The 57671-nt window shown below is 57.4% G+C and carries 51 protein-coding genes, 1 other RNA gene and 1 other annotated feature (2 of these 53 running past the window's edge); of the genes, 20 read left to right on the forward strand and 32 right to left on the reverse strand.

Going from position 1 to position 57671, the window contains the following annotated elements; all coding sequences use genetic code 11:
* Both AC3WS9_RS16450 and ybaL read left to right on the forward strand, forming a co-directional pair.
* Positions 1–683, forward strand: the 3' portion of a protein-coding gene (locus AC3WS9_RS16450) for an MFS transporter (protein ID WP_492489380.1). It extends 538 nt beyond the left edge of the window; only the last 683 of its 1221 coding nucleotides appear in the window; its start codon lies beyond the left edge, outside the window; the stop codon is at positions 681–683.
* Between the two features lie 232 nt (positions 684–915).
* Positions 916–2592, forward strand: coding sequence for a YbaL family putative K(+) efflux transporter (gene ybaL, locus AC3WS9_RS16455; RefSeq protein ID WP_282492583.1), 1677 nt, complete (start codon positions 916–918; stop codon positions 2590–2592).
* Positions 2593–2668: 76 nt separating this feature from the next.
* Here the strand turns inward: ybaL and AC3WS9_RS16460 are convergent, their stop codons facing one another.
* From AC3WS9_RS16460 to adk, 3 genes are all read right to left on the reverse strand, one after another.
* The gene (locus tag AC3WS9_RS16460) at positions 2669–3973 is read right to left on the reverse strand and encodes an inosine/guanosine kinase (protein WP_282492584.1); all 1305 of its coding nucleotides are present in this window, start codon (positions 3971–3973) and stop codon (positions 2669–2671) included.
* Positions 3974–4035: 62 nt separating this feature from the next.
* A complete protein-coding gene (hemH, locus tag AC3WS9_RS16465) occupies positions 4036–4998 on the reverse strand; it encodes a ferrochelatase (RefSeq protein ID WP_492489383.1) in 963 nt (320 codons plus the stop codon).
* A 156-nt stretch (positions 4999–5154) separates the two neighbouring features.
* Entirely contained in the window at positions 5155–5799 is a 645-nt protein-coding gene (adk, locus tag AC3WS9_RS16470; protein ID WP_100777364.1) for an adenylate kinase, read from the reverse strand.
* 373 nt (positions 5800–6172) lie between these two features.
* On the opposite strand from adk, the gene AC3WS9_RS16475 reads away from it, so the two are divergent.
* The gene (locus tag AC3WS9_RS16475; protein WP_492486735.1) at positions 6173–7135 is read left to right on the forward strand and encodes an IS110 family RNA-guided transposase; all 963 of its coding nucleotides are present in this window, start codon (positions 6173–6175) and stop codon (positions 7133–7135) included.
* 104 nt (positions 7136–7239) lie between these two features.
* On the opposite strand, the gene htpG is transcribed toward AC3WS9_RS16475, so the two are convergent.
* From htpG to AC3WS9_RS16505, 6 genes are all read right to left on the reverse strand, one after another.
* Complete coding sequence (htpG, locus tag AC3WS9_RS16480; RefSeq protein WP_492489385.1) at positions 7240–9114, reverse strand: molecular chaperone HtpG; 1875 nt, start codon at positions 9112–9114, stop codon at positions 7240–7242.
* Between the two features lie 110 nt (positions 9115–9224).
* The gene (gene recR / locus AC3WS9_RS16485) at positions 9225–9830 is read right to left on the reverse strand and encodes a recombination mediator RecR (RefSeq protein ID WP_282492587.1); all 606 of its coding nucleotides are present in this window, start codon (positions 9828–9830) and stop codon (positions 9225–9227) included.
* Positions 9830–10162 carry a YbaB/EbfC family nucleoid-associated protein gene (locus tag AC3WS9_RS16490; RefSeq protein ID WP_052283815.1) on the reverse strand — a complete coding sequence of 111 codons (333 nt, stop codon included), beginning with the start codon at positions 10160–10162 and terminating at the stop codon, positions 9830–9832. The genes recR and AC3WS9_RS16490 overlap by 1 nt, the downstream gene beginning before the upstream one ends.
* 56 nt (positions 10163–10218) lie before the next feature.
* Positions 10219–12147: a DNA polymerase III subunit gamma/tau gene (gene dnaX, locus AC3WS9_RS16495; protein ID WP_282492588.1), complete on the reverse strand. Its 1929-nt coding sequence runs from the start codon at positions 12145–12147 to the stop codon at positions 10219–10221.
* Positions 10825–10889: a sequence feature (DnaX frameshifting element), on the reverse strand. It overlaps the preceding gene by 65 nt.
* An 89-nt stretch (positions 12148–12236) precedes the next feature.
* Positions 12237–12788, reverse strand: coding sequence for an adenine phosphoribosyltransferase (gene apt / locus AC3WS9_RS16500; RefSeq protein ID WP_010428187.1), 552 nt, complete (start codon positions 12786–12788; stop codon positions 12237–12239).
* A gap of 153 nt (positions 12789–12941) precedes the next feature.
* A complete protein-coding gene (locus tag AC3WS9_RS16505) occupies positions 12942–13319 on the reverse strand; it encodes a DUF454 family protein (RefSeq protein WP_100777368.1) in 378 nt (125 codons plus the stop codon).
* Between the two features lie 50 nt (positions 13320–13369).
* On the opposite strand from AC3WS9_RS16505, the gene priC reads away from it, so the two are divergent.
* Positions 13370–13897 (forward strand): primosomal replication protein N'', encoded by a 528-nt coding sequence (gene priC, locus AC3WS9_RS16510; protein ID WP_285153375.1) that lies wholly within the window; start codon positions 13370–13372, stop codon positions 13895–13897.
* Between the two features lie 12 nt (positions 13898–13909).
* Positions 13910–14065, forward strand: coding sequence for a pleiotropic regulatory protein RsmS (rsmS, locus tag AC3WS9_RS16515; protein ID WP_285145185.1), 156 nt, complete (start codon positions 13910–13912; stop codon positions 14063–14065).
* A 45-nt stretch (positions 14066–14110) separates the two neighbouring features.
* On the opposite strand, the gene mscK is transcribed toward rsmS, so the two are convergent.
* Together mscK and acrR are read right to left on the reverse strand one after the other, a co-directional pair.
* Positions 14111–17464 (reverse strand): mechanosensitive channel MscK, encoded by a 3354-nt coding sequence (gene mscK, locus AC3WS9_RS16520; protein WP_492490342.1) that lies wholly within the window; start codon positions 17462–17464, stop codon positions 14111–14113.
* Positions 17465–17571: 107 nt separating this feature from the next.
* Complete coding sequence (acrR, locus tag AC3WS9_RS16525) at positions 17572–18225, reverse strand: multidrug efflux transporter transcriptional repressor AcrR (RefSeq protein ID WP_285145186.1); 654 nt, start codon at positions 18223–18225, stop codon at positions 17572–17574.
* A gap of 142 nt (positions 18226–18367) precedes the next feature.
* Between acrR and acrA the strand changes: the two genes are divergently transcribed.
* From acrA to AC3WS9_RS16555, 6 genes are all read left to right on the forward strand, one after another.
* On the forward strand, positions 18368–19561 hold the full coding sequence (gene acrA, locus AC3WS9_RS16530) for a multidrug efflux RND transporter periplasmic adaptor subunit AcrA (protein WP_282492593.1): 1194 nt from the start codon (positions 18368–18370) through the stop codon (positions 19559–19561).
* A 22-nt stretch (positions 19562–19583) separates the two neighbouring features.
* Positions 19584–22733 carry a multidrug efflux RND transporter permease subunit AcrB gene (gene acrB / locus AC3WS9_RS16535; RefSeq protein WP_282492594.1) on the forward strand — a complete coding sequence of 1050 codons (3150 nt, stop codon included), beginning with the start codon at positions 19584–19586 and terminating at the stop codon, positions 22731–22733.
* Between the two features lie 514 nt (positions 22734–23247).
* Positions 23248–23622: an Hha toxicity modulator TomB gene (gene tomB, locus AC3WS9_RS16540; RefSeq protein WP_282492595.1), complete on the forward strand. Its 375-nt coding sequence runs from the start codon at positions 23248–23250 to the stop codon at positions 23620–23622.
* A 27-nt stretch (positions 23623–23649) separates the two neighbouring features.
* Positions 23650–23868 carry a hemolysin expression-modulating protein Hha gene (gene hha / locus AC3WS9_RS16545; protein WP_012016344.1) on the forward strand — a complete coding sequence of 73 codons (219 nt, stop codon included), beginning with the start codon at positions 23650–23652 and terminating at the stop codon, positions 23866–23868.
* Positions 23869–24083: 215 nt separating this feature from the next.
* On the forward strand, positions 24084–24635 hold the full coding sequence (maa, locus tag AC3WS9_RS16550; protein WP_285145187.1) for a maltose O-acetyltransferase: 552 nt from the start codon (positions 24084–24086) through the stop codon (positions 24633–24635).
* Between the two features lie 117 nt (positions 24636–24752).
* A complete protein-coding gene (locus AC3WS9_RS16555; RefSeq protein WP_282492597.1) occupies positions 24753–25220 on the forward strand; it encodes a YlaC family protein in 468 nt (155 codons plus the stop codon).
* On the opposite strand, the gene pdxR is transcribed toward AC3WS9_RS16555, so the two are convergent.
* Positions 25192–26649: a MocR-like pyridoxine biosynthesis transcription factor PdxR gene (pdxR, locus tag AC3WS9_RS16560; protein WP_492489392.1), complete on the reverse strand. Its 1458-nt coding sequence runs from the start codon at positions 26647–26649 to the stop codon at positions 25192–25194. The two genes, AC3WS9_RS16555 and pdxR, sit on opposite strands and share 29 nt — an antisense overlap.
* A gap of 100 nt (positions 26650–26749) precedes the next feature.
* Here pdxR and AC3WS9_RS16565 point away from each other — a divergent pair, with 100 nt between their 5' ends.
* Positions 26750–27460, forward strand: a complete 711-nt coding sequence (locus tag AC3WS9_RS16565; RefSeq protein ID WP_492489394.1) for a GNAT family N-acetyltransferase — start codon at positions 26750–26752, stop codon at positions 27458–27460.
* Here AC3WS9_RS16565 and ykgO read toward each other — a convergent pair.
* The 3 genes from ykgO to AC3WS9_RS16580 form a co-directional block, all read right to left on the reverse strand.
* Positions 27457–27597, reverse strand: coding sequence for a type B 50S ribosomal protein L36 (gene ykgO, locus AC3WS9_RS16570; protein ID WP_003859006.1), 141 nt, complete (start codon positions 27595–27597; stop codon positions 27457–27459). The genes AC3WS9_RS16565 and ykgO overlap by 4 nt on opposite strands.
* Before the next feature lie 2 nt (positions 27598–27599).
* On the reverse strand, positions 27600–27860 hold the full coding sequence (locus AC3WS9_RS16575) for a type B 50S ribosomal protein L31 (protein ID WP_095281030.1): 261 nt from the start codon (positions 27858–27860) through the stop codon (positions 27600–27602).
* Positions 27861–27950: 90 nt separating this feature from the next.
* Positions 27951–29327, reverse strand: a complete 1377-nt coding sequence (locus AC3WS9_RS16580; RefSeq protein WP_285145190.1) for a PTS transporter subunit EIIC — start codon at positions 29325–29327, stop codon at positions 27951–27953.
* A gap of 278 nt (positions 29328–29605) precedes the next feature.
* On the opposite strand from AC3WS9_RS16580, the gene AC3WS9_RS16585 reads away from it, so the two are divergent.
* A complete protein-coding gene (locus AC3WS9_RS16585; RefSeq protein ID WP_492489400.1) occupies positions 29606–30805 on the forward strand; it encodes an enolase C-terminal domain-like protein in 1200 nt (399 codons plus the stop codon).
* Here the strand turns inward: AC3WS9_RS16585 and AC3WS9_RS16590 are convergent.
* Positions 30793–31512 (reverse strand): GntR family transcriptional regulator, encoded by a 720-nt coding sequence (locus AC3WS9_RS16590; protein WP_282492602.1) that lies wholly within the window; start codon positions 31510–31512, stop codon positions 30793–30795. The genes AC3WS9_RS16585 and AC3WS9_RS16590 overlap by 13 nt on opposite strands.
* A gap of 94 nt (positions 31513–31606) precedes the next feature.
* Here AC3WS9_RS16590 and AC3WS9_RS16595 point away from each other — a divergent pair, with 94 nt between their 5' ends.
* The gene (locus AC3WS9_RS16595; RefSeq protein ID WP_285153367.1) at positions 31607–33166 is read left to right on the forward strand and encodes an EAL domain-containing protein; all 1560 of its coding nucleotides are present in this window, start codon (positions 31607–31609) and stop codon (positions 33164–33166) included.
* A gap of 30 nt (positions 33167–33196) precedes the next feature.
* Here the strand turns inward: AC3WS9_RS16595 and AC3WS9_RS16600 are convergent, their stop codons facing one another.
* The 4 genes from AC3WS9_RS16600 to yczE all read right to left on the reverse strand — a co-directional run bounded on the left by AC3WS9_RS16600 (position 33197) and on the right by yczE (position 38557).
* On the reverse strand, positions 33197–33550 hold the full coding sequence (locus tag AC3WS9_RS16600; protein WP_282492604.1) for a DUF1428 domain-containing protein: 354 nt from the start codon (positions 33548–33550) through the stop codon (positions 33197–33199).
* 61 nt (positions 33551–33611) lie between these two features.
* The gene (locus tag AC3WS9_RS16605; protein ID WP_492489403.1) at positions 33612–36698 is read right to left on the reverse strand and encodes a beta-galactosidase; all 3087 of its coding nucleotides are present in this window, start codon (positions 36696–36698) and stop codon (positions 33612–33614) included.
* Positions 36699–36802: 104 nt separating this feature from the next.
* Positions 36803–37870, reverse strand: a complete 1068-nt coding sequence (locus tag AC3WS9_RS16610) for a LacI family DNA-binding transcriptional regulator (RefSeq protein ID WP_492489405.1) — start codon at positions 37868–37870, stop codon at positions 36803–36805.
* A 75-nt stretch (positions 37871–37945) separates the two neighbouring features.
* Positions 37946–38557, reverse strand: a complete 612-nt coding sequence (gene yczE, locus AC3WS9_RS16615) for a membrane protein YczE (RefSeq protein WP_285153363.1) — start codon at positions 38555–38557, stop codon at positions 37946–37948.
* A gap of 84 nt (positions 38558–38641) precedes the next feature.
* On the opposite strand from yczE, the gene yczR reads away from it, so the two are divergent.
* The gene (gene yczR / locus AC3WS9_RS16620) at positions 38642–40063 is read left to right on the forward strand and encodes a MocR-like transcription factor YczR (RefSeq protein ID WP_492489407.1); all 1422 of its coding nucleotides are present in this window, start codon (positions 38642–38644) and stop codon (positions 40061–40063) included.
* A gap of 63 nt (positions 40064–40126) precedes the next feature.
* On the opposite strand, the gene AC3WS9_RS16625 is transcribed toward yczR, so the two are convergent.
* The 3 genes from AC3WS9_RS16625 to ffs form a co-directional block, all read right to left on the reverse strand.
* On the reverse strand, positions 40127–40342 hold the full coding sequence (locus AC3WS9_RS16625) for a hypothetical protein (RefSeq protein WP_014069144.1): 216 nt from the start codon (positions 40340–40342) through the stop codon (positions 40127–40129).
* Positions 40339–40590, reverse strand: a complete 252-nt coding sequence (locus tag AC3WS9_RS16630) for a hypothetical protein (RefSeq protein WP_492489409.1) — start codon at positions 40588–40590, stop codon at positions 40339–40341. The genes AC3WS9_RS16625 and AC3WS9_RS16630 overlap by 4 nt, the downstream gene beginning before the upstream one ends.
* A gap of 246 nt (positions 40591–40836) precedes the next feature.
* Positions 40837–40933, reverse strand: an RNA gene (ffs, locus tag AC3WS9_RS16635) — signal recognition particle sRNA small type.
* Positions 40934–41141: 208 nt separating this feature from the next.
* On the opposite strand from ffs, the gene AC3WS9_RS16640 reads away from it, so the two are divergent.
* Positions 41142–41453, forward strand: coding sequence for an MGMT family protein (locus AC3WS9_RS16640; protein WP_285145198.1), 312 nt, complete (start codon positions 41142–41144; stop codon positions 41451–41453).
* 36 nt (positions 41454–41489) lie between these two features.
* Here AC3WS9_RS16640 and AC3WS9_RS16645 read toward each other — a convergent pair whose 3' ends face one another.
* Complete coding sequence (locus tag AC3WS9_RS16645) at positions 41490–42059, reverse strand: YbaY family lipoprotein (protein ID WP_282492610.1); 570 nt, start codon at positions 42057–42059, stop codon at positions 41490–41492.
* A gap of 206 nt (positions 42060–42265) precedes the next feature.
* Here AC3WS9_RS16645 and tesB point away from each other — a divergent pair, with 206 nt between their 5' ends.
* The gene (gene tesB, locus AC3WS9_RS16650) at positions 42266–43126 is read left to right on the forward strand and encodes an acyl-CoA thioesterase II (protein WP_282492611.1); all 861 of its coding nucleotides are present in this window, start codon (positions 42266–42268) and stop codon (positions 43124–43126) included.
* Positions 43127–43968: 842 nt separating this feature from the next.
* On the opposite strand, the gene amtB is transcribed toward tesB, so the two are convergent.
* The 5 genes from amtB to AC3WS9_RS16675 form a co-directional block, all read right to left on the reverse strand.
* Positions 43969–45255 carry an ammonium transporter AmtB gene (gene amtB / locus AC3WS9_RS16655; RefSeq protein ID WP_282492612.1) on the reverse strand — a complete coding sequence of 429 codons (1287 nt, stop codon included), beginning with the start codon at positions 45253–45255 and terminating at the stop codon, positions 43969–43971.
* Between the two features lie 35 nt (positions 45256–45290).
* Complete coding sequence (gene glnK, locus AC3WS9_RS16660; RefSeq protein WP_006809867.1) at positions 45291–45629, reverse strand: P-II family nitrogen regulator; 339 nt, start codon at positions 45627–45629, stop codon at positions 45291–45293.
* 218 nt (positions 45630–45847) lie between these two features.
* Positions 45848–47629, reverse strand: a complete 1782-nt coding sequence (locus tag AC3WS9_RS16665; protein ID WP_285145201.1) for a SmdB family multidrug efflux ABC transporter permease/ATP-binding protein — start codon at positions 47627–47629, stop codon at positions 45848–45850.
* Entirely contained in the window at positions 47622–49394 is a 1773-nt protein-coding gene (locus AC3WS9_RS16670; RefSeq protein ID WP_492489413.1) for a SmdA family multidrug ABC transporter permease/ATP-binding protein, read from the reverse strand. Before AC3WS9_RS16670 ends, AC3WS9_RS16665 begins: the two co-directional genes overlap by 8 nt.
* A 29-nt stretch (positions 49395–49423) precedes the next feature.
* Positions 49424–49882, reverse strand: a complete 459-nt coding sequence (locus AC3WS9_RS16675) for an Lrp/AsnC family transcriptional regulator (RefSeq protein WP_012016320.1) — start codon at positions 49880–49882, stop codon at positions 49424–49426.
* Between the two features lie 116 nt (positions 49883–49998).
* Between AC3WS9_RS16675 and AC3WS9_RS16680 the strand changes: the two genes are divergently transcribed.
* Positions 49999–51045, forward strand: coding sequence for a PLP-dependent cysteine synthase family protein (locus AC3WS9_RS16680; RefSeq protein WP_492489415.1), 1047 nt, complete (start codon positions 49999–50001; stop codon positions 51043–51045).
* 41 nt (positions 51046–51086) lie between these two features.
* On the opposite strand, the gene cof is transcribed toward AC3WS9_RS16680, so the two are convergent.
* From cof to AC3WS9_RS16695, 3 genes are all read right to left on the reverse strand, one after another.
* Positions 51087–51905 carry an HMP-PP phosphatase gene (gene cof / locus AC3WS9_RS16685; RefSeq protein ID WP_492489417.1) on the reverse strand — a complete coding sequence of 273 codons (819 nt, stop codon included), beginning with the start codon at positions 51903–51905 and terminating at the stop codon, positions 51087–51089.
* Between the two features lie 618 nt (positions 51906–52523).
* Complete coding sequence (locus tag AC3WS9_RS16690; protein WP_492489419.1) at positions 52524–53708, reverse strand: amidohydrolase; 1185 nt, start codon at positions 53706–53708, stop codon at positions 52524–52526.
* Complete coding sequence (locus tag AC3WS9_RS16695) at positions 53698–54900, reverse strand: MFS transporter (protein WP_492489421.1); 1203 nt, start codon at positions 54898–54900, stop codon at positions 53698–53700. The genes AC3WS9_RS16690 and AC3WS9_RS16695 overlap by 11 nt, the downstream gene beginning before the upstream one ends.
* Positions 54901–55109: 209 nt before the next feature.
* On the opposite strand from AC3WS9_RS16695, the gene AC3WS9_RS16700 reads away from it, so the two are divergent.
* The gene (locus tag AC3WS9_RS16700; RefSeq protein ID WP_390888240.1) at positions 55110–55997 is read left to right on the forward strand and encodes a LysR substrate-binding domain-containing protein; all 888 of its coding nucleotides are present in this window, start codon (positions 55110–55112) and stop codon (positions 55995–55997) included.
* Positions 55998–56021: 24 nt separating this feature from the next.
* Positions 56022–57671, forward strand: the 5' portion of a protein-coding gene (locus AC3WS9_RS16705) for an SgrR family transcriptional regulator (RefSeq protein WP_285145207.1). 51 nt of this gene lie beyond the right edge of the window; 1650 of the gene's 1701 nt are visible here — the first part of the coding sequence; its start codon is at positions 56022–56024; its stop codon lies beyond the right edge, outside the window.

A 57671-nucleotide genomic window follows, 5' to 3' on the forward strand; every position in this document is an offset into this window, starting at 1 on the left:
TGGCATGGTTCGTTCTGGCGGCGCTGTTGGCCATCGTGGTGCTGATTCAAATCAGCCGTTGGTATGCGGCGCAGCATCGGGTGAATAAGGGCAAACCTAAAGCTGCGATTATCAATCCGCTGCCGCGCGATAAGGTGATCCTGGCCGTGGGCATCCTGTTAGTGCTGATTTTCTCGAAATACTTCTATATGGCGAGCATCAGCAGCTATTACACCTTTTATCTGATGGAAAAATTCGGATTATCGGTACAAAACGCCCAGTTCCACCTGTTTGCCTTCCTGTTTGCAGTTGCGGCGGGAACCGTCATTGGCGGCCCTGTTGGCGATAAAATTGGTCGTAAATATGTGATTTGGGGCTCTATCCTCGGCGTTGCGCCCTTTACGCTTGTTTTACCCTACGCAAGCCTTGGATGGACGGGGATTTTAACCGTGATCATTGGCTTTATCCTCGCCTCCGCGTTTTCAGCCATCCTGGTGTATGCCCAGGAGCTGATGCCGGGCCGTATTGGTATGGTTTCCGGGCTGTTTTTCGGCTTTGCGTTTGGGATGGGAGGCCTTGGAGCGGCTGTGCTGGGGCTGGTCGCGGACCACACCAGCATTTTCCTGGTCTATAAAATCTGTGCTTTCCTGCCACTTCTGGGGATACTGACCATATTCCTGCCTGATTACCGCCATAAGGCGTAGTTTCCCTGCGGTCAAAGTAAACTTTGGCCGCATCTCTCTCCTAGTGCCATAAGGCTTTCCCCTTCATCCCTCCGGTAATTTGTCCTAATCTGCTTTTTTTAACGCTTATTGCTGTTTTATTCAAATTTCAACAATTATTCATAAACATAATGGCCGAAATTGTCATAAACTATTAATCGGCTTTTTGGTTTTTACGCCAAAAATGGAACACCTCACGACGAAAGGAGACGGAATGCATCACGCCACACCGCTTATCACCACCATTGTAGGTGGACTTGTGCTCGCCTTTATCCTTGGCATGATCGCCAACAAATTACGTATTTCTCCTCTCGTGGGCTATTTATTAGCGGGTGTGCTGGCGGGTCCGTTTACGCCAGGTTTTGTGGCGGATACCAAACTGGCTCCTGAACTGGCGGAATTAGGCGTGATTCTGCTGATGTTTGGCGTCGGTCTGCACTTCTCCTTGAAGGATCTGATGGCGGTAAAGCATATCGCCATACCCGGCGCGATCGCCCAGATAGGCGTGGCGACGTTGCTGGGGATGGCGCTTTCCGCTTTGCTTGGCTGGTCGCTGATGACCGGTATTGTATTCGGGCTGTGTCTCTCAACCGCCAGTACCGTGGTGCTGCTGCGCGCGCTTGAGGAGAGACAGCTGATAGACAGCCAGCGCGGGCAGATCGCCATCGGCTGGCTGATTGTTGAAGATCTGGTGATGGTCCTGACGCTGGTCCTGTTGCCAGCTGTCGCCGGGATGGTGGAAAAAGACAACGTCGGCTTTGCCTCGCTGGCGCTGGATATGAGCATTACCATCGGCAAAGTGATCGCCTTTATCGCCATTATGATGGTGGTGGGCCGCCGCCTGGTGCCGTGGATCCTCTCACGCAGCGCCGCCACCGGCTCTCGCGAGCTGTTTACCCTTTCGGTGCTGGCCCTGGCGCTGGGTATCGCCTTCGGCGCTGTTGAGCTGTTTGACGTCTCCTTTGCGCTGGGTGCGTTCTTCGCCGGGATGGTGCTGAACGAATCTGAGCTGAGCCACCGCGCGGCGCACGATACCTTGCCGCTGCGCGATGCGTTCGCGGTCCTGTTCTTTGTCTCCGTCGGTATGCTGTTCGATCCGTTAATCCTGATCGAACAGCCGCTGGCCGTGCTCGGGACGCTGGCGATTATTATCTTCGGTAAATCCGTAGTGGCATTTGGTCTGGTACGTTTGTTCGGCCACTCGCCGCGCACGGCGCTGACCATCGCCGCCAGCCTGGCGCAGATTGGTGAATTTGCCTTTATCCTCGCAAGCCTTGGCATGGCGCTGAACCTGCTGCCACAGGCCGGGCAGAATCTGGTGCTGGCGGGGGCGATCCTCTCCATCATGCTCAACCCGGTGCTGTTTGCGGTGCTCGAAAAATACCTCGATAAAACCGAAACGCTGGAAGAACAGACCCTGGAAGAAGCTATCGAAGAAGAGAAGCAGATCCCGGTGGATATTTGTAACCACGCCCTGCTGGTCGGCTTTGGCCGCGTGGGGAGCCTGCTCGGCGAGAAGCTGATGGCGCAGGGCATTCCGCTGGTGGTGATTGAAACCTCACGCACCCGGGTGGATGAGCTCCGCGCCCGCGGGATCCGCGCAGTGCTGGGCAATGCGGCGAACGAAGAGATCATGAATCTGGCGCATCTGGACTGTGCGCGCTGGCTGCTGCTGACCATCCCGAATGGTTATGAGGCGGGTGAAATCGTGACCACCGCGCGTGAGAAGTGCCCGAGCATTGAGATCATTGCCCGCGCGCATTATGACGACGAAGTGGAATACATTACCGAGCGCGGCGCGAATCAGGTGGTGATGGGCGAGCGCGAGATTGCGAACACCATGATTACGCTGATTGAAAAGCCGCCAATTGAAGAGGCAGTGACGGGTTAAAAAAAGCCTGCTGGCGCTACGCTTAGCAGGCCTACTTTGTAGCCCCGGTTAGCGCAGCGCCACCGGGGAACATTCCTTACCGATCCCAGTACGACTCTTCCAGACTGTCTTCTCGCTCCGGCAGGCCACGCGTTAAACGCGGGGAATGCTGATTCAGCACCTGATAACTCACGCGGTTCGCGTACTTACACACCTGCGCCAGCGACGAATAGGTCAGCCAGCTGAGCTGATGTTTGCTGGAGTTCGGCACGTTGGTCCGGTGATAGGCGTTGGCGGTGATGTCGTGCAGCAGAGCGGCCAGCGCACCGTCGCCCGCGCCGTTGGTGTTCATGATCTTCTCCGGGCCGCCCATGTACGGGGCAATGTGGGAGAAAATCCGCAGCGGATTCACGCAATCTTTATGACGCATCGCGCGGCTGAATTCGTACTGGTTGAATTCGGCAATCGCACCCGGCAGCAGCGGATGCTGGGTTTTGCGTTTGTTCTCTTCTTCGGTGAATCCGGCCATGAACAGGCCAATCGGTCCGGCGGTACAAAGCACCAGATCCACCCAATCCAGCGCTTTGTTGGACGCCAGCAGCGGATCGCTTTCCCCCGTCAGGGCTTCAGCTTCTTCTTCGTTCATCGCCAGAATAGAGACGTGCTCTTTCAGGAACGCCTGCCACCACTCGGGGTTGTCGGCGATAACAAACTTGGTGCCCAGCGTCAGCACCACCGGCACGTTATATTTCTTCGCGTATTCCACCGCCTTCATGGTCGCTTCCGGCATCGGTTCGCCGGGCTTACAGCGCACCAGATAGGAAGTCAGCACCAGCGCAGAGGCACCGGCAATCACCTCTTCCGGAATGCTCTCGGCGCGCAGCTTGTTCATGTGTCCAGGGCTGATGGCAAAGGTGCGCTCGCCGGAGTCGCTGATCAGCGTAAAGCAGCGGCCAATCGCGCCGTCGACGCCCTGCAGGTAGTTCAGATCGGTACGGCTGGATGTGTTGCAGAGGTAACGGTAGGCGTAGCCACCGATTTCGATATTGCGACACATCACGCCCAGTAACACGGAGCGGTCATCGGCGAGCACCGAATAGTTGTGCATGGTGTTCCCGATAGTGCCACCCGCAAACTGATGGGTGATCAGGTTTTCGCGCACCAGCTCCTGGTACAGCGCTTCGGCGACATCGTCTTCGATAACCAGCGAATGCCCGGAACTGAGCCCATAACGTGCGACAAACGCATCATCCACTTTTGCTTCGATATCCACCAGCGTCTGGTCGATGCCGACCACCCACGCAGCGTTGGTTTCATTGACCGGCTGAATTTGTTGCAGCAGCGGATCGCGGGCGTTGACAGGGAAATAATGCTTTGATTTGCGTTTACCGGGAAATTTCATGTTGAGGGCTGCGAGTGACTATTGGGCCGGAAATGGTAGCACAAACCCGGCCCACTGCGCGATTAGCGGCTTGCAGTCACCAGCGCCGCCATCATCTCGATATGCTCCGGCGAGTCGTTAAGTGCCGGAATATATTCATACTTTTCCCCACCCGCCTCGAGGAAGAACTCCCGGTTTTGCACCGCGATCTCTTCCAGTGTTTCAAGGCAGTCCGCCGAGAAGCCCGGGGACATCACCTGAACATGCTTCACGCCCTTCTCGCCGAGCATCTTGAGGGTTTCATCGGTGTACGGCGTCAGCCAGGGTTCACGGCCAAAGCGCGACTGGAAGGTCATCATCACCTTTTCCGGCGGCAAGCCGAGGGCAGAAACCAGCTCGCGAGTGGTGTCACGACAGCGCTGCGGATAATCATCGCCTTCGTCAACGTAACGCTGCGGGATGCCGTGATACGAGAGCAGGAGCAGATCCGGCTCGCCGTGTTTAGCAAACGAGGCGCGCGCGCTGCTCACCAGTGCGGAGATGTAGAGTTCGTCTTCGGCATAGTCACGAATAAAGGTCACGCCCGGAATACGGCGACGCGTCGCCAGAATGCGCGCCAGTTCGTCCCAGACGGCAGCGACCGTCGAGCAGGAGTATTGCGGGTAAAGGGCCAACACCACGATGTGGTCGACGTCCTGCGCCAGCAACGCGTCGACCGCGCTCTCCAGCGACGGTTTGCCGTAGCTCATCCCGAGTGCAACGGGCATATCCGGTAAACGGGCGGCCAGCGCTTTTTCCTGACGACGGCTGTAGACCATCAGCGGCGAACCCTCGTCCATCCACACGGACTGGTAGAGTTTCGCCACGCGGGGGGAACGAATCGGCAGAATGACACCGCGCAGCAGCGGCCACCACAGTAGTCTCGGGGTATCCACGACGCGGGAGTCGCTTAAAAACTGTCGCAGGTAACGTTTCACTGCCGCAGGGGTTGGTGCTTCTGGAGTGCCCAGATTGGCAAGCAGGATGCCGGTTTTCGCCTGACTCATTCACGCCTCTTAACCATTTGAATAGCTAATGATTGTAACTGAAAAGCGGGGAAACGGAACAGATTGCAGAAATAGGTGGGGGTTGGGTTGCCGGATGGCGCTTCGCTTATCCGGCCTACAAAATGCTTGAAGGCCGGATAAAACACGTGCCACACATTAGCCGAGGATTTTTTCCAGCTCTGCGCGCACGTCAGCGACAGCTTTGGTGCCGTCAACTTTTGCGTATTTGGTGTTGCCAGACTGCGCTTCTTTCGAGTAGTAGCCGATCAGTGGGGCGGTCATCTGATGGTATTCCACCAGGCGTTTACGCACGGTCTCTTCCTGATCGTCTTTACGCGTGGTCAGCTCTTCGCCGGTCACGTCGTCTTTGCCTTCCACTTTCGGTGGATTGAATTTGATGTGGTAAACGCGGCCAGAAGCGGCGTGAACGCGACGACCAATGATACGGTCAACGATCAGTTCGTCAGGTACGTCGAATTCCAGAACGTAGTCAACGTTGATACCCGCTTCTTTCATGGCGTCAGCCTGCGGAATGGTACGCGGGAAGCCGTCCAGCAGGAAACCGTTGCGGCAATCTTCCTGAGTGATGCGTTCTTTTACCAGCGCGATAACCAGTTCGTCAGTCACCAGTTTGCCTGCGTCCATGATGTCTTTCGCTTGTTTACCCAGCTCGGAGCCAGATTTAACAGCGGCACGCAGCATGTCACCCGTAGAGATTTGCGGAATACCGTATTTCTCCATGATGAACTGAGCCTGAGTTCCTTTACCCGCGCCCGGAGCGCCAAGCAGAATAATACGCATTGCGAAAATCCCCTCAAAAGTTGGTTCAATATTTCAAAAAGCGCTAAACAATACCATCAGAACGGGTATCGCTCAAGGAAGGCGGGAAGGCTGAAACGGTTAACGGGGGAGATTATTTGGGATAGTGCGGTGATGGCCCCTCACCCCGGCCCTTATGTCTTGATCTTCTCCGCTTCTGCGGAGAAGATCCCCGACTGATCATCGGGAGGTTACCGGTGAGCATCACCCGGCCCTGGTGCCACTGAGCCCGTGGGAGAGATTATGCCCCGGTAACCTGTTTCCCTGTCGCCTCAAGACCGAACGGTATCCTGTGCCCTGAGCACCCACATATAAGGATGGTCCGGCGATATTATTCATAAGGTTACGGAGTGCCATGATGGAGCTTATTCCTGTCGGCGTTGATATCGCCAAACTCAAATTTGATGTCGCCGTCCTGCTGCCTAATCAGAAATACAAAACCAAAAAATTCCCCAACACCTCTGCCGGATGCCGCGAGTTCCTCAGTTGGCTGGCACGTTTTGGCGACTGCCATGTCTGCATGGAAGCGACGGGCTGCTACAGCACTGAACTTGCCACCCTGCTGGCCGATAACGGCTGCTGTGTCAGCCTCGAAAATCCTGCCCGCATACACGCGTTTGGCAATACGGAGCTGACCCGCAACAAAACAGACAAAAGTGATGCGGCACTGATAGCCCGCTACTGCGCCCTGCATCAACCCGCCCCCTGGTATCCTGCACCACTGAGTGAGCGTCAGCTGACGGCGCTGGTACGCCACCTGCGTAATCTGGAAGAGATGCGGCAGATGGAGATGAACCGCCTTGAAGCAGCCGACGAGGTCATTGTTCCCTCACTGCATGAACACGTCGCCATGCTGGATGAACTGATTGACGAAACACGAAAGAAAATCAGCCAGCACATCGATGATAACCCTGACCTGAAGCGGGACAGGGAACTGCTGAAGAGCATCCCCGGGATCGGTGAAATGCTGAGCGTGAGCCTGCTGGCGTTCGCGGGTAATCTGAGACGGTTCAGTGACAGTAAGGCACTGGTGGCTTACGCCGGGCTGAATCCACGGCGCTGTGAGTCGGGGATGTGGAAAGGAAAGAGCAGGCTGTCAAAAGTAGGTCACGCAGAGCTGCGCAGTGCGCTGTATATGCCGGCAGTGGTGGCGGGAAGGTGCAATGAGGTGGTTAAAAATCTGATGGACAGGCTGGCAGCGAGAGGAAAAACAGGGAAGGAACGCGTATGTGCCGGGATGAGAAAACTGCTCCAGCTGGCTTATGGCGTGGTGAAATCCGGACGAGAATTTAATGCTGAAATACCGCTTGCCGGATAACCGACAAGACGGTATCTCTCCCCAAAGGGGCGAGGGTGAAAACCGCACCGAACGATCCCCTCTCCCCTTTGGGGAGAGGGTTAGGGTGAGGGGTAGGTCTGCAATTATGCCATCAACAGCGCATTCACACGTTTGATGAACAGGTTCGGATCTTCCAGCGTGCCGCGCTCGGCCAGCAGGGACTGATCCAGCAGCAGCTCAACCCACTCGTTAAACTGTGTTTCGTCCTGGGTGTCCGCCGCGCGTTTCACCAGCGGGTGATCCGGGTTCAGTTCAAAGATGTACTTCACTTCCGGGATCGCCTGGCCGGCAGCGGCGAACAGTTTCGCCATCTGGGTGCCCATTTCGTCCGCGTCGGTGGTGACAATCGCCGGAGTGTCGGTCAGACGGTGCGTGAAGCGCACCTCTTTCACGCGATCGCCCAGCAGGGTTTTCACGCGCTCAACGAAGGGCTCCAGCGCTTTTTCTGCTTCTTTTGCCGTTTCGTCCACTTCGTCAGCCAGCTTGTCGATAGACTCGTCAGCTTTAGCCACGGACTGGAAGGATTTACCGTCGAACTCGGTCAGGTAGTTCATCATCCACTCATCGATGCGATCGGAAAGCAGCAGCACTTCGATGCCTTTCTTACGCAGCAGCTCCAGATGCGGGCTGCTCTTCGCGGCAGCATAGCTGTCGGCGGTGATGTAGTAGATCTTCTCCTGCCCTTCTTTCATACGGGACACGTACTCTTCGAGAGACACGGTCTGCTCGGAAGAGTCGGTGTGCGTCGAGGCGAAACGCAGCAGTTTAGCGATCGCTTCCACGTTAGAGGAGTCTTCCGCCGGGCCCTCTTTCAGCACGAGGCCGAACTGTTTCCAGAAGGTCTGGTATTTCTCAGCGTCGTCTTTCGCCAGTTTCTCCAGCATCTGCAGGGAGCGTTTGGTCAGGGCGTTACGCAGGTTGCGCGTGACGGTGCTGTCCTGCAGGATTTCGCGGGAGACGTTCAGCGGCAGATCGTTAGAATCTATCAGGCCACGCACGAAGCGCAGGTAGTTCGGCATGAACTGCTCGGCGTCGTCCATGATGAACACGCGCTGCACGTACAGCTTCAGGCCGTGCTTGTGATCGCGGTTCCACATGTCCCACGGCGCCTGGGCCGGGATGTAGAGCAGGCTGGTGTACTCCTGCTTCCCTTCCACGCGGTTGTGGCTCCAGGTCAGCGGATCGGTAAAGTCGTGGGCGATGTGCTTGTAGAATTCGTTGTATTCGTCGTCTTTGATTTCAGACTTGTTACGCGTCCACAGGGCCTGCGCCTTGTTGATTTTCTCCCAGGAGACCACGGTTTCGCCGTCGACTTCTTCGGTTTTCTCAATTTCAACCGGCAGGGCGATGTGGTCAGAGTATTTGCCGATGATGGAGCGCACGCGCCAGTCATTCAGGAAATCGTCTTCGCCTTCGCGCAGGTGCAGGGTGATTTCGGTCCCGCGATCGGCTTTGGTGATGTCATCCACGGTGTATTCACCTTCACCGTGAGATTCCCAGAACACGCCATTTTCCGCGCTGTCGCCCGCCGCACGGGTGCGTACGGTGACTTTGTCGGCCACGATAAAGGCGGAGTAGAAGCCCACGCCGAACTGGCCGATCAGCTGGCTGTCTTTCGCCTGATCGGAGCCCATGGATTCGAGGAAGGATTTGGTGCCGGACTTCGCGATGGTCCCGAGGTGATCGATCACCTCGTCGCGGTTCATACCAATACCGTTATCGGCAATGGTCAGGGTGCGGTTGTCTTTGTCAAAAGAGACGCGCACGCGCAGCTCGCCGTCGCCTTCATACAGATCCGGGTTGGACAGCGCGCGAAAACGCAGTTTGTCCGCCGCATCCGAGGCGTTGGAGATAAGCTCACGCAGGAAGATTTCTTTATTGGAATACAGGGAATGGATCATCAGGTGCAGAAGCTGTTTTACTTCTGACTGGAAACCACGGGTTTCTTGTCCTTTCATCTAGATCGACCTCAACAATGCCATTTAATGGGGTTTGAACACGTTGAGAGTGAGATGGGGATAGCGGGAGAGAATTTCAAGCGGAGGCCACGATTGCAGCCTCCGTTTGGTCAGAAAATAAGCTTGTGACGTCCAGCCAGAGAGTGTGACAGCGTGGTGCCGTCGACCATTTCCAGCTCGCCGCCGACCGGCACGCCGTGGGCGATGCGGCTGGCCTGAACGCCGTACTGCGCGCACAGTTCACCGATGTAGTTCGCGGTCGCTTCGCCTTCCACCGTCGGGTTGGTAGCGAGGATCACTTCGGTCAGCGTCTCGGACTCCAGACGCTGCTCGAGGCGATCGAGACCGATATCGTCCGGGCCAATTCCATCCAGCGGAGAGAGATGGCCCATCAGCACGAAATAGCGGCCCGAAAACTGCCCGGTTTGCTCAATGGCGTAGATGTCCGCCGGACTCTCCACCACGCAAATCTGACCGTTTTCCTGACGACGCGGATTCGAACAGATGTTACACACGTCCTGCTCGGTAAAAGTGCGGCAATCCTCACAGTGACCGATTTCTGACATGGCGCGGGTCAGTGCCTGCGCCAGGCGCATCCCGCCGCTGCGGTCGCGCTGTAACAGCGTAAACGCCATGCGCTGGGCTGACTTCGGGCCAACGCCCGGCAGGCAGCGCAGCGCTTCCATTAACTGCGTGAGCAGCGGACTGGTTTGCATCAGAACGGCATCTTAAAGCCTGGCGGCAGCTGCATCCCGGAGGAGACAGAGGCCATTTTCTCTTTCTGGGTTTCGTCGATACGGCGCGCGGCATCGTTAAATGCAGCGGCAACCAGATCTTCCAGCATATCTTTGTCGTCTTCGAGCAGGCTTGGGTCGATTTCCACGCGACGGCAATTGTGCGCGCCGTTGATGGTCACTTTGACCAGACCTGCACCGGATTCGCCAGTGACTTCCAGCTGTGCGATCTCTTCCTGCATTTTCTGCATTTTGTCTTGCATCTGCTGGGCCTGTTTCATCAGGTTACCCAGACCGCCTTTACCACCAAACATAGGCTTCTCTCTTAAGTAGTCACGTTAAGGACAACGACTGTGAGTCAGACTCACGGTCAAATGGGACGGATACTCTCTTCATCCAGATCGGCGTCGAAGAACCGGCGCAGGGTCTGGATGTTGTTATCCGCAATAATCGACTCGCGCGCCTGCGCGAGCTTCTCTTCATAAATTGCCTGACGCCACTCCAGCGGCGTACGCATCGCCGGATTATCATCTTCAATGATAGTCAATTCAACCGGCGCGCCCTGTAATGTGGAGAGCGCCTCCGTCAGCACCTGTTGGGCGCTGGCGGAATTCAGATGACGCTGACCGGGGCGCAGATGTAGGCGGATCTGATTTCCGTCCTGCTCTTTCCAGGCGTTGAGCGCGACCTGCTCGACCAGTTTCGGCAGCTTTAACTGGCTGACTTCAGCGGCCCAGGCGTCACGCTCAAGGGATTCTGCTGCGAGCTTCGCAGAAAGCTCCGGCGTTTTATCGTGCTCCAGCGCCTTTTTCAGCGCTTTCGGCGTCGCCACTTCCACCTTCACTTCTTCGGCGGTGTTGGTCGACTTCCAGCGGTAAGCCTCTTTCTTCGCCGGGGCTTTCTGTTCGAGGGCCGACGGCGACGGGCGCGACTGTACGCGCTCCGTTACCGATGCCAGTCGTTCGAGTGCGGCGTTGTTAACCGGCCGCGCTCTTCCTGGCGCTGCCGGTTCACTCTTTTTTGGTTTGGTTGCTCCCTGCGCACGCTGTAGCTGACTGCGCGCGGCGAGCACCGAACTGGTGGCATCCGGCAGCGGGACGTCCGGCCCAGGCGGTGGCGCAGCGTGCTGCGGCATCGCCGTAGGCGTCATCACCGCGGTCGGTGCGACAGGAGCATAGGACTGGCGCGGCACTTCAGGCTCGGGCAGCGGCATCCGGGGATGGAACGCCAGCGCGCGCAGAAGCGTCATTTCAACGCCCATCCGGCGGTCCGGCGCGAACGGCAGCTCTTTGCGGCCAATCAGCAGCGTCTGGTAATAGAGCTGCACGTCAGCGGGCGGAACGGTGCGCGCAAGTTCACGCATGCGCTGTTCGATCATCGCCATATCCGCGCCAATGGCAGACGGGGAGAGCTGGAGCATCGCCACGCGGTGCAGCAGGGCCAGCATTTCAACCAGCAGCGCTTCCCACTCCACGCCGCGAGAGGCCGCGACGTTCACCAGCGACATCGCGCGTTCGCCGTTGGCTTCAATAATGGCTTCAATCAGCGACAGGGCCTGATCGTCGTCGAGGGTGCCGAGCATGGTGCTCACCGCCTCGGTCGACAGCTGGCCGTCACCGCTGGCGATAGCCTGATCCGTCAGGCTTAAAGCGTCACGCAGACTGCCGTCCGCCGCTCGCGCCAGCAGTTGCAGGGCGCGCGGTTCGTGGGCGATCTTCTCTTCGTCGAGAATGTGTTCGAGCTGAGTGCGGATCTGATCGACGTCCAGCGCCTTCAGATGGAACTGCAGGCAGCGCGACAGGATCGTCACCGGCAGCTTTTGCGGATCGGTGGTCGCCAGCAGGAATTTGACGTGCGATGGCGGCTCTTCCAGCGTTTTCAGCAGGGCGTTAAAACTGTGGCGCGACAGCATGTGGACTTCATCGATCAGATAGACCTTGAAGCGGCCACGCGCCGGGGCGTACTGCACGTTATCCAGCAGATCGCGGGTATCTTCGACTTTGGTGCGCGAGGCGGCATCGATTTCGATCAGATCGACAAAACGCCCCTGCTCGATTTCCCGGCAGTTATCACAGACGCCGCATGGCGTGGCGGTGATCCCGGTTTCGCAGTTCAGGCCTTTTGCCAGCAAACGGGCAATAGAGGTTTTACCGACGCCGCGCGTGCCGGAGAAAAGATACGCGTGATGGATGCGTCCTAGCGATAAACCGTTCGCCAGGGCGGTCAGCACATGTTCCTGGCCGACAACGTCAGCAAAGGTTTGGGGTCGCCACTTTCGGGCTAACACCTGATAACTCATGGGCAGGCTCTGCAACGCTGGAAGGTGGATATTCAGGGGGGTAATGCTAACACAACCTCACCCATTGGGCGAGGTTGCGGGAAGAGGGATTAATGACCCGGGAAAGGGACCAGGCTATAGCTGGTGATACCCTGTTTTTCCAGGCGCTGTTCGCCGCCGAGATCGAACAGATTGATGATGAAGGCCGCATCGGTCACTTCGCCACCCAGACGACGGATCAGCTTCACGGTCGCTTCGATCGTACCGCCGGTCGCCAGCAGATCGTCCACCACCAGCACTTTGTCGCCCGGTTTGATGGCATCAACGTGAATTTCCAGCTGATCGGTGCCGTATTCCAGCTCATAGCTCTCGGCAATGGTTTCGCGCGGCAGTTTGCGCGGTTTACGTACCGGCACAAAGCCCACGCCCATCGCCAGCGCAACCGGTGCGCCGAACAGGAAGCCACGCGCTTCCGTGCCTACTACTTTGGTGATCCCGGCGTTTTTATAGCGCTCAACCAGCAGTTCAATGCTGAGTGCGTACGCTTTCGGGTCTTCCAGCAAGCTGGTGACATCACGGAAAAGAATGCCAGGTTTTGGATAGTCCTGGATGCTTTTGATGCTGTTTTTCAGAAATTCAAGCTGCTGCGCAGTCGCGGTCATAAATGTATGCCTGGTTAAAAACGGTGTTACTCACGGCGCGCATAACATGTGGTCAAAGTAACAATTGATTAACTTTTGACCAGGCGCACCTGTGCTCGAAAACGGTCGAATTTACTGGCTGCGGGGGATAATTGCAACAGCCATCATTGCCCATCAGTGCTTTTGTTGCTTTTCATCAACGACGGGGATTCGCCACATGAAGAAAAGCAGACAGGAGAGGATCACCAGCAGCAGGATACGCACCCACATCATCTTCACCAGCCATAATGAAATGGCGAAGGTCACGAGGATCACCGCAATTGCGCGAGGCTTTGCGCCGGGCGGCATCGCCCGGTATTGTTGCCAGTGGCGCAGATAGCCGCCAAACCAGGAGCGATAAAGCAGCCACTGGTGAAAACGCGGCGACGAGCGGGCAAAGCACCAGGCCGCCAGCAGAATAAAGGGCGTGGTGGGCAGCAGCGGCAAAACCACGCCAAGCGTACCCAGCACTACCGCGAGCCAGCCAATGATGATTAAAATAGTACGCTTCATAATGCGAATCGTTATCAAACTGAACGGCTACTTTACCACTGGAGAGCGTATTGAAAACAGCCTTGCTTTTAGAGACTCTGCAAAATCAGCTGATCGCCCTGCGCGCGCAGGCATCACCGCTGTTGCAGCATGCGACGCTGAAGCCACGCTTTGACCGGCAGTTGTTTCGTACCCGCAGTACGCTGATAAAAGATTATCTTGATGAAGCCCAGCATAACCTTGATGAGCTTCGTCACGCCGTCGAGAGCCAGCAAACCGAGCAGGTGGCGTGGCTGGCGGAGCACCTGGTAGAGCAGATCACCGCCCTGCACCGGGAGATGACCGCCTGGCCGCTGCGCGCCTGGGACACGCCCTCGCCCGGTGCAGCGAAATGGCAGCGCAAACGACTGGAACATCAGGATTTTGAACGTCGCCTGTACGCGATGAAAAACGAGCGTGAACAGCAGCTCAAAGGGAGCGAAACCCTGGAAGAGCAGCAGCGTTTGATGCGGGAAATTTCCGCCCTGGAAGGACGACTCGCCCGCTGCCGTCAGGCGCTGGATGAGATAGAGCGCGTGATTGCGCGTATGACCCGCTAAATGGAGCTAAACATGTCGCTGGAAAACGCACCCGACGAAGTCAAACTGGCCGTCGATCTCATTATGCTACTGGAAAATCATGACCTTGCGCCTGAGACTGTTTTAAAGGCGCTGGAGATTGTGCGGCGGGATTTTGAGGGGAAGTTACGTCCTGACTCAGCGCCGTAGTTTCTCCCTCACCCTAACCCTCTCCCCGTGGGAGAGGGAATAAGATCAAGCTGGTGTCGGGTCATCGCCCTTCACTTCACGCTTCACTTCCGTATGCTCATCACCCTTCTCATTTCGCAGGTGAACTTCCAGCTGGTTGAAAGCGATATTGATATTGTTCTCACGGCACAGACGATCGATGGTGCGGTTCAGTTCGTCCACCGCGTAGCTGCGATCGCGCAGCTCACGCACGTATAAACGCAGCTCGTGGTCCAGGGTGCTTGCCCCGAAGGTGGTGAAGAACACCGACGGCGCCGGATCGTGCATCACTTTTGGATGCTCCGTCGCGGCCTGCAACAGTACCGCTTTCACTTTGTCCAGATCCGATCCATACGCCACGCCGAGGCGGATCACCACGCGGGTGATGGTGTCGGAGAGCGACCAGTTGATCAGACGCTCGGTGACGAAGGCTTTGTTCGGGATGATCACCTCTTTGCGATCAAAGTCGGTGATTGTCGTTGCGCGGATACGGATCTTGCTGACCGTCCCGGAGAAGGTGCCGATGGTGACCGTATCACCAATACGCACCGGGCGTTCGAACAGAATGATCAGGCCGGAGACGAAGTTCCCGAAGATCTCCTGCAAACCAAAACCGAGACCGACCGACAGGGCCGCTGCCAGCCACTGCAGTTTATCCCACGAGACGCCCAGCGAGCCGAAGACGGTCATCGCCCCGACCACCAGAATCACATAGTTCAGAATGGTGGTGATGGCGTAAGAAGAGCCCTGGCGCATGTTGAGGCGTGAGAGGATCAGCACTTCCAGCAGACCCGGCAGGTTGCGGATCAGCGCCCAGGCCACCACGGTGGAGACCAGCGCAAACAGCAGGCTGCCCATGGTGACGCTTTTCATCACCGCCGCACCGGCTTCGGTGCCGTTGTACTGCCAGAGCGTGATGCTGTCGAGATAGGCAAACACGGTGATTAAGTCAGACCAGATCGCCCAGAACATCACGCCGAACAGCGCCACCATCACCAGCATGGTGATACGCAGCGTTTGCTGGTTGACCTGCTCCAGCGCGATGGTCGGCTCTTCCTGCGGCTCCGCCCCTTCCGCGCCCTCTTTTACCATATTCTGACGACGAGCCAGCGCACGACGGTAGGCGATACGGCGCGCCGCGACGCTCAGACCGCGCAGTACCGTCTGATACAGCAGGTTCCAGAGAATGACCAGATAGACGGTTTCGATCCAGCGGCCCGACAGGCGCAGCGTGGTGTAGAAGTAGCCCGTGGCGGTGAGCACCATCAGCGCCAGCGGAATAATCGCCAGCACGGTGACGGTGATCAGCCGAATGTTATGCGACTCTTTATCCCGCCAGCTGTCGCGGCACATCGGCCACATCAGCACGGCAATCAGCAGCAGGTTGAGGAAAATGGCGAGTTGGCCGAGGACGTCATCCATCAGATGCAGCGGCGAGAGTTCGGCCACGACCGACCAGAAGTGCAGCGGCAGCAGCGCCAGGCTCACGCGCACAATCTGGCGGCGCCAGTGGCTGGTGAGCTGCTCCGGCATATTGAAGTGACGCACCGCCACGCCGTCTTTTTCCAGCACTTTCCAGCACAGGCCAAACACCAGCCAGAACAGGGCCAGTTTTTTGCTGAACGCCCACAGCAGATCGCTGATGTTGAGCTGCATCGTCAGCAGGATCAGCCCCGCCGCCAGAATCAGCAGGCACACCGGCAGCGCGCGAATGAGATCGATCAATATTGCTTTCGGCGTATGCAGCTGGCTGTCATTGCGCAGCTGTCCCACTTCATGGGCGAGCTTGGCCTGGTATTTTTTAAGCCAGCCCAGACGCCAGCGGATCAGACCCGCAATCAGCAACAACGGCAGACCGGCGAGGAACGCAATCATCACCGCAGGCCAGGCTTTCTCCCAGTTGACGGTGATTTTCATGCTCTTGATCTGGGATTTCAGCGTCTCCGGGAAGGATTTAATCCAGTCCCAGTCCATCGGTTTGTTGCTGTTCACCCAGAAGATTTGCTGGGTCAGAATTTCTTTCAGGCTTTTCGAGACGCTCACCAGCTGCTGCTGGTTGATTTGCAGGTTGATCGCCATCATCAGCTGATTGCCCAGCTGTTTGTTGAGCTGATCCAGCAGCTCGCGGCGCATATCCACCACCTGCAGCAGCGCGTCGTGGACTTCGTCGTTCACTTCGCTGGTATGGCCCTCTTCCACTTTGGCGACAAAGGCGTCGCTCTGGAAAAGCGCGTCGCGCTGCTGGTTGATCTCAAACTGCTCCAGACGCAGGTCCGCGATGCGGTTGGTCATGTCTTCCAGCTCGTCGGCGGACGGCAGCGTCTGCTGCTGCTGATACAGAATGCGCGACAGCAGCAGGCTGCCCTTCAGTACCGCAATCTGTTCTTTGATATTGCGTTCGGCCTGCAGGGCGCGATCCAGCCAGTTCTTCACTTTGATATTTTGCTGAACCAGTGAGTTACCGCTTTCGGTGGCCTGAATCAGACGCTGGCTGAGCTGATGGTTGATATCCAGCTCCTGCTTCACCAGCGGGTTACTCTGGATGCGGGTGGTTTCGTCCGGCGAGACGGCTTCCTGCGCCGTTTTCTCCGTCAGGGTCAGGCGTTTGCTGTTAACCGCCTCCTGCAGCAGCTGGAGCTGATGCTCCAGGCGATTAATATTGGCGGTGACATAATCCCGCTGTTTTTGCAGCGTATCCTGCAAAATGGTGTTGCCTTCGAGGCTCTTACGCTGCTGGTCGATCTGCGCATTGAGCAAGGTTTGCTGGGCCAGGAGCAGCGTTTGCTGCGTCGGACGCAGCGCGCCTTCGCCCACCGTGGTGCCGTTCAGGCGGTTACGGATCTGCTGCAGCTGCTGCGAGGCCGAATACATGGCGTTCTGCACGCGTTCCGGCTGAGTTTGCAGGGAGACGAGCTGGCTGTTGTAGGTGGCGAGATCGCTCTGCCCGGTTTGCAGATCGTCCAGCACCTGGGTCATGCGGGATTCCAGCTGGCGCAGGGAGAGCGTGCTCAGGGTTTTACGGGTTTCGTCGTCGTTATCGACGTCGCTCAGGGCGTTCAGCGCCGCCGTCGCCTGACGCATTTTGTCCGGCGCTTCGGTCACTTTCTGACGCAGCTGCGTGGTTTCTGTTTTCACGCGCTCGATTTTATCCAGCGTCTCAATGGTCTCGGCCAGATCGGCCTGCACCAGCTTTTCCTGCGGCGTCAGCTCTTTTTGTTTGTTCAGGGTGTCCAGCTGAGACTGAATATCCGCCCGCGTCGGACCGTCGCTGTTGTTGTCAGCGCGGGCATGGACGGCAGGAGCCGTGGCGAAGAAAAACAGCACGGCGAAAATCAGGACAAAAACGGGGTTTTGCGAGCGTGTGTAGTGCAGCATAGTGATGATTTTGATGTCAGAAATGACCGGAAATAGTCTGGCGCGAAGAATATCACGGCAGGTGCAGGCAGAATAGCGCGAAGGCCAGCGTCCAGGAAAATTCCTGGCGCCAGTCAGGCCGGAAGGGAATCAGGGTCGCCGCGCAGCGTCGGGCAGAACTGGCACATCTCCAGCAGAATGGCGACGTAATTGCGCGCCTCCTGTCTCAGGTCGAACGACTCGGGGGCGAAGAGCCAGTTTTCCATCAGCCCGGAAATATAGCTGCGCATCAAAATAGCGGTACGACGAGTCAGCAAATTTGCCGGGAGCATGTTAGCCTGAATACATTGATTTAGCGTATATTCGATGCGATCGTAGCTTTCGAGGCACAGGCTGCGCTGCGCCTGTTGTACAACGGCCATTTCGCCGACAAACTCGCATTTGTGGAAGATGATCTCCATCATCAGGCGGCGTCGTTCCTCAATCACTGTCGCCTCAAGAACATGAACCAAAATTTCTCTCAATACTGAGAGTGGATCGTCAGGGAATTTTGCCCGATACTCAGTCTCAAGATCGGCAATACTGGATTCTGATAACTCCCAAATTTCACTGAACAAATCTGACTTGTTTTTGAAATGCCAGTAAATCGCTCCCCGTGTGACGCCAGCGGCCTGAGCAATCTGCGCCAGAGAGGTCGAAGAGACCCCCTGCTGCGAAAACAGACGTAATGCCACATCCAGAATGTGTTGACGTGTCTCGAGCGCTTGTTGTTTGGTTTTTCGTGCCATACGTCAATGAATTTACAGGAGTCAGATTTACATACATTTATGAATGTATGTACCATAGCACGACGATAATATAAACGCAGCAATGGGTTTGCGGACTTTTGATCCATTGATCAATTTGAAATCGGACACTCGAGGTTTACATATGAACAAAAACAGAGGGTTAACGCCTCTGGCGATCGTTCTGATGCTCTCAGGCGGCTTAGCGCTTACAGGATGTGATGAGAAACAGGCTCAACAGGGAGCACAGCAGATGCCAGAAGTCGGTGTCGTTACGCTGAAAACTGAACCTCTTCAAATCACCACAGAATTACCAGGCCGTACAAGCGCTTACCGCGTTGCGGAAGTTCGTCCTCAGGTTAGCGGGATCATCCTGAAACGTAACTTCACCGAGGGTGGTGATATCGAAGCGGGTGTGTCTCTATATCAGATTGATCCGGCAACCTATCAGGCCGCGTACGAAAGTGCGAAAGGCGATCTGGCGAAGGCCGAAGCGGCTGCCAAAATCTCCCAACTGACGCTGAACCGTTATAAAAAGCTGCTCGGCACGCAGTACATCAGCCAACAGGATTACGACACGGCGCTGGCCGATTCTCAACAGGCGAACGCTGCGGTACTCGCGGCAAAAGCAGCGGTTGAAACGGCGCGCATTAACCTGGCGTACACCAAAGTGACCTCCCCTATCAGCGGTCGCATTGGCAAATCTTCCGTCACAGAAGGTGCGCTGGTTCAGAACGGACAGGCCACTGCGCTGGCTACCGTTCAGCAGCTTGATCCGATCTATGTGGATGTCACGCAGTCCAGTAACGATTTCCTGCGTCTGAAACAAGAGCTGGCAAGCGGTGCGCTGAAACAAGAAAACGGCAAAGCCAAAGTGGAGCTGGTCACCAACGATGGTATCAAGTTCCCACAGGCTGGCGCGCTGGAATTCTCTGACGTGACCGTCGATCAAACCACCGGTTCTATCACCTTACGCGCTATCTTCCCGAACCCTGACCACACGCTGTTGCCAGGTATGTTCGTGCGTGCCCGTCTGGAAGAAGGCACCAACCCAACCGCACTTCTGGTTCCACAGCAGGGCGTAACACGTACGCCGCGCGGTGATGCCAGCGCGCTGGTGGTGGGTAAGGATGACAAAGTCGAAACGCGTCAAATCACTGCTACGCAGGCGATTGGCGACAAATGGCTGGTGACGGACGGTTTGAAAGATGGCGATCGCGTGATTGTCTCTGGTTTGCAAAAAGTACGTCCTGGCGCGCAGGTGAAAGCCCAGGAAGTCAAATCTGACGATAAACAACAAGCCGCAGCCGGTGGCCAGTCAGAACAAACCAAGTCTTAACTTAAACAGGAGCCGTTAAGACATGCCTAATTTCTTTATCGATCGCCCCATATTCGCATGGGTGATCGCCATCATCATCATGCTTGCAGGGGGACTGGCGATCCTGAAGCTGCCCGTAGCGCAATATCCAACGATTGCGCCACCGGCCGTTTCGATCACCGCGACCTATCCTGGGGCTGATGCAAAAACGGTGCAGGACACCGTGACACAGGTTATCGAACAGAACATGAACGGTATCGATAACCTGATGTACATGTCCTCCAACAGTGACTCAACCGGTACGGTTCAGATCACGCTGACCTTCCAGTCTGGTACCGATGCGGATATCGCGCAGGTTCAGGTGCAGAACAAACTGCAGCTGGCGATGCCGTTACTGCCGCAAGAAGTCCAGCAGCAGGGCGTGAGCGTGGAGAAATCCTCCAGTAGCTTCCTGATGGTTGTCGGCGTTATCAATACCAACGGCACCATGACGCAGGAGGATATTTCCGACTACGTGGGCGCCAACATGAAGGACGCCATCAGCCGTACTTCTGGTGTGGGTGACGTGCAGCTGTTTGGTTCGCAGTACGCGATGCGTATCTGGATGGACCCGAACAAACTGAACAACTTCCAGCTGACCCCGGTGGACGTGATCAGCGCGATTAAAGCGCAGAACGCCCAGGTGGCAGCCGGTCAGTTAGGCGGCACGCCGCCGGTGAAAGGGCAGCAGTTGAACGCCTCGATCATCGCGCAGACCCGTCTGACCTCCGCCGATGAGTTCAGTAAAATTCTGCTGAAAGTGAATCAGGATGGTTCACAGGTTCGCCTGCGCGACGTGGCGAAGGTCGAACTGGGCGGTGAAAACTACGACATCGTGGCGAAGTTTAACGGCCAGCCGGCTTCCGGTCTGGGGATTAAACTGGCGACCGGCGCGAACGCGCTGGATACCGCAACCGCGATCCGTGCAGAACTGGCAAAAATGGAGCCGTTCTTCCCGTCAGGTCTGAAAATTGTTTATCCGTACGACACCACCCCGTTCGTTAAGATCTCGATTCACGAAGTGGTGAAAACGCTGGTCGAAGCGATCATCCTGGTGTTCCTGGTGATGTATCTGTTCCTGCAAAACTTCCGCGCGACGTTGATTCCAACCATCGCGGTACCGGTCGTTCTGTTGGGGACCTTTGCCATACTGGCGATATTCGGCTTCTCGATAAACACCCTGACGATGTTCGGGATGGTGCTCGCCATCGGCTTGCTCGTGGATGACGCCATCGTGGTGGTCGAAAACGTCGAGCGTGTGATGGCCGAAGAGGGGCTCCCGCCGAAGGAAGCGACGCGTAAATCAATGGGCCAGATTCAGGGCGCACTGGTCGGTATCGCGATGGTTCTGTCGGCGGTATTTATCCCAATGGCCTTCTTCGGCGGGTCAACCGGTGCGATTTACCGTCAGTTCTCCATCACCATTGTGTCGGCGATGGCCCTGTCGGTTCTCGTGGCATTGATCCTGACGCCAGCCCTGTGTGCCACCATGCTGAAGCCCGTCGCGAAAGGCGATCACGGCGACAACAAGAAAGGCTTCTTCGGCTGGTTCAACCGCATGTTTGATAAGAGCACGCACCACTACACCGACAGCGTGGGCAACATCCTGCGCAGCACCGGTCGTTATCTGCTGCTCTATATCATCATCGTGGTCGGCATGGCGTTCCTGTTCGTTCGTCTGCCAAGCTCCTTCCTGCCAGACGAAGACCAGGGCGTGTTCCTGACTATGGCGCAGCTTCCGGCAGGTGCATCGCAAGAGCGTACCCAGAAAGTGCTGGATGAAGTGACCGATTACTACCTCACCAAAGAGAAAGCGAACGTTGAATCCGTGTTTGCGGTTAACGGCTTTGGCTTTGCGGGTCGTGGTCAGAACACCGGTATTGCCTTCGTCTCTCTGAAAGACTGGAGCGAGCGTCCAGGCGAAGAGAACAAAGTCGAAGCGATCACCGGTCGCGCAATGGGCACCTTCTCGAAGATTAAAGATGCGATGGTGTTCGCCTTTAACCTGCCAGCGATCGTGGAACTGGGTACCGCGACCGGCTTCGACTTCCAGCTGATTGACCAGGGCGGTTTGGGTCACGAAAAATTGACTCAGGCACGTAACCAGCTGTTTGGTGAAGTGGCGAAACATCCTGACCTGCTGGTCGGCGTGCGTCCTAACGGCCTGGAAGATACCCCGCAGTACAAGATCGATATCGACCAGGAAAAAGCACAGGCGCTGGGCGTTTCTATCAGCGACATCAATACCACACTGGGCGCAGCCTGGGGCGGTAGCTACGTCAACGACTTCATCGACCGCGGTCGTGTGAAGAAAGTGTACGTGATGTCCGAAGCGCAATACCGTATGTTGCCGAACGATATCAACAACTGGTACGTGCGCGGCAGCGAAGGTCAGATGGTTCCGTTCTCCGCCTTCTCCACCTCACGTTGGGAATACGGTTCACCGCGTCTGGAGCGTTACAACGGCTTGCCGTCGATGGAAATCCTCGGTCAGGCAGCACCAGGCAGAAGTACCGGTGAAGCGATGAACCTGATGGAAGAGCTGGCGGCGAAACTGCCTTCCGGCATCGGCTACGACTGGACGGGGATGTCCTATCAGGAACGTCTGTCCGGTAACCAGGCCCCTGCCCTGTACGCCATCTCGCTGATTGTGGTGTTCTTGTGTCTGGCAGCCTTGTACGAGAGCTGGTCGATTCCGTTCTCGGTCATGCTGGTGGTGCCATTGGGGGTTATCGGTGCGCTGCTGGCCGCGACATTCCGTGGCCTGACCAACGACGTTTACTTCCAGGTGGGCCTGCTGACAACCATTGGCTTGTCGGCGAAGAACGCGATACTTATCGTCGAATTCGCCAAAGATCTGATGGATAAAGAAGGTAAGGGCCTGATTGAGGCAACGCTTGAAGCCGTACGTATGCGTCTGCGTCCAATTCTGATGACCTCTCTGGCGTTTATCCTCGGGGTAATGCCGCTGGTTATTAGCTCCGGTGCAGGCTCCGGCGCGCAGAACGCCGTCGGTACCGGTGTAATGGGCGGGATGATTACCGCAACCGTACTGGCTATCTTCTTCGTTCCGGTGTTCTTCGTGGTGGTTCGCCGCCGCTTCAGCCGTAAGAATGAAGACGTGGAACACAGTCACTCAGTAGATCATCACTGATACCGGTTTCACATGCTAAAAAGGCCGCAATTTGCGGCCTTTTTCTTTGTCTGAACAAAATCATAAATTACGCTTATTGTTGGTTTATTTATTTTACGTCAGCCTCATTACGCGTATGTTGTTTAATGAATTCGTGAATCAATGAAACGCCGAATTTTAATTTCATCTCCTGCGGAAGAATATTAGGATTATTCCTGGCTAATTTTGTCGTGTAATCAACAAGTCCGAATCCTGATTTCATGCGAAAGTTTAAGGTAACTTGATGAATCCTAAGGTAGCAGCCAAATTGCCAGCCTTGATTAGGCTAAAAATGGCCCCATTAATGATGGACAATCGCTCAACGTTTGGTGGCTTAAGTTTTAATTGTAATTTTTCGTAATAGCGCGGTGAAATCTTGATCAGGCTGGTTTATAGTTAAAGACATCAGGAAAAAGCACCCGTTAAGGTAAGCTAGTTGTATCCATCCCGACGTTGATGTTCGGTGAGTAAAGAATCACTCAAAAGGGGATGCGCTATGGACGAGTACTCGCCAAAAAGGCATGATATCGCGCAGTTGAAATTTCTCTGCGAATCCTTGTACCATGACTGCCTTGCCAATCTTGATGAAAGTAACCATGGCTGGGTTAATGATCCGACCTCCGCTATCAATTTGCAGCTCAATGAACTCATTGAGCATATAGCAACCTTCGCACTTAATTATAAAATTAAGTACAATGAAGATAATAAATTGATTGAGCAAATTGATGAATATCTGGACGACACCTTTATGTTGTTCAGCAGTTATGGCATTAACACACAGGATTTACAAAAATGGCGTAAATCGGGAAATCGCCTATTCCGTTGTTTCGTCAACGCGAGCAGAGCTAACCCGGTCAGTCACTCCTGTTAAAATTATTACAAATACTAAGGTGAATTTATGTCTGATAAACCATTAACAAAGACAGATTATTTGATGCGCTTGCGACGTTGCCAGTCACTGGACACCCTGGAACGTGTTATTGAAAAAAATAAATACGAGCTGCCCGATCATGAACTGGCTGTATTTTATTCAGCCGCCGACCACCGTCTGGCCGAGTTAACCATGAATAAGCTGTATGACAAAATCCCTGTTTCTGTGTGGAAATTTGTCCGTTAATTCCAGAACTCTGTTTTTAAGATTGTATTGTTACCTTCTTACGCTGAATTCACCTTTCGATTTACGATCCCTGTGTGACAGACAGACCCATCGTTCTAAATGTGCACGTCGGCAACAATGTTGTGACTATCATCACATCAGCCCAATGGGAACGTTCCCTTTCACGGTGAGGTTCTTTACGCTATGGCGCAAAGAGTATTCCAGTGAGGTGTCCCATGAGTGAAGAAAAACAAAAGATGATTGCCGGTGAGCTATATCGCCCCTCTGACGAAACATTGCGGGCAGATCGTCTGCGCGCTCGCCATCTGGTTCACCGCTACAACCACACCGGCCCCGATGCCAAAGCAGAACGCAGCACGCTGCTGACTGAACTCCTCGGCCAGGCCGAAGGCGCGTATATTGAGCCAAGTTTTCGCTGCGATTACGGCTATAACATTTTCCTCGGCAAAGCGTTCTACGCGAATTTCGACTGCGTGATGCTGGACGTCTGCCCGATTCATATCGGTGATAATTGTATGCTGGCGCCAGGCGTGCATATTTATACCGCCACCCATCCGCTCGATGCGACGGAACGCAATAGCGGCGCTGAATTGGGTAAACCGGTGACTATCGGTCATAATGTCTGGATTGGTGGCCGCGCGGTCATTAACCCCGGCGTAACTATCGGTGATAACGTGGTCGTGGCGTCCGGTGCTGTGGTCACGAAAGACGTTCCGGCGAACGTCGTCGTCGGCGGAAACCCGGCTAAGATCATCAAAACGCTTTAAGCCTGAAATCGGTAACTGTTATGGTTTTTATGCCCATAACTGTTACTTCTTTCACCTCCTCCGCTCCCCTAAAATGGGCAGATCCCCTGTATTTTGCAAAATTCATGAAGGTTATAAATGACAGAGATACAGCGCCTGCTTACTGAAACCATCGACGATCTGAACTCCCGCGAAAAGCGCGATAATCGCCCGCGCTTTAGCATCAGCTTTATCCGTAAACACCCTGGCCTGTTTTTAGCGATGTATGCCGCGCTGCTGGCGACGCTGGTCGTCATGCTGCTGTCTGAAACGCTGATCGACTCGGTCTGGCTGCTGGTGGTGTTATTCATCGTCTTCAACGCCTTTTTCTTCTTCGACGTTAATCCTCGCTATCGCTACGAAGATATCGACGTGCTGGACTTCCGCGTCTGCTACAACGGCGAGTGGTACAACACGCGCTATGTGCCGTCGGAACTGATCAGCAATATTTTGCACTCGCCGAACGTGGAAGAGGCGCAAAAGGCCAAACTGCAGAAGATGATCTCCACCAAAGGCGAACTGTCGTTCTACGACGTGTTTACCCTTTCTCGTCCTGCCACTGCGTAATCAGTCTCTGCAAGCGCCTGATCCCAGGCGCAAATTGCGACGCCGACGTATTCCCGTATCCCAGCACCAGACCGGTTTGTCCCCGCTGCGTATCCAGGTAATAGCCGCTCAGGGCAGCCGGGCCCAACTGATACTGTTTTGCCTGCTGCACAATCGCCGTATCATCCACGCCATCAATAGCAACGGTCAGATGCATCCCGCCCTCGCCGGCCAACACCCGGTGCGGAGTGTGCAGTTCTGCGGCCAGCGCCTCGCGTAATTGTCGGTAACGCTTGCGATACAGCCGACGCATCGCCGCCAGATGTCGCGCGTAATGCCCTTCTTCGATAAACAGCGCCAGCGTCCGCTGCTCAGCCCGATGCCCGCCGCGCAGCAGCGAACCGATCGCTGGATGTGCGGCGTGAGCCAGCGCCTTCGGCAGCACCATAAATCCGGTGCGCAGTGACGGAAACAGCGTTTTGCTGAAGGTCCCCAGATAGACCACCGGCGGGTTATCCTGCATGCCCATCATCGCCGGAACCAGCTCACCGCTGTAGCGAAACTCGCTGTCGTAATCGTCTTCAATAATCCACGCGTTATGCTGACGAGCAAACTCCAGCAGCGCCAGGCGACGGTTGATGCTCAATACGCTTCCATAGGGGAACTGATGCGAGGGCGAGGTGAAGATCAGTTTCGGCGAGTGCTCCTGCGTCTCAAGACGCATCCCCTCTTCATCGACCGGCATCCCGACCATTGTCAGGCCCGATTTGGCAAACACGCTTTTCGCCCCGGCATAACCCGGATCTTCGGTCCAGGCGATATCCCCCGCCTCGCTCAACAGCTGCGTGCAGAGGCTCACCCCTTCCAGCGCCCCTTCGGTAATCACAATCTGGCTGGCATCGCACTGAATCCCGCGCGACAGGGCAAGATGCCTCGCGATCGCCCCGCGCAAAGACAACTCCCCCGCCGGCGATCCGTACCCCAGCAGCGCGCTGCCCTCTTCCCGCAGCACGCGATCGTACAGTCGTCGCCAGAGCGGCAGCGGGAAATAGTTAATCGCCGGTGTCCCGGGCGTGAACGCGGGAACCGGTGTGCCGCGCGGTGTCGGCGCGGGAAGAGAGGCCATCCGGCTGGCGAGCGTCACATCCAGTGCGGGCGGCGACTGCCTGGCATCGCGATGCCCCAGATGCGCCACCCGCGTCCCCTGGCGACTGCGAAGCAAATAGCCTTCGAGCGTCAGCTGTTCCAGCGCGGCGTTGACCGTGTTGCGGGAAACCGCCAGCTGGGAAGCGATCAGCCGCGAGCCCGGCAGGCGGCTGTCAGCCTGCAATCTGCCGCTCAAAATCGCCTCGCGCAAGGCGCGATACAGCGCGCGCTGGAGCGTCCCGGACCCGCGGCTTTGCAGCGCCTGAGTGATTAATGCGTAAAAGTCGTCGCCTGGTATGTTCATCTCGCCCTCCGTGGTACCACCATAACACACTCAGGTGGACCTTTTTGCAGAACCACAATTTCCTTACTCTGAGCTTCAACTTAAGCCAACGAGAATCAACATGAACCAATTCAATCAGTTTGGGCAGCCCGTGGGCGAGGAACTACTCGACTGGCAGCCGCGCCAGCATCCGGAGCGCGTGGAACTTAAGGGGCACTATTGCTCGCTGACGCCGTTACGTCCGGAGCACGCCGCCGCGCTGTTTGCCGCCTACCAGCTGGCGGAAGATACCCGGAGCTGGACGTGGCTGCTGCGCGAGCCGGATGCGAACGCAGAAGCGTTTACCGCCTGGGTCGAGAGCGTTTGTGAGCTCGCCGATCCGATGCATTTCACGGTGATCGACAACCGCACCAACGCGCCGGTCGGCACGCTGGCGCTGATGCGTATCGACCCGAAAAATGGCGTGATTGAGGTGGGCCATGTGCATTTTTCCCCGCTGCTGAGCCGCACGCCGATGTCCACGGAGGCGCAGTATCTGCTGATGCGCTACGTGTTTGATGAGCTGGGCTATCGTCGCTTTGAGTGGAAATGTAACAGCCTGAATGAGCCGTCGCGCCGGGCGGCGCTGCGTTTAGGGTTCCAGTATGAAGGGCGTTTTCGTCAGGCGCTGGTGGTCAAAGGCCACAACCGCGACACCGACTGGTTTTCAATTATTGATACGGAGTGGAAAGCGCTGGATCGCGCCTTCCAGAACTGGCTTGCCGCCGACAATTTCAGCGCCGACGGCAAGCAGTTAAGATCCCTGGAAAATTGGCGAAAGGAGTTCAATTAACGTCTTTTCTTACGTCCCTGCACCGCTTTAAAGCGCGGGTTAGATTTGCAGATCACGTACAGGCGGCCTTTGCGTTTCACAATCTGACAGTCCGGGTGGCGTTGTTTGGCACTGCGCAGCGAGTTAAGTACCTGCATGATTAACCTCGCTTCGCATTAATGAAACCGCCAAAACGCTGACGGAAACGGGCCGCGCTGCCTTCGGTCGAGAAGGTTTTCTGCTTACCGGTGTAATACGGGTGCGATTTCGACGAGACCTCGATGGTGATGTACGGGAACGTCTCGCCGTCGAGTTCGATTTCGCGATCGGTTTTAATGGTCGAGCCTACTTTAAAATATTCGTTGGCACTGGTGTCGTGAAAAACGACGGTGCGGTAGTACGGATGGATATCTGCTTTCATGGTCAACTCGTCATGTTTTGTTATAACATAACAGAATCGTATCCGAGTCCAGAACAAAAAACAACCCCCGCCGCGAGGCGAGGGTTTCGCTTACTTTTCTTGCGCCTGTTCTTTTCCCACCAGCATGGTCGTGAGGACAAACGACAGCACCAGCGCCATCACCACCCCCGCCAGGGCAAAGACAAAGTACGGCCCGATATAGGCAGGCAGACTGAAAATACTCGACAGGATGTAGCCGTAAAGACGCACGCCGAAGAAGGCAATGAATGCCGAGGCCAGCGAGCTGGCGATCGTCGCCGCGATGAACGCTTTTTTGTAGCGTGTGAGAACCCCAAACAGCGCCGGTTCCGTGATCCCGAGCAGGGCAGAGATCGCCGCTGACAGAGTGACCGTTCTCTCCTGGCGATCGCGGCTCAAACGCCAGATCGCAAAGGTCGCCCCGGCAATCGCCATGTTGGCCATAAACATCATTGGCATCAGCATGTCGTACCCGCGATCGCTAAAGTTTTGCAGCGCAATCGGCGTCATCGCGTGGTGCATCCCGGTGAGGATCGCCACCGGACGAATCGCGCCCACCACCAGCCCGGCAAAACTCGCCGACACGCCAAACAGCCCCTCGATAAACAGCGCCAGCCCTTTACCCAGCCAGATGCCAATCGGCCCGATCACCACCAGCGCCGCCAGCGCGCCGAGGAATAGCGTCAGCGTCGGGGTAAAGACCGTTTTCAGCACGTCGGGCATGATACTGTCCACCCAGCGGTGAATGTAACTCAGCGCCAGAATGGAGAAGATCACCGGAATGACGCTGGAGGCGTAGTTAAAGACCGACACCGGGATCACATCCAGCAGCCAGATGGCGCTGACTGCGCCCTCCTGATGAGTCGCCAGCGCTTTCGCCGCCTCGATCAGTGACGGATACATCAGGCAGGCCGCGACGGCTGCCGCCAGATATTCGTTAGTTTTGAAGATCTTCGCCGCCGAGACCGCGAGGAAAAACGGCAGGAAGTAGAACACGCCGCTGGCGATAAGATCGATCACCATCACCGTGTCGCTTTTCGCCGAAACCACTTTCAGGGCGATAAGCCCGGCCAGCAGACCTTTGATCATCCCCGCCCCGGCAATCGCCGGTACGATTGGGCCAAACACGCCCGAGACCGTATCCATAAACAGCGATACCAGACTCTTACGCCCTTTGGTCGCCGCCGGAGCCGCCTCCTCGTGATTTCCCAGTACGTTCAGCATTTGCTCGTACCAGCTGTTCACCTTCGGCCCGATAATCACCTGAAACTGATCGCTTTGCAGCTGCGCGCCCAGCACGCCGGGCAGTTTTTTAATCTCAGTTTGATCCACTTTATTATCGTCAATCAGATCAAAGCGCAGGCGCGTCATGCAGTGCCAGACTTTATTGATATTCCCCTGGCCGCCGACCAGACGAATAATATTATTGATGGCTTCTTGCGTCCCCATAAAAACTCCTGCCGGGTGTTGTTGTCGTTTTAATGTTGCCACGAGGATAATTAAACCCTCACAACAAAACAAACCAATAAAATTTGACATCGCTCACAGTTAGCCATTTAAAAAGAGACCAACACCGTGAAAGTTTTAGATTGGTCTGGTTTTTAATTACTTTACCGTTAAATACCTGACCAAAATAAATAGTCAAAAAAACGGTTTACCCGCCAACATTTTTAGGGTGATGATATTCCCCATAACCTATTCCCACAGAGCCCCCAAGGAGTTATTTCGTGACGCCTGTGATGATTAAAAATATCGAATGTTTTATTACCCGACCGGACCGACATAATCTGGTGACGGTGCGCGTGACCACCGACAATGGCGTCACCGGGCACGGCTGCGCCACCTTTCAGCAGCGCCCGCTGGCGGTCAAAACCCTGGTGGATGAGTACCTGAAGCCGCTGCTCATCGGGCGCGATGCGAACAACATCGAAGATCTGTGGCAGATGATGAACGTCAACGCCTACTGGCGTAACGGCCCGCTGATGAACAACGCGATATCGGGGGTCGATATGGCGCTGTGGGATATCAAAGGCCAGCTGGCGGGCATGCCGCTCTATCAGCTGCTCGGCGGCAAATCCCGTGATGCCATCCCCGCCTACAGCCACGCCAGCGGCGAAACGCTGGAAGAACTGTTCGCTTCGGTGGATAAACTGCTGGCCCAGGGCTATCGCCATATTCGCTGCCAGCTCGGCTTTTACGGCGGCACACCGTCGGCGTTGCACGCCCCGGATAATCCAACGCCCGGTGCCTGGTTCGATCAGCAGGAGTACATGGCGAATACCGTCGAGATGTTCCGCGCGCTGCGGGAAAAATACGGCTGGAAGCTGCATATTCTCCACGATGTTCACGAACGACTGTTCCCGCAGCAGGCCGTTCAACTGGCGAAACAGCTTGAGCCGTTCCAGCCCTATTTCATCGAAGATATTTTACCGCCGCAGCAAACCGCCTGGCTGGAGCAGATCCGCCAGCAAAGCTGCGTCCCGCTGGCGTTGGGCGAGCTGTTCAATAACCCGGCGGAATGGCACGACCTGATCGTCAATCGCCGCATCGACTTCATCCGCTGCCACGTCTCGCAAATCGGCGGCATCACCCCGGCCATCAAGCTGGCGCATCTGTGTCAGGCTTTTGGTGTGCGTCTGGCGTGGCACGGGCCGGGCGATATGACCCCGATCGGCGTGGCGGTGAATACCCATCTGAATATTCATCTGCACAATGCGGCGATTCAGGAATTTATTCCCCGCTCCGCCACCACGGACGCGGTTTTCCCTGGCGCCCCCGTCGCGAAAGAGGGATTTGTCTATCCGCCAGAGGCAGCGGGAATCGGCGTGGGCTTCGTTGAGGAGCTGGCGCTGGCCCATCCGGTGGTCTATCGCCCGCACGAGTGGACGCAAAGCCGCCTGCCCGACGGCGCGATTCACACGCCCTGATTTTGCCGCCAGGCTAAGTTGTCGCGGTTCCAGGGGATGACGTAGGTACAGGTGTAGTTGATGTCGATAATATCGCTCACCTCAAACACGCGTCCCCCGTCCAGAATGCCGCGGTTGTTGATGTGCATCGCCGGGCTGCCCTTCTTGCAGCCCAGCATCACCGCCTGTTCACGGCTGACGCTCACCGCGCGATAGGTGGTCAGCATATGGGAAATGGTGAAACCTTTGCTCAGAACGTACTGCTGGATGGAGCGCTCAATCGCCTGCTGATTAAGATCGGGAAAATCCGCCACCGGCATGCTGGACACTTCAAGCTGTACCGGCGCGTCATCAACGTAGCGCAGACGGCAGAAGTGCCAGATAAAACTCTCCTCGTCGATGCCAAAAATCTGCTGCGCCGCGCGATCGGGCCGCGTTTTATGCAGGCTGATCATCCGGTATCGGATCTGATCGAAGCGTTTCTCGGTGATCGAGTTATAAACCAGAGGATTATTACGCGCTTGCTCGTTGATCCAGATCCCCGAACCCTGCACAATCCGCACCACCCCGATGCTGACCAGCTTTTCCAGCGCCTGACGAATGGTGAAGCGTGACACGCCGTACTCCTCGGCGAGCTGCCTTTCCGGAGACAATTTTCGGGGTCCGGGAGTCGTATCCTGGTAAATTTTGCTCAGCAGGTCTTGCGTCACAAACTCTTTTTTTTTCATTGGCCTTACCTGAATGAAATCAAACTCTGCCGCATACTATAAGATTATTATTCGGCGGTAATCTAAATCAGCGGATCAGAAAGGAAACCCAAGCATGACAACTCGCCAACTGGTCAGCCTGGTGACCGGTGTTCTGATCATTGCCGTGCTGATCCCCATCTGCCTGAGCGTCTGGCTGGCCCATCGCCAGGCGGAAGATACCTTTGTCGCCGCCCTTGACCGCTACTCCGAGCGCGTGCTGATCCGCGCAGAGCGCGTAGTGGGCCAGGGTAAAACAGCCCTCAACCAGCTTAACGAATTTCAGGATGTCCCCTGCAGCCACGAACATCTGCTGCAGATGCGCCGGGTGGCGTACTCCCTGCGCTACGTGCAGGAAGTGATGTATGTCGATGACCAAAAACCCGTCTGCTCGTCCCTAGAGCAAGTTAGCAACGCCGCCCGCTTCCCGCCACCGGCACGCGTCACCGTCGACGGCTACAGCGCCTGGCTGACGCAACAAAACGATCTCGGCTTTAAGCGGTTTATGCTGGTGCTGGGAAAGGGTCACTACATGGTGGTGATCGACCCCGCCTCCCTGATTGATGTGATCCCCTTTGGCTCCTGGCCGATTGAAGCCGCCCTGGTCGGTGAGGACAGCGGTGTGGTTTTCGCCAGCAGTAACCCACTGAATCAGGACGTCTGGAGTCAACTCCATGGCCAGCATCTCACGCAACTTCAGCACAAAGGGTCCATGTATGTGGTGAAGGATGTGCCGGAGCTGCGCTATGCCGTGGTCGCCTGGGCTTCTCTTGTCCCGTTAAAAGAGAGCTGGCACCAGCAGCTGCTGTTCTGGCTGCCCTTTGGCGCGTTAATCAGCATTGTGGCCGCCGCGTTTATCATGCGCGTGTTGCGCCGCCTGCAATCCCCGCGCTATCGCCTGCTGGATGCGATCAACGCCCGCGAGCTGGTGGTGCACTATCAGCCGATTGTGGCGCTGGATACCGGCAAAATCACCGGGGCCGAAGCCCTCGTGCGCTGGCCGCAGCCGGACGGCAGCATGCTGTCGCCGAACATCTTTATCCCACTGGCCGAGCAGACCGGGCTCACCACCCGCCTCACCCGGCTGGTGATCGAGAAAGTGTTTGAAGACATGGGGGAATGGCTGCGCCACTATCCGGATCAGCATATCTCCATCAACCTCTCGCCTGCGGATCTGTTCTGCGGCGAACTGCCGTCGCTGCTGAGCCGTCTCCTGAACCAGTGGCAAATCAAACCGCAGCAGATCGCGCTGGAACTGACCGAACGCGGCTTTGCCGACCCGAAAATCAGCGCCCCGGCCGTGGCCAGCCTGCGCCGTTCCGGCCATCCGGTCTATATCGACGACTTTGGTACAGGTTATTCGAGCCTCAGCTATTTGCAGGATCTGGACGTGGACACCCTCAAAATCGACAAGTCCTTCGTCGATGCGCTGGAGTACAAAAACGTGACCCCGCACATTATCGAGATGGCGAAGTCACTGAAGATGGCGATGGTCGCCGAAGGGATTGAAACGGAAGGACAGCTGGAGTGGCTGCGCCGTCACGGCGTGCAGTACGGCCAGGGGTGGCTCTACAGTAAAGCGATGCCAAAAGTGGAATTCATCATGTGGGCGGAAAACAATCTCGATCCCGAGTAAAAGCCCGGCCAGTCTCGCCGGGCGCAGCGATTACTCGTCCAGCAGCGGCGCGAATCCGCCGTAGATCATCCGTTTGCCGTCAAAGGGCATCGACTCGCCGAACTCTTTCATGCGCGGGTCGGACATCAGCTTTTTATTCGCCTCATCGCGAACGGCTTTCGAGGGATATTCAATCCAGCTAAAGACCACCTCTTCGCCCTCTTCGGCTTTTACCGCCATGCGAAAATCGGTCTGTTTGCCATCAGGGACATCGTCAGCCCAGCACTCCACGATCCGTAACGCACCAAACTCTTTGAACAACGGGGCCGCTTTCGCTGCCATCTCGCGATAAGCCTCCTTATTTTCCGCGGGAACAGCGACCACAAAACCATCGACATACTTCATGAGTCAAACCTCCGAAGTGATGATGCGGCCACCGGTGTGACCGCATATAACGAGGTTAAGTTTAGTTCTGTCGCCAGCTAAACGCGTAACGCAGAGCGCGATGAGGCAGGATAAACTCCGGCGACACGCTCGGGCTCCACGAATCATCGCCGCCGACGCCCATATGGAAGGCGTCGATACTCAGCCAGCAGCCCGGCTCCGCTTCCAGCAGGTGATGATGGGTGGTGTCGCGCAGCTGCTGCTGACCGTAGCGGCTGAGGGAGAAGTGGAACTGTCCCTGCAGCAGATGAGTACCAAACGCCAGCTCGCGGGTGTCGCAGCGCAGGCCGTTTTCCGTCGGGAAGATGTACGGCGTATGCAGCGCATCCAGCGGCAGCGTCCAGCGGCCCTGGCGCGCGGCCAGTTTTCTGTCCGGGTAGTTCTCATCCGGCCCCAGCCCAAGCCAGCTTGCCGAATCAGGCGCGTCTGCCAGCTGGCAACTCAGGCCGATACGCGCCGGCTCAGGAATGTCACTCGCCACCTGAATCTGCACATCGCCGTGGAGCACGCCGTGGCTGTCGATAGTCCAGACCTTGTGGCTCATGAACAGGGTTTTGCCGTTGAATTCCCAGGCATGACGCGTGGTGATGGCGACTTCGTGCGTGCGCTGCTCGCCTTCACAGTGCAGCAGGCGCGGCGTCAGGCTATACATACCCACCGCTTTCCAGCGTTCCACCCACGCGTTCGGATCGATGCGCGTCGCCTCGCTAACGCCAATGTCGTTATCGAGCGGCGCGCGGGTAAAGTTGTCGGTCAGCGGCGTGCGCAGCGTTTCGGTGCCGTTATTCCACCACTGGGCGAGATTCCCGCTGGTGCGATCGAACTGCCAGCGCTGCCCCTGATGGGTCACTTCCAGAACCGCCTCTTTGACGGTCAGCGCCGGTTTCGCCGGGCCGACAACTGGCGTTGCCACGTAGAGCGGCGCAGGCAGCGGGAACTGATCCCAGGCGCAGCGATGATGGGCTGGCGACCAACAGGTGGCCGCCGTCTGGAAGACGTCGAGATTCAGCCAGACTTCCCCCGGAGCGGCGGTGATTTCCGGCAGGACGATCTCGATACGCTGCGAGCCCTGCGGCGCAATCGACAGCACTACCTCGCCACTCGCCAGCGCCTCAACGTCGCGCAGGATATTCCAGCGCAGGGATTCGTTGTCGCTGTGGCGGAACAGGTAATCGCTATGAACCTCCACCACCAGCGGCGAAGTGCTCACCAGCGTAAAGGTGAAAAACTGCTGCGCGCGCAGGGCTTCAAACAGCGCCGGATGCGGCGTGCGGTCCGGGAACACCAGCCCGTTCAGACAGAACTGGCGATCGTTGGGTTTATCGCCAAAATCTCCGCCGTAGGCCCAGAATGGCTGGCCGGTGTCGTCTTTTTTGGTCAGCGCCTGATCGACCCAGTCCCAGACGAACCCGCCCTGCAGTCGCGGATGGCTGCGGAACGCCTGCCAGTATTTGGCAAACCCGCCGAAGCTGTTGCCCATCGCGTGGGCGTACTCGCAGAGGATCAGCGGGCGCGTTTCCTCCGGCATGCCGATCCACTTTTTAATCGACCATTTAGGCACCGCCGGGAAGGGCTGATCCTGATCGACGCGGGCGTACATCGGGCAGACGATATCCGTCGCCGCCGTGTTGGCCCCGCCGCCTTCGTACTGCACGGGGCGCGTCGGATCGGTGGTTTTGATCCAGCGATAGAGCGTATCGTGGTTCGCCCCGTGGCCGGACTCGTTGCCCAGCGACCAGATAATGATCGACGGATGATTGCGGTCGCGCTGCACCATGCGCGTCACGCGCTCGCTCATGGCCGGGAGCCAGCGCGGATCGTCCGCCAGACGGCTCATCGGCACCATGCCGTGGGTTTCGATATTCGCCTCGTCCACCACGTACAGGCCGTAGCGGTCACACAGGCGATACCACAGGGGATGGTTCGGGTAGTGCGAGCAGCGCACGGCGTTAAAGTTATGCTGCTTCATCAGCTCGATATCGCGGCGCATCGTGGCTTCGTCCATCACCTGCCCGTTTTCCGGATGATGCTCGTGACGATTCACCCCGCGGATCAGCAGCGGCTGACCGTTCACCTTCAGCAGGCCGTTGCTGATTTCGACGCGGCGGAACCCGACGTCGCAGGCTTCCGCTTCCAGCAGGTTTCCCTGCCCGTCGCGCAGGGCGAGCGTCAGACGAAAAAGCGTGGGCGTCTCCGCACTCCACAGTGCCGGACGCTCGACCGCAAGTGTGACGTTTAACCGTTCCGCCCAGTTGCCGCGTTCGTCCACCACCGCCGAGCCCGGACGGGCCGTCGCGGTGGCGATCGATTCGTCGCCCTGCCAGAGTGTCAGCGCCACTTCGCACTCGGCAAACGCCTCGCCGCCAAGGGCCACTTCCACCTGCAATTTTGCCCGATCGTAATCCGCATTCAGCTCGGTGACGTAGTGGTAATCGGCGATGTGCGTGGCGGGTTTATGCTGAAGCGACACGTCGCGGAAAATCCCGCTCATGCGCCACATATCCTGATCTTCGAGATAGCTGCCGTCGCACCAGCGCAGTACCAAAATGGCCAGACGGTTACTGCCCGGTTTCAGCACCGCGGTGAGATCAAACTCCGCAGGCAGGCGGCTGTCCTGGGAATACCCGATCCACTCCCCGTTGCACCAGAGATAAAACGCCGAGTTCACGCCATCAAAAACGATGCGCGTCTGCCCGCTCTCCAGCCACGGGTCATCCACCTCAAATGTGAGCGAGTAACAACCCGTTGGGTTCTCGGCTGGCACAAACGGCGGGTTAACCATAATCGGGTAGGTGACGTTGGTGTAGATCGGCGTATCGAAGCCCTGCATCTGCCAGTTGGATGGCACAGGCGTAACGACAGCATCCGAACACTCCTGGGTTATCCAGCTCTCGGGAACCTGCTCCGGCGCGCTGAAAAAGCGGAACTGCCAGTCGCCGTTCAGCACTTTCTTGTGCGAAGGATCCTCCTCCTCGCGGGCCTGATTTTCATCGCGCCAGCTATGAAACGGCGCGTGGGCAGGCAGACGGTGCCATTGGGTGACGCCGGGGTTTTCCCAGTCGCGACGAGCTAAGACAGATTTCAGAGAGTGTGGGGATGCGACAGACATAATGACCTCTTTTGCGAAGCGCTCACAATTTTAGTCACAATGCCCTGGAGGGACGATCCGGTAAAGGATCTGACGGCGGCAAAGCGAGCCAGATCACAAAAGGATTATTGTCGGGCCAGCTGCTCGGCCATCAGCGCCAGAGATTTCAGCTGCTGGGCCAGCGCTTCGCGGTCGGCCTGCTGCGGGGCGTGACGGGCGCTGGAGTGGCGCTCCACCAGCGTGACCGGGAGCTGCGTTTGCCAGAGAGCATCCGTTGATCCCGACAGCAGCCACTCGACGCTGCGCTCTCCGGCAACACGAAACGCCTGGCGGACGGTGGTCAGCGGCGGAGAGAACCAGGCGCTGTCGGCCGTATCATCAAACCCCACGACCGAAATCTGCCCCGGAACCGCCACCCCTTTTTCCGCGCAGGCGCGCATCACGCCGAGCGCCATCTGATCGTTCGCCACCAGAATGGCATCAGGAAGCGTGCTACCCGCCAGCAGCTGATGGCCTTTTTCATACCCGGACGCCGCGCTCCAGTCGCCATGCGCAATCGCGCACGGCACGATTTCATCCTGCGCCAGCCGCGCCTGCCAGCCCGCGAGACGCGCGCGCGACGAGACAGAGCTTTCTGGCCCGCTGAGCAGCGCAATGCGTCGGTGTCCCAGCGCGAGAAGATGCTCCGCGCCCAGCGTCGCGCCCTGTTCCGCATCAAACGCCAGGCGATTCACTTTCGCTTCGGGGGAGACATCAAAGAATAAAACCGGCACCGGCGCGGCCAGCTGACGAATGTGCTCAGCTTGCGGATCGTCGAGCGGAACGTTGACCAGCAATCCTTCCACGCGCTGGGCCAGCAGTTCTTGCAGGGCCGCCTGACAGCGTTCGGGATGCTCCACCATCGAAATCAGCACGCTGGTTCCGCACTCGCCCGCGCGGGATTTCACCGCCGAGGCAATTTGCGACGGCGCATGCAGCGCCAGGTCGGTGGTGATCAGCCCCAGCGTGCGGGTGCGTTTCCCGGCGAGCTGCTGTGCGCCACGGTTGGGGACGTAGTGCAGTTCCGCCATCGCCTGCTGCACCTTTTCCCGGGTGCGGGCGGAGACGTGCTCCGCATCGTTAATCACGCGGGAAACGGTCTGATAGGAAACGCCCGCCAGGCGGGCAACGTCATAGAGAGTGATGGCTTTCATGCTTTCAGTATCGCAACGGGAGATGCCGGTATTCTGGCACAGGGCGGCTGTTAAAGCATGTGAGCGCTTCGCAAATTAAACAATTCGTTCCGGCTCTGGCGCGATTATTACCTGTGGCTTCTGACGAAACCACGGCAGGCAGATCTGGATCAGTGGCCCGATGGCCAGGGCGTAGAGCACGGTTCCCACGCCGAAGGTGCCGCCGAGCACGCAGCCAATCAGCAGGACGGACACTTCAATCGCGGTACGCACGCTGCGCACCGACCAGCCGGTGCGGGCGTTGATCCCGGTCATCAGGCCGTCGCGCGGGCCGGAACCAAAACCGGCGCCAATGTACATTCCGGTCGCCAGGGCGTTCACCACCACGGCGGAAATCAGCAGCGCACTGCGGGCCACCAGCGAGCTCATCTCAGGCAGCAGCGACAGCGATGCATCGGCGGCCAGACCAATGACAATCACGTTACTGATGGTGCCCAACCCCGGACGCTGGCGCAGGGGGATCCAGAACAGCAGCACGGCTGCGCCGGTCAAAATCATCACCGTGCCGATGTCCATCGCCAGCAGGCGGGCGACGCCCAGGTGAAACACGTTCCACGGGTCAGCACCCAGATCGGCGCGGACGAACATCGCGGTAGAAAGCCCGTAAAATCCCAGTCCGACGTAAAGTTGCAGTAAGCGACGCAGCATTATTTTTCTCCAGCAGGTTATGCTTTCATCCTGGCGGAAAATGGCTCTATGATTAATGTCCAGTTTTCAAATAGTGGACTGCATATGTCATCCCGTCGTTTCGGTAGTCAGTCTCTGGTGCGCCTGTTAGGCCACTGGCAACAGCCCTCTTCCCGCACTCCGCTCTGGCGTCAGCTGGCGGACGCGCTGCGCCTGCTGATCCTCGATGGACGGCTGGCCCTGGATACGCGTCTGCCCGGCGAACGTGAGCTGGCGGCAGCGCTTACGGTGAGTCGCACGACCGTCAGCAGCGCGCTGGCGCATCTGCGCGACGCCGGGTATCTGGAGAGTCGCCACGGCAGCGGTTCGCGCATTATTCTCCCGGACAGCCATGCCGTCCCGACGCGGGCGGCGGCAAGCGTAGCGCTGGATCTCTCAACCGCCGCCCTCAGCGCCGGGCCGGAAATTCACCAGGCCTACACCCACGCTCTCACCGCCATGACCCAGCATCTCTCGCAGACGGGCTATGACCAGCTGGGCTTGCCGGAGCTGCGTGAAACCATCGCCGCACGCTACTGTTCGCGCGGGCTGCCGACGCGGGCGGATGAAATCATGGTGGTCAACGGCGCCGTCAGCGGGCTGGCGCTGGTGCTGCGAATGTTGACCGGGCCAGGCGATCGGGTGGTGGTGGATCATCCCACTTACCCGCTGGCGATTGCGGCGATCCAGGGCGCGTCCTGCCGCCCCGTCGGCGTGGCGCTCCCGGAATCGGGCTGGGACACGGACGGATTTGCCGCCACACTGGCGCAAACCGCGCCGCGGCTGGCCTATCTGATGCCAGATTTTCATAATCCGACCGGGCGCTGCATGGACGTTGCCACCCGCCAGATCATCGCTGATATCGCCGCGCAAACTCGTACTACGCTGGTGGTGGACGAAACCATGGTCGATCTGTGGTTTGATGCCCCGCCGCCCCCGCCGCTGGCGGCGTTTAACCCGCAGGCCAACATTATTACCCTCGGTTCGGCGGGGAAAAGCTTTTGGGGTGGCCTGCGGCTGGGGTGGATCCGCGCCTCATCGCGCACCATTGCGACGCTTGCCCAGACGCGCGATACCCTCGATTTGGGCTCGCCGATGCTGGAACAGCTGGCGACGCTGTGGTTGATTGAACACTCAGACGCGTTCCTGCCCGCAAGAAGACAGATGCTATCGGAACGCCGCGACCGCTGCGGCGCGTTAATGCGCGAGCATTTTCCTGAATGGCGTTTTCATGAGCCAGAAGGGGGGCTGTCGTATTGGGTGGAGCTGCCGGGCAGGGTCGCCACACAGTTTGGCGCACGAGCGGAGACGCTGGGGATTCATCTGGGAACCGGAACGCGATTTGGTCTTTCAGGGGCCTTTGACCGCTATCTGCGGATGCCTTTCTCAATGGATTCAGCAGAGCTGGAAAATGCACTGCTGCGAATTAAATCCTTATGGACCACATTGAATAAAAGCGACAGTTTTTTAAAACGCGGCGTTATATAACCGGGTGAGAAATAAAAACTGCTGGCTGCAACATTGCAGTCAGCAGTTTTCACAGGTTTGTCATCAGTGCTGAGGAGGGATCGGGAAACCTTTCAGAGAAATAACGAAATTTTCTCCTTCTTTCTTTATTTTTGCGCCCGTATCACACCAGTCAGACGCTATGCGAAAGAACTCATCACTTCCTACATTCCAGCCAAGACGTACGTGTTTCACATAGCCTGAACGAAGCAGGTCGCAGGCCTCTTTGTAGTCATTGGCGGTAGACAGTTGTTGTTTCATTTTCTCTTCTTCAGAAGTTTGCGTAGAGCTTTGATTTCTTTAGGAGTAAAAGGAGAAATACTCTCTTCTTCCGTATGCTGATTATCAATATCCTCTTCCGATACTCCCGCCTCTTCTGCTGCTTCAAACGCCAGCAGCAGCAGTTTTTCTGTCGTGACGCTTAAATTCTCATTATTCACTTCAGCATAATGGCGAAGTCTTTCTTTTAGCGCTTCATCAATTTTTACGTTTAAGACTGCAGTTGCCATGTTTGTGACTTCCCTTCGGAATAAGTTATTTATTTAATACACGAAGTTAGGGATGCAATCCACTGATATATTTTTTGCTTATGACCGAATAAAAACACCCCGACATTAATTTGCCAGTCTATTATTACAGGTTTATGACAATATTATTTCAATGCAATGAAGGATATATTACATATCCCTTTTAAATTCATGGATAATATTTTTTTGAGGGAGAGATTTTTTCTGGAAGGCAGAAATGGGTGGGGGCCCTGCCAGCTACATCCCGGCACACACGTCATCTGCCTTGGCTGCTTCCTTCCGGATCTGACCTGGTAAACAGAGTAGTGTTGCGGGAGAACCAACAGAGCCCCCATTGAGAGCGTTGGCTGTTCCCCAACGCGCTGGCGCATTATCACTGCACAGGATCGCAATTGCAAGTTAACCGCGACCGGATGCTGGTTTATTGCGCAAACCGTAAAAATAATCAGGTATTATACCTCTCCTTTTAGACCCGACATTCCCGCGCATGTTCCTTAACGTTCAGTCGCGATCTCTTCAACAGGAGTTCTCCCATGGATGAACACGACTCTTTCCCCCAGCGGGTGTGGCAAATTATCGCCTCGATTCCGGAGGGCTACGTTACCACCTACGGCGATGTGGCCCGTCTGGCGGGTTCACCGCGTGCGGCGCGACAGGTCGGCGGCGTGCTGAAACGTCTGCCGGAAGGCAGCTCCCTGCCGTGGTATCGGGTGGTGAATCGTCATGGCGAGATTTCTCTGACAGGCCCGGACTTGCAGCGTCAGCGGCAGGCATTACTTTCAGAAGGCGTTCAGGTATCGGGAAAGGGCAAGATTGATATGCAGAAGTATCGCTGGATTTATTAACTGCCCTCCCCGGTGAGGAGAGGGCAAAGGTCAGGCTTAGTACTTCGTCGGAGCCGGAACGGCAGAAGACGGGTTAACCTGCGTTGGCGAGGTTGACGGAACCGTCGTCGCGGCACCACCGCCCTGCTGCATCGGCACGGCAGTCTGCTGTACCGGAACCAGCGTCAGATCGGCTTTGGTCCCACCTTCGTTGATCACCGGCTGTACCGTATCGGTGATAAACACCAGTTTGTCATTCACGGTAATCGCCGCACTCAGCAAGATGCGCGCCTTAGGCTGGATATCGGCCGGGTTAAACGGCAGCACGAAGCTGAACGGTGACTGTTTCCCTTCGGTGCGGACCGCTTTCTGCGACAGTACTTTAGACGGCGCATCCGCCAGTGAGGCATCAGACAGCGTCACGGTTAACACCGCATCCGGCGGCAGGGCCACTTTCTGGCGGATCCAAACGGTACCGGAAACGTTAGGTTGCTGCATGGTTGGCTGTGTCGTCGCCCCAGCGGCATTTGGGTTTGGCGCTGGCGTCTGGATATCTGCACTTTTATCCGCGCAGGCAGACAGAGCAACGGCTACCGCTAAACCACTTAACATGTGCACGAGTTTCATTGAGTTCTCCTTATCATCAATGCACCAGCGGGATCGATCCCGCCAGGGGGTCGTTAACAAAAACATAACGTGACTAAGTGTGGCACAAATCACTTATATATGCCTGGATTCCACCGATTATTCAGATTATTGCACCCATCGGACCACTTTCCTTTTTACGTTATAATGACTCTATCTTTCGCTGTGGCGCTTTATTGAGGACGACTATGAGTCAAGCACTGAACAATCTGCTGACATTACTGAATCTGGAAAAAATCGAAGAGGGACTCTTCCGCGGACAGAGCGAAGACCTCGGCTTACGCCAGGTTTTCGGCGGTCAGGTGGTCGGCCAGGCGCTGTATGCCGCCAAAGAGACCGTGCCCGCAGACCGTCTGGTGCATTCGTTTCACAGCTATTTCTTACGCCCTGGCGACAGCGCGAAACCCATTATCTATGACGTCGAAGTACTGCGCGACGGCAACAGCTTTAGCGCCCGTCGCGTGGCGGCCATTCAGAACGGAAAGCCGATTTTTTATATGACGGCCTCGTTCCAGGCACCGGAAAGCGGGTATGAGCATCAAAAAACGATGCCGCCAGCCCCGGCACCGGACGATCTGAAATCCGAAACCGATATCGCCCGCGCGCTGGCGCATCTGTTGCCGCCGCAGGTGAAAGAAAAATTCCTGTGCGATAAGCCGCTGGAGATCCGCCCGGTCGAGTTCCATAACCCGATGAAGGGTCACATCGCCGAGCCAAAACGTCAGGTGTGGATCCGTGCCAACGGTACGATGCCGCAGGATCTTCGCGTCCATCAGTATCTGCTGGGCTACGCGTCTGATTTCAACTTCCTGCCGGTGGCTCTGCAGCCCCATGGCGTCGGCTTCCTTGAAAAAGGGATGCAGGTCGCGACCATCGATCATTCCATGTGGTTCCACCGCCCGTTCGATATGAACGAGTGGCTGCTGTACAGCGTGGAAAGCACCTCGGCGTCGAGCGCACGCGGGTTTGTGCGCGGGGAGTTTTATACTCAGGATGGCGTATTGGTGGCGTCGACCGTGCAGGAAGGGGTGATGCGCAATCGGGGGTGATTTGTGCGGCCTGATGCCCTCACCCCGGCCCTCTCCCACGGGAGAGGGAGAAAATACTAAAATGGCAACTTTCGTTGTAATACCAGTCAGTTAAGCAAAATAATGAATTTGAATTCATTATTTTGCTTGCTCCAGGACCTTTATGGCATCCGTGGAATTGTTCCGTTCACTTTCGTTCTTCTGCTTCCGGTCCATCTCTCTGCGGTGAACGTGCCAGGGTGGCTCAATCGCCACCACCCTGGCAACCCCGGCTCCCGGCAAAGAAAATCGCCGCTTCGCGGTGCCTTCGTCTTATTCCTTCCGGCTGACGGGGACGGGCGCAGGTAACATCCCTGTAAGTCGCGCCCTCGACGCACATCCCTGTGCGTCGCCCCTGCCTCCAGTCAACGCCTCAGCGATTTTCAGCCGGACTCACGATCCCTCCACCTTCACGGCAGCCTGAAAGTGGCACCGGTGTTGGGTCCCCGCAGAAATCGGCGAACCGGAGGCCGGATGACAAGGGCTGGACGCCAGGGATGGCGGCCAGAGGCGAAACGAGACAGGACAAAATTGCCGGGAGCAATTTTGAACAGCGCTTGCGCTGGCCCCGAAGGGGCGAGTCCCATGGATGGGACGAGTAATCACGAGTCGAGCCGACCGCGGGCAGATAGCCGGGAGGTGAGCGCAGTGCGCAGCACCGATTTCATGGCGGGGCGCGGGGATTGCAAAGGGGGCCGCGTAGCCCCCTTTGCACGTTCACAGGTTGTGAAGCGATTATATTCTGCTGAACATAAGGTGAACGGAACAACCTCAGGTGCTTAACTGGCCAGCATTACAACTCTCGTTGCCGTTTTGCTTTTACCTTAGGCGTTATACGCATTCTCGCCGTGGCTGTTCACATCCAGACCTTCGCGCTCCTGCTCTTCCGGAACGCGCAGGCCCACGGTCAGGTCCGCCAGTTTGTAGCCGATGAAGGCCACGACACCCGACCAGACGATGGTGAGGCCGATGCTTTCCAGCTGAACCAGCAGCTGATGACCCATGGTCACGCCTTCTGCATAGCCCACACCGCCGAGCGACGTGGCCGCGAAGATACCGGTCATGATGCAGCCCACGATCCCGCACACGCCGTGGACACCGAACACATCGCAAGGGTCATCCACGCGCAGAATACGTTTCAGCGCCGTGACGCCCCACAGACCCGCCAGACCGGAGACGAGACCAATCAGCAGCGCGCCGCCCACACCGACGTAACCGCACGCTGGGGTGATGCCAACCAGACCGGCAATCGCGCCGGAACAGGCACCCAGCAGAGAAGGCTTACCGCGTACCACCCACTCACCAAACACCCAGGAGAGGATTGCGCCAGCGGTCGCCACCACGGTGTTCACAAAGGCCAGCGCAGCGATTTCGTTAGCCGCACTCGCGGAACCGGCGTTGAAGCCGAACCAGCCAAAGTAAAGGATTGCCGTACCGGTGAAGACCATCGGCAGGTTGTGCGGTTTGAACGCCTCTTTACCAAAGCCCACGCGTTTGCCAATCAGGTATGCCCCGACCAGGCCCGCGACAGCGGCGTTAATATGCACCACAGTACCGCCCGCGAAGTCCAGCGCGCCGTGTGACGCCAGCAGACCGCCGCCCCAGACCATGTGCGCGATGGGCACATAGGAGAGCGTCAGCCACACCACCACGAAAATCAGCACCGCGGAGAAGCGAATACGTTCCGCCAGCGCACCGACAATCAGGCCGACGGTAATACAGGCGAACGAGCCCTGGAACGCGACGTGAATGTACTGATAGAAGCTGCCCATCAGCGCGGTCAGCTGAATATTTTTCAGCATCGCCCAGTTAAAGTTGCCGAAGAAGGCGTTGCCCTCGCCGAAGGCCAGCGAGTAGCCATACACCACCCACAGGACGCAGACCAGCGCGAAGGTCACCGCGACCTGCGTCAGCATGGACAGCACGTTCTTACCGCGAATCAGGCCGCCGTAAAACAGCGCGATGCCCGGAATGGTCATGAACAGCACCAGCGCGGTGCAGATCATCATAAAGGCGTTGTCTGCTTTGTCGGCCACCGCAGGAGCCGCCATCGCCAGGCCCGGCAGCAGTGCCAGAGACCCCAGAGCTATTTTGATTGTTGATGTCTTCATTTTCTCGATCCCTATCACTGTGTGCCAGGAGTTACTTACAGTGCCGCTTCGTCAGATTCGCCCGTACGGATGCGAATGACGCGCTGCAATTCGGCAACGAAAATTTTGCCGTCGCCAATTTTTCCGGTGTAAGCCGCTTTGCTCACGACATCGATCACCTCGTCGAGCTGGTCGTCAGCGATAGCCACATCAATCTTCACTTTCGGCAGGAAGTTGACACTGTATTCGGCCCCGCGATACAGCTCCGCATGGCCCTTCTGACGCCCAAAGCCTTTGACTTCGGTAACCGTCAGTCCCTGAATCCCCATTGAAGACAGTGCTTCACGAACGTCTTCGAGTTTGAATGGTTTAATGACAACCGTAACCAGCTTCATAGTTCCTCTCCAGTCAGAATTCATAATGGCCCGCGTTTACAACAGAGGTATTGCAAGGGATGTGCCAGAGTTTAAAACCGGCAGGAAATCAGGCGGGAAAGGCAGAAAATGGCGATTGAGCAGAAATGGATAAAAAAAACGCACCATGACAGTGCAGGGTGCGTTTCATTTTTGCACCAACAGAAATCCCTGTTAGCGGCTTGCGGTATTTTGGTGCATCAGGCGCTGAGGGACTCCTCTTCGCGCGTACTGGCGGCCAGCTCTTCCCCGGCCAGCTGCAGCTGATACATCTGCCAGTAGCGACCTTTCGCTTCCAGCAGCTCACGGTGCGTGCCGCGCTCGACGGCCTGCCCACGATGCAGCACCAGGATGGTATCGGCCTCGACGATTGTCGACAGGCGGTGAGCGATCACCACCAGCGTCGTGTGCTCGCGCACCTCCGCCAGCGCTTGCTGGATGGCCTGCTCCGTGCCGGAGTCAATGCTGGCCGTGGCTTCATCAAGGATCAGCACCTGCGGCGTTTCAATCAGCACGCGCGCCAGCGCCAGCAGCTGCTTCTGCCCGACGGAGAGATTGTTCCCCTGCTCGCCGAGTTTGGTGTAGATCCCGTCGCTCATTTCACGCGCCAGTTCCGCGAGCTGGACTTTCTCCAGCACGTCCCAGACCTGCGCCTCGCTGAACGGACGGCCCAGCGTGACGTTGGCAAAGAAAGAGTCAGCCATCACCACCGGATCCTGCTGGACCATCGCAACCCCTTTGCGCAGCACGCCGTGGCTCAGAGTCGAGAGCGGACGCCCGTCGAGGCGGATTTCGCCCTGCGTCAGCGGGTAGTAACCCATCAGCAGGCTGGCGAGGGTACTTTTCCCGCTCCCCGTGTGCCCGACCAGGGCGACAAAACTGCGCGACGGAATATCAAGATCAATATCCTGCAGCACCAGGCGATCTTCGCGATAGGCAAAGGAGACATGATCGATCGCGATAGACCCGCTCTGCAGTTCACGCTCATCGTTGCCGTAGGTCTGGCGCGGTCTGTCCATCAGCTCGAAGACGCGCTCGCCGGCGACCACCGCCTGTTGCAGCATCGACTGCTGGGTCGTCAGTTCGATCAGCGGCTCGTTCAGACGCCCGAGGTAGCTGATAAACGCATACAACACGCCCACTTCCATCGTGCCGCCCGAGCCGAAACCAAACAGCATCAACAGACCGCACAGCACCAGCGCCGAGAACAGGCTCAGCAGCGGACGCAGCAGGAAGCCATCCAGACGCAGGGTTTGCATGCGCGCCATATAGTGCGAGCGGCTTGCCTCGCCCATGCGTTCACCAAACCGTGCCTGCTGGCGGAACTGCTGGATAACGCTCATGCCGTTGATGACTTCGTTAAAGCCGTCGTTGATATCCGCCAGATAACCGCGGACCCGACGCACAATCGGCGTGCTGTAGCGCTGGTAAATGATCATCACGATCATCACCGCCGGGAAGATGGTGATCGCCACCAGCGCCATCCGCCAGTCGAGGCTGAACATCGCCACCAGCATCGCGCCGACCAGTGCGGCACTGCGCAGCACCGTCGCCACCACGGTGACGTACAGATCGCGGATCACTTCCGTATCGTTGGTGACGCGAGAGATCACCTGACCGACAGGCTGGGTATCAAACTCGCTCAACGGCTGACGCAGAGCGGCATCCATCACGTCGGTGCGCAGCTGCTGCACCACGCCGACCGCCGCCTGGTTAAACAGCAGCGACTGAGCGTAATGCAGGGACGCCGCCAGCAGCTGAAGCCCGACATAGGCCGCGCCCAGCCCGGCCACCAGGCCGAGCGGCAGATAGCTTTTCGCCACCATGTTGTCGATGAAATAGCTGATGAGCAGCGGGCCACTGACTTCCGCGATCGCCGCCACCCACAGCATCACCACCGCAATCGAGAGCGGTTTGCGCCACGGCGAACCGTAGGCCAGCAGGCGTTTCAGGGTCGGCCACAGCTGGGTAAACTTACGCATGGGTGGCCTCCTCGTTCAGGTCCGGCGCGTCATCCAGCGCCGCCTCCAGCTGTTGATAGCGATACATGTCGCGATACCACCCGGACTGTTCCGCCAGCTGGTCGTGATGCCCGCGCTGGGCCACATGCCCGTGCTGCATCACCAGAATTTCATTCGCTTCCGTCAGGGCCGATAGACGGTGAGCGCTGATAATGACCGTGCGTCCCTCGCCCCACTGGCGCAGGTTGTGCAGGATCTGATGCTCGGTGCGCCCGTCGACGGCGGAGAGCGCATCGTCAAGGATCAGGATTTCGGCGTTCAGCAGCAGCGCGCGTGCAATGGAGATGCGCTGTTTCTGTCCGCCAGAGAGCATCACGCCGCGCTCGCCCACTTCGGTGGCGTAACCCTGCGGCAGACGCAGAATATCGTCATGAACGCTGGCCAGACGCGCCACGTGCTCGATCTCTTCCTGCGTCGCCGTCGGATGGCCCAGCGCGATGTTATTGGCGACCGTATCGGAGAACAGGAACGGTGTCTGGCTGACCACCGCCAGGCGGCTGCGCCAGGCGTCCAGCTGTAAGCGGGTCAGGGGAATGTCGTGGAAACGGATATCGCCTTTGGTGACATCAAAGTGACGCTGAATCAGTGACAGTACCGTGCTCTTACCCGCGCCCGTCGGGCCGCAGATACCGAGCATCTGCCCCGGAAGCAGTTCAAAGTTGACGTTTTCCAGCATCGGGCGCTCGGTTTGCGGATAGGAGAATTCAGTCACCGCCACCTTCAGCACTCCGCGCCCTTCCGGCACGGATTCGGTGCCATCGTTCACCACCGGCGCTTCCGCCAGCATCGAGCGAATACGGCTGTACGCCGCGCTGCCGCGCTCGACGATGTTAAACATCCAGGCCAGGGCCAGCATCGGCCAGATCATCAGCCCAAGGTACATGGCAAAGCTGGTCAGTTGCCCGAGAGTCATGGAGCCGTTGACCACCATCCAGCTCCCGCCGCCTATGGCCAGCAGGTTGGCGGTGCCAATGGCGATGTAAATCGTCGGGTCGAAGCGCGCGTCGATGCGCGCCACGCGCAGGTTTTTGGCCCCCGTATCGGCGGCGTCGGCGGCGAACTGCGCCGACTGGCGATCTTCCAGACCGAAGGCTTTGATCATGCGGATGCTGGTCATGCTCTCCTGGGTTCTGTCGTTCAGGGAGGAGAACGCCGCCTGAGCCAGCTTGAAACGCTCGTGCAGCTGCTCGCCAAAGCGGTTGATCGCCAGCGCCATCAGCGGCATGGGTAATAGCGCCAGCAGCGTGAGCTGCCAGCTGATCTGCGTCGACATCACGATCAGCACCGCGCAGCCCATCACCAGCGAATCAACGAGAGTTAACACCCCTTCCCCCGCGGCGAACACCACGCGATCCACGTCGTTGGTGGCGCGCGCGATCAGATCGCCCGTGCGGTGGCGCAGGTAGAATTCAGGATGCTGGCGGCTGAGCTGGCGGTAAAAATCTTCGCGCAGTTCGACGGCTAGCTGATAGGACGCCCCGAACAGCAGCACGCGCCAGACGTAGCGCAGCAGGTAGACAATCACCGCGGTCAGGACCAGCGTGCCGACCCACATCATCACCCGTGCGGTGGTGTAATGTTGTTCCGTGACGCCGTCCACCACATAGCCCACCACTTTCGGCGGGATCAGCTGGAGAATGGCAATGATAATAAGCAGGGCCACTGCGCCGAGATAGCGTCGCCACTCCCGGCGGAAGTACCAGCTTAACTGAGCAAATAATCGCACGCGGTCAATTCCTGAAGGTATTGTTTGAGTTATTCAATAGGTAACGCTGTGGTGTATTTAATCTGTTCCATGGCGAAACTGGAGGTGACGTCCGACAGACCCGGCACGCTGTTCACCAGCCGCTTGTAGAAGTCGTCGTAGCGCTTCATGTCCGCCACCTGGACGCGCATCAGATAGTCGTATTCCCCGGCCATGCGCCAGAAGCCGAGCACTTCGGGCATCTCGGAGACTTCGGTGACAAACCGGCAGTACCAGTCGCTACTGTGGTGCTGCGTTTTTATCAGAACAAACGCGGTCAATCCAAGCCCCAGTTTTTCGGGATCGAGCAGCGCTACGCGCCCGAGCAAAACCCCGTCGTCTTCCAGTCTTTTAAGGCGTTTCCAGCACGGCGTGGTGGTCAGATTAACGGCATCGGCGAGTGCCTGCAAAGAGAGGGTGCAGTCCTTTTGCAGTAAGGAGAGCAGCTTACGGTCAATTTTATCTAACATACCCCACCTCTCAGAGAATAATTTTCTCCTGACATTCTATTTTAAAGGCCAGATAGCAACAATTTTTTCTGTGCTTTTCGCTATGCTGGGCACAAAATGACAAACGGATAGACACGATGAATAGCACCTGGGTCAAACACGCGATCAGCGAAATCAATGCCGACTATCAGCGCTCGGCGGACACGCACCTCATCCGCCTGGCGCTGCCGGGTTTTCCCGGCATTCAGCTGTACCTCAAAGATGAAAGCACCCATCCGACCGGCAGCCTGAAGCACCGTCTGGCGCGCTCCCTGTTCCTGTACGGATTGTGCAACGGCTGGATCAAAGAAGGCACTACGATCATTGAATCCTCGTCGGGTTCAACCGCCGTCTCCGAGGCCTATTTCGCCCGTCTGCTTGGCCTGACGTTTATCGCCGTCATGCCCTCCTGCACCGCGAAACGCAAAATCGAGCAGATCGAGTTTTACGGCGGACGCTGCCACTTCGTTGAGAGCGCCTGCGAAATCTACGCCGCTTCGGAGATGCTCGCTCGCGAGCTGAACGGCCATTATATGGACCAGTTTACCTTCGCCGAACGCGCAACCGACTGGCGCGGGAATAACAACATCGCCGACAGCATTTTCCGCCAGATGAACAATGAACCGCACCCGGAGCCGTCGTACATCGTGATGAGTGCGGGGACCGGCGGGACGTCCGCCACCATTGGCCGCTATATTCGCTGCCAGGGTTACGACACCAAACTGATGGTCGTGGATCCGCAGAACTCGGTATTCCTCGACTACTGGCAACACCGCGACGCCAGCCTGCGCAGCCCGGTGGGCAGTAAAATCGAAGGGATTGGACGCCCGCGCGTGGAGCCGTCATTCATTCCCGATGTGGTCGATGAGATGCTGCGCGTGCCGGATGCGGCCAGCGTCGCCACGGCGCACTGGCTGGAAACGCAGCTGGGCCGCAAAGTGGGCGCATCAACGGGCACCAATATGTGGGGGGCGCTCCAGCTGGCGGTGCGGATGCGCGAAGAGGGCCGGACCGGTTCTATCGTCACCCTGCTGTGCGACAGCGGCGAGCGCTACCTGGACACCTATTACAACGCGGAATGGGTCAAAGCAAATATCGGCGATATTGAGCCGTGGAAAGCGCAGATTGCGCAGATGACGAAATAAAAAAAGCCAGGCTATGTGCCTGGCTTGCTGGAAGGGTCTCACTATTCGGGGGAATACGGGAGGTTTGGTTTATCCAGCCAATGAGTCAAAAAGTGGGACACCGCTTCGTTACGGCAATGCCCAATAACCGGGAGATGCGATAGCTCAGCCTTCAGCTGTGGCATCGCATTTCCCATAATCACACCGCGGCCGACGCTGCCCAGCATCTCGCGGTCGTTCATAGCATCGCCAAATGCCATACAATCCTGCATCGTCAGACCTAAGTGGTCGCTGAGTACCGCCAGCGCGGAACCTTTGTTACATCCCACCGGCAGCACTTCGAGGCACTCTACCGCCGAGAAGGTCAGATGCGCCCGGTTGTCTAATACTTCATTAAGCTGAATGCGCAGACGGCACAGATCGTCATGATCGCCACAGAAACAGATCTTGGTCACCGAGTGCGCAGGAAGACGGCGCAGATCCGTGAGCTGGTAGCGAAAGCCGCTGTAGACGTGCGCTTTAAGCAGTTCCGGGATCTCTTCGCCCGTCAGCCAGCCAGTATCATTGAAAACGTGAATGCTGGCCTGGGTATCCCAGGTGCTGTGCAGGACCAGGTCCGCCACTTCCGGGTCCAGATCCTGACGGTGCAGCACGTCACCTTCGACGGAGTGAATGCGCGTCCCGTTGCCGGTGATCAGAAACGCATCCATCGACAGTTTGCCGAGCAGGTGACGCATCTCCAGCACGTGACGGCCGGTGGCAAACGTCAGGGTGATATCACGCTCATGCAGCCGCTTCAGCGTGCTCAGGGTTTTGTCTCCTAAGCGGTGATCCGGCATTAAGAGCGTGCCGTCCATATCAAATGCTGCAAGCCGCGCCATGATGACTCCAAAAAGGTAGTGGGGTTAATCTGGGGATCAGTATTGCCCGCAATATACGGAAGTAATAGTGAATAGATGAGGATTATTGTTCCGGGTTTATAAAAAAACGCTGCCGGGGCAGTAATGCTGATCAGTTAAGCATCTGAGGTTGTTCCGTTCACCTCATGTTCAGCAGAATATAATCGCGTCACAACCTGTGAACGTGCAAAGGGGGCCACGCGGCCCCTTTGCAATCCCCGCGCCCCGCCATGAAATCGGTGCTTCGCACTGCGCTCACCTCCCGGCCTGCTGCCCGCGGTCGGCTCGACTCGACTTCCTGTCTCGTTTCGCCTCTGGCCGCCATCCATGGCGTCCAGCCCTTGTCATCCGGCCTCCGGTTCGCCGATTTCAGCGGGGACCCACACCGGTGCCACATGCAGACAGAGGTGAAGGTTGAGGGAGCGGGAGTCCGGCTGAAAATCGCTGAGGCGTTGACAGGAAGCAGAGGAACGAAAGTGAACGGAACAATTCCACTGATGCCATAAAGGTCCCGGAGCTAGCAAAATAATGAATTAAATTCATTATTTTGCTTAACTGACTAGCATTACTGCCGAAGCAGCGTTTGTATGCGCGTGAAAATCAGGCCTGATTAAGTAGCAGGTGCTGAATAAAACCAACATGGAGTTTGACGCCAATCTGCAGCGCCGCCTCATCGAGGCGGAATCGCGGATTGTGCACCCCGTAAGTCGCGCCGATGCTTTCATTCCCGCTGCCAATAAACAGGAAGCAGCCGGGTACTTTTTGCTGGTATGAGGAAAAATCTTCCCCACCGAACAGCGGGTGAGCCATCTCGCGTAGCGCCTGTTCGCCCAGCGCATCGCTCACCACTTTGCGGGCTATCGCACAGGCATCCGGGTGGTTATTGCCGCTGGCATAACCTCGCGTCCAGTTCAGGGTAAAGCGTGCCCCGTGGGCGGCGGTGATCCCGGCGATCATCTGCTCCATCTGCTGCGGCACCTGCTGGCGCACGCTGGCGTGATGGGTGCGCAGGGTTCCCGCCAGTTTGACGCGCTCCGGAATGACGTTATAGCTCTCTCCGCTCTGGAAGGTGGCGATGGTCAGGACCGGCACCTGCAGCGGATCGGTACGGCGTGAGACCACGTTTTGCAGGGTCAACACCACTTCCGCGCCGATGGTCACAGGATCGATACACAGATGCGGCATCGAGCCGTGGCCGCCTTTGCCCTCAATGGTGATATCGAAGTTATCCGTCGATGCGCAGAACACGCCCTCTTTCAGCGCCACTTCGCCGGTCGGGAAATTCGGCATCACGTGCAGGCCGAAGATTTTCTCCACACCGTCGAGCACGCCGAGATCCACCAGCTCCTGCGCACCGCCTGGCGGCACCTCTTCCGCATGCTGGAAGATAAAGCGCACCGAACCGTGCAGCATCGACTGACACTGGGTCAGCACTTTCGCTGCACCAAGCAGCATCGCGGCATGGGCATCGTGGCCGCAGGCGTGCATCACACCGGGAATAGTCGAGCAAAAGGCTTCGTCGTTCTCTTCCTGAATCGGCAGCGCGTCGATATCGGCCCGCAGGGCATAGCACGGCCCGTCATGCGCGCCTTTCAGATCGGCAATCACGCTGTTGGGCGTCAGGCGCGTCAGCGTCAGACCGCCAAAACCGGACAGTTCCCCGGCAATATAATCCGCGGTGTTATGCTCCTGAAATGAGAGTTCAGGATGAGCATGAATGTGTCTGCGCCAGCGTAAAACATCGTCTTTGACTTCAGCCAGCATCGCTTCAAAATTAAATGCCATCACACTTCTCCTCAGTTAATGCGTGGCGCGTTTTCAGCGCCAGCGGCAACATGGCAAGCCCGGCAACCACCATTGCCAGCGCCAGAAAAACAAACGTCGACAGGTAGCCCTGGCTGACGGTGATCAGATAGCCCATCGCAATCGGGGCGACAAACCCGCCCAGCGTCCCGCCGGTATTGATAATCCCCATCGCCGCGCCCATCACCTCTGGCGGCAGCCGTTTCATCGGCAGGGTGAAGACCGTCACGAAAGCCGCCATCAGGAAAACGTAGCCGAGGAACAGCAGCAGCCCGGCGGTCAGCGCCGACGTGGAGGTGTAGACCAGCCAGATGCACAGCGCACTGAGTAGCGCGCAGCAGAAAATCACTTTCGGCTCTTTACCCTGCATATAGCGCCCCACCAGCCAGCCGGTGGCGAGGGACGAGATCCAGATACCCAGGCCACCCGCGGCGACCACCAGCCCGGAAACATCGAGCGTCATTCCGCGCTGCTGTACCAGATACTTCGGCAGCCACGCCATCAGGCCGTAGGACGGAATGTTGATGCAGAAGATCGAGACGAAGAGCAGGACCACAATCGGGTTTTTCAGCAACGTGCGATAGCCGGTCACGGCTCCGGCACGCGCTTTCACCGGCGCCGGATTCGGCACCCACAGCATAATCGCGATAGCAATCGCAAAGGCCAGCAGACCGAGGATCGAAAAGGAGCCGCGCCAGCCCAGCGAATTCAGGCTATACACCGCAACCAGCGGCCCGGCGGTCATCGCCAGACCAGCCGACGAGAGCAGGATCGACTGGGCAAAGGTGCGCTTTTCAAGAGGGAAATTAGAGACAACGGCTTTGGCACAGGAGCACGGATAGCCGGAATGGCCGATGCCGGATAAAAAGCGGAACGTGACCAGCAGCCCCAGGCCGAAGCCCAGCATGCCGAAGCAGAGCGCGAAGCCGCCGAGCAGGCACAGGGACATGCTCAGCACTTTCTTGTAGCCGAACCGATCGTTTAGCCAGCCAGCGGGAATTTGAAACAGCGAATAGGCGAGGAAGAATATCCCGGTGATATACCCGAGCTGTTCAGGACGGAGGTCAAATTCACGTTCGATGGGCAGGAGCGCAAAGCCCATCACCGTTTTGTCGAGATACACCACCACATAGCCGACAAAGAGCAGGAAAATCATCAGGAAACGATTCTTCATAGCCGATATCTCTTTTGTTATCACCTCGCCGGAGGGGTATCGACAGGTGAAGGTAAAATGCGACATGCATCACATAACAGACTGAACAACAACGTTTTATGTTTTATCTTCATCGACGTTAGCAGCTTTACCACCCCGCCATAAGATACAATTTTTGTACAGGTGATACTTTTTACTGATAGGGGCTGGCGTTGCGTTATTTGCCAAAGTTGCAGCAACTGAAGGTGTTTCAGCAGGTTATCCGCAGCGGCAGTATACGCGGCGCGGCCAGGGCGCTCGGGCTATCTCAACCGGCGGTCAGCAGAACCTTGCGTGAACTGGAGCAGACGCTGGAGACCCGGCTGATCGTGCGCGGGAATCAGGGGATGACGTTAACGGAAACCGGGCGGGCCTTTTCCCAGCGCATGCAGTTTATTCTTGAGGAGCTGGAGCGGGCGGCCGATGAGATCCGGCAGATCGACCAGTTCTCGCAGGGCGCGGTGGCGATGGGGTTCTCCTCACTCCTCGCGGTAACGGTTTTTCCGGCGCTCAACGACGCCTTCAAAGCGCAGTTTCCCCAGTCCACGCTGCTGGTGAAAGAGGGACAGCTGTCGATGCTGTTACCGGCCCTGCGTGAAGGACGACTGGATTTTGCCGTCGGTACCGCCGGGCCAGGGTTCCCGCTGGACGATCTGGTGCGCGAGCCGCTGTTCAATGCCTCATTCGGGATTATCGCCCGTAAAGGACATCCGCTGGCGGAGGCAACCACCTTCGACGCGCTGCAAAATGCGCGCTGGGTGCTGCCGGAGACCGACATGGGGTATTACCAGCAGCTGGCGGTGAATGAACTTCTGCCGCCGTTGGCGCAAACGCCCCTTCGCACGGACTCGATGATCTCCGGGCTGAGTCTGGTATTAGCGTCGGATTATCTGACCATCGTGGCGCGCGCGATGCAGGCTCCGTTTGGTTTGCAGGACCAGCTGTGTATGCTGAATATCGACAGCCTGCCGCAGGCGGAATATCACGTGCTGTATTCGCAAAAATCGCCGCTGACCTTTGCTGCGCGGCGGCTGCTGGATCTGCTGCGTCAACACTGTCAGGCGTACCACTGGCATTAACTTTTCATCCTCAGGGCAGCAACGATGCGTCAACTCAACAGACTGAATCAGTTTCAACGCCTCTGGCAACCCTCTGCCGGTGAGCCTCAGCAGATTACCGTGGCGGAACTGGCGGAACGCTGTTTTTGCAGCGAGCGGCACGTGCGTACGCTGTTGCGCCAGGCGCAGGAGGCGGGCTGGCTGAGCTGGCAAGCGCAATCCGGACGCGGTAAACGCGGCACCTTAACTTTTCACGTCACGCCCGACAGTCTGCGCAATGAGATGATGGAGCAGGCGCTGACGCGCGGGCTGCAACACGATGCCTTAGAGCTGGCGCAGCTCGACGCCCCGGAACTACGGGCATTGCTACACCCTTTCCTCGGCGGGCAGTGGCAGAACGACACGCCGACGCTGCGCATCCCCTACTATCGCTCCCTCGATCCGCTCCATTCGGGCTTTTTACCGGGGCGCGCGGAGCAGCACCTGGTCGGCCAGGTGTTCTCCGGGCTGACGCGGTTTGACGGTGACAGCCGCGAACCGGCTGGCGATCTTGCCCACCACTGGGAGGTGTCTGCCGATGGCTTGCGCTGGCACTTTTACATTCGCTCGACGCTGCACTGGCATAACGGCGATAAGGTCGAAACGGCGCAACTGCGCGCCAGTCTGCTGGAACTCTTTGCCCTTCCCGCCCTGCGGCGGCTGTTTAGCAGCGTGCTGCACGTTGAGGTGACCCACCCTCAGTGCCTGACCTTCGTGTTGCACCAGCCGGATTACTGGCTGGCTCATCGCCTGGCAAGCTACTGCAGCCGTCTGGCCCATCCCGAGCAGCCGTTGATCGGCAGCGGCCCATTCCGGCTCGCCGTGTTTGATCCCGATCTGGTGCGGCTGGAGTGTCATGAGCAGTACCATCTCAGCCACCCGTTGCTCAAGGCCATCGAATTCTGGATCACCCCGCAACTGTTCGAGCAGGATTTAGGCACCAGTTGTCGCCATCCGGTACAGATCGCCATCGGCGAGCCTGACGAACTGGCGAATCTGCGGCTGGTCAGCAGCAGTACCAGCCTCGGGTTTTGCTATCTTACCCTGAAACAGAGCGGACGCCTGAGTAAACGGCAGGCGCAGCGCCTCATCAATATCATCCATCACACCACGCTTCTGCACACGCTGCCGCTGGATGAAAACCTGATCACGCCTGCGCATGAGTTACTGCCGGGCTGGACGATCCCTGACTGGCCGGAGCTGAAAGATGTCGCGCTCCCCGAAGCGCTGACCCTGATCTACCATTTGCCGGTCGAGTTACACACCATGGCCGAGCAGCTCAAACAGTATCTGGCAAAAGAGGGCTGCGCGCTGACGGTCATTTTCCACGACGCGAAAACCTGGGACGGCTGTAGCTATTTTGCACAAGCCGATCTGATGATGGGCGACAGGCTGATCGGTGAAGCGCCGGGGTATACGCTGGAGCAGTGGCTGCGCTGCGACACGCTGTGGCCGCATCTGCTGAGTGCGCCGCAGTTTGCGCACCTGCAGGCGACGCTGGATGCGGTACAGATGCAGATCAGCGAGCAGGCCAGGCACTCGGGCCTGCAGTCGATTTTCACCCATCTGATGGAAAACGCGGTGCTGACGCCGCTGTTTAACTATCAGTATCAGATCAGCGCCCCGCCGGGGGTGAACGGCATTCGCCTCAATACC

The sequence above is a fragment of the Lelliottia sp. EB106-05-01-XG201 genome (assembly GCF_058791735.1).

Bases quoted from the DNA above. Each gene is read 5' to 3' on its own strand.
- ybaL (WP_282492583.1), top strand. From the start codon at position 916: ATGCATCACGCCACACCGCTTATCACCACCATTGTAGGTGGACTTGTG.
- AC3WS9_RS16460 (WP_282492584.1), bottom strand. From the start codon at position 3,973: ATGAAATTTCCCGGTAAACGCAAATCAAAGCATTATTTCCCTGTCAAC.
- hemH (WP_492489383.1), bottom strand. From the start codon at position 4,998: ATGAGTCAGGCGAAAACCGGCATCCTGCTTGCCAATCTGGGCACTCCA.
- adk (WP_100777364.1), bottom strand. From the start codon at position 5,799: ATGCGTATTATTCTGCTTGGCGCTCCGGGCGCGGGTAAAGGAACTCAG.
- AC3WS9_RS16475 (WP_492486735.1), top strand. From the start codon at position 6,173: ATGATGGAGCTTATTCCTGTCGGCGTTGATATCGCCAAACTCAAATTT.
- htpG (WP_492489385.1), bottom strand. From the start codon at position 9,114: ATGAAAGGACAAGAAACCCGTGGTTTCCAGTCAGAAGTAAAACAGCTT.
- recR (WP_282492587.1), bottom strand. From the start codon at position 9,830: ATGCAAACCAGTCCGCTGCTCACGCAGTTAATGGAAGCGCTGCGCTGC.
- AC3WS9_RS16490 (WP_052283815.1), bottom strand. From the start codon at position 10,162: ATGTTTGGTGGTAAAGGCGGTCTGGGTAACCTGATGAAACAGGCCCAG.
- dnaX (WP_282492588.1), bottom strand. From the start codon at position 12,147: ATGAGTTATCAGGTGTTAGCCCGAAAGTGGCGACCCCAAACCTTTGCT.
- apt (WP_010428187.1), bottom strand. From the start codon at position 12,788: ATGACCGCGACTGCGCAGCAGCTTGAATTTCTGAAAAACAGCATCAAA.
- AC3WS9_RS16505 (WP_100777368.1), bottom strand. From the start codon at position 13,319: ATGAAGCGTACTATTTTAATCATCATTGGCTGGCTCGCGGTAGTGCTG.
- rsmS (WP_285145185.1), top strand. From the start codon at position 13,910: ATGTCGCTGGAAAACGCACCCGACGAAGTCAAACTGGCCGTCGATCTC.
- acrR (WP_285145186.1), bottom strand. From the start codon at position 18,225: ATGGCACGAAAAACCAAACAACAAGCGCTCGAGACACGTCAACACATT.
- acrA (WP_282492593.1), top strand. From the start codon at position 18,368: ATGAACAAAAACAGAGGGTTAACGCCTCTGGCGATCGTTCTGATGCTC.
- acrB (WP_282492594.1), top strand. From the start codon at position 19,584: ATGCCTAATTTCTTTATCGATCGCCCCATATTCGCATGGGTGATCGCC.
- tomB (WP_282492595.1), top strand. From the start codon at position 23,248: ATGGACGAGTACTCGCCAAAAAGGCATGATATCGCGCAGTTGAAATTT.
- hha (WP_012016344.1), top strand. From the start codon at position 23,650: ATGTCTGATAAACCATTAACAAAGACAGATTATTTGATGCGCTTGCGA.
- maa (WP_285145187.1), top strand. From the start codon at position 24,084: ATGAGTGAAGAAAAACAAAAGATGATTGCCGGTGAGCTATATCGCCCC.
- AC3WS9_RS16555 (WP_282492597.1), top strand. From the start codon at position 24,753: ATGACAGAGATACAGCGCCTGCTTACTGAAACCATCGACGATCTGAAC.
- pdxR (WP_492489392.1), bottom strand. From the start codon at position 26,649: ATGAACATACCAGGCGACGACTTTTACGCATTAATCACTCAGGCGCTG.
- AC3WS9_RS16565 (WP_492489394.1), top strand. From the start codon at position 26,750: ATGAACCAATTCAATCAGTTTGGGCAGCCCGTGGGCGAGGAACTACTC.
- ykgO (WP_003859006.1), bottom strand. From the start codon at position 27,597: ATGCAGGTACTTAACTCGCTGCGCAGTGCCAAACAACGCCACCCGGAC.
- AC3WS9_RS16575 (WP_095281030.1), bottom strand. From the start codon at position 27,860: ATGAAAGCAGATATCCATCCGTACTACCGCACCGTCGTTTTTCACGAC.
- AC3WS9_RS16580 (WP_285145190.1), bottom strand. From the start codon at position 29,327: ATGGGGACGCAAGAAGCCATCAATAATATTATTCGTCTGGTCGGCGGC.
- AC3WS9_RS16590 (WP_282492602.1), bottom strand. From the start codon at position 31,512: ATGAAAAAAAAAGAGTTTGTGACGCAAGACCTGCTGAGCAAAATTTAC.
- AC3WS9_RS16595 (WP_285153367.1), top strand. From the start codon at position 31,607: ATGACAACTCGCCAACTGGTCAGCCTGGTGACCGGTGTTCTGATCATT.
- AC3WS9_RS16600 (WP_282492604.1), bottom strand. From the start codon at position 33,550: ATGAAGTATGTCGATGGTTTTGTGGTCGCTGTTCCCGCGGAAAATAAG.
- AC3WS9_RS16605 (WP_492489403.1), bottom strand. From the start codon at position 36,698: ATGTCTGTCGCATCCCCACACTCTCTGAAATCTGTCTTAGCTCGTCGC.
- AC3WS9_RS16610 (WP_492489405.1), bottom strand. From the start codon at position 37,870: ATGAAAGCCATCACTCTCTATGACGTTGCCCGCCTGGCGGGCGTTTCC.
- yczE (WP_285153363.1), bottom strand. From the start codon at position 38,557: ATGCTGCGTCGCTTACTGCAACTTTACGTCGGACTGGGATTTTACGGG.
- yczR (WP_492489407.1), top strand. From the start codon at position 38,642: ATGTCATCCCGTCGTTTCGGTAGTCAGTCTCTGGTGCGCCTGTTAGGC.
- AC3WS9_RS16625 (WP_014069144.1), bottom strand. From the start codon at position 40,342: ATGAAACAACAACTGTCTACCGCCAATGACTACAAAGAGGCCTGCGAC.
- AC3WS9_RS16630 (WP_492489409.1), bottom strand. From the start codon at position 40,590: ATGGCAACTGCAGTCTTAAACGTAAAAATTGATGAAGCGCTAAAAGAA.
- AC3WS9_RS16640 (WP_285145198.1), top strand. From the start codon at position 41,142: ATGGATGAACACGACTCTTTCCCCCAGCGGGTGTGGCAAATTATCGCC.
- AC3WS9_RS16645 (WP_282492610.1), bottom strand. From the start codon at position 42,059: ATGAAACTCGTGCACATGTTAAGTGGTTTAGCGGTAGCCGTTGCTCTG.
- tesB (WP_282492611.1), top strand. From the start codon at position 42,266: ATGAGTCAAGCACTGAACAATCTGCTGACATTACTGAATCTGGAAAAA.
- amtB (WP_282492612.1), bottom strand. From the start codon at position 45,255: ATGAAGACATCAACAATCAAAATAGCTCTGGGGTCTCTGGCACTGCTG.
- glnK (WP_006809867.1), bottom strand. From the start codon at position 45,629: ATGAAGCTGGTTACGGTTGTCATTAAACCATTCAAACTCGAAGACGTT.
- AC3WS9_RS16665 (WP_285145201.1), bottom strand. From the start codon at position 47,629: ATGCGTAAGTTTACCCAGCTGTGGCCGACCCTGAAACGCCTGCTGGCC.
- AC3WS9_RS16675 (WP_012016320.1), bottom strand. From the start codon at position 49,882: ATGTTAGATAAAATTGACCGTAAGCTGCTCTCCTTACTGCAAAAGGAC.
- AC3WS9_RS16680 (WP_492489415.1), top strand. From the start codon at position 49,999: ATGAATAGCACCTGGGTCAAACACGCGATCAGCGAAATCAATGCCGAC.
- cof (WP_492489417.1), bottom strand. From the start codon at position 51,905: ATGGCGCGGCTTGCAGCATTTGATATGGACGGCACGCTCTTAATGCCG.
- AC3WS9_RS16690 (WP_492489419.1), bottom strand. From the start codon at position 53,708: ATGGCATTTAATTTTGAAGCGATGCTGGCTGAAGTCAAAGACGATGTT.
- AC3WS9_RS16695 (WP_492489421.1), bottom strand. From the start codon at position 54,900: ATGAAGAATCGTTTCCTGATGATTTTCCTGCTCTTTGTCGGCTATGTG.